At 37.0% G+C, this 43,510-nt stretch carries 36 protein-coding genes (1 of these 36 running past the window's edge); 10 read left to right on the top strand and 26 right to left on the bottom strand.

From position 1 onward, the window contains the following. Positions 1–134: 134 nt before the first annotated feature. From HX124_RS14115 to HX124_RS14100, 4 genes are read right to left on the bottom strand one after another with little or no spacing between them, the layout of a single operon-like run. Positions 135–1,163, bottom strand: a complete 1,029-nt coding sequence (locus HX124_RS14115) for an alpha/beta hydrolase (protein ID WP_286378502.1) — start codon at positions 1,161–1,163, stop codon at positions 135–137. Further along, entirely contained in the window at positions 1,163–2,290 is a 1,128-nt protein-coding gene (locus HX124_RS14110) for a YdcF family protein (protein WP_286383589.1), read from the bottom strand. Before HX124_RS14110 ends, HX124_RS14115 begins: the two co-directional genes overlap by 1 nt. A 3-nt stretch (positions 2,291–2,293) precedes the next feature. After that, on the bottom strand, positions 2,294–3,331 hold the full coding sequence (gene murB, locus HX124_RS14105; protein WP_286383588.1) for a UDP-N-acetylmuramate dehydrogenase: 1,038 nt from the start codon (positions 3,329–3,331) through the stop codon (positions 2,294–2,296). A 14-nt stretch (positions 3,332–3,345) separates the two neighbouring features. After that, positions 3,346–3,849: a low molecular weight protein-tyrosine-phosphatase gene (locus HX124_RS14100; RefSeq protein ID WP_286383587.1), complete on the bottom strand. Its 504-nt coding sequence runs from the start codon at positions 3,847–3,849 to the stop codon at positions 3,346–3,348. Between the two features lie 120 nt (positions 3,850–3,969). On the opposite strand from HX124_RS14100, the gene HX124_RS14095 reads away from it, so the two are divergent. Continuing rightward, positions 3,970–5,127, top strand: coding sequence for an iron-containing alcohol dehydrogenase (locus HX124_RS14095; RefSeq protein ID WP_286383586.1), 1,158 nt, complete (start codon positions 3,970–3,972; stop codon positions 5,125–5,127). 55 nt (positions 5,128–5,182) lie between these two features. After that, a complete protein-coding gene (locus HX124_RS14090) occupies positions 5,183–5,575 on the top strand; it encodes an acyl-CoA thioesterase (RefSeq protein WP_286383585.1) in 393 nt (130 codons plus the stop codon). A gap of 1 nt (position 5,576) precedes the next feature. Here the strand turns inward: HX124_RS14090 and dnaX are convergent, their stop codons facing one another. Beyond that, positions 5,577–7,721, bottom strand: coding sequence for a DNA polymerase III subunit gamma/tau (gene dnaX, locus HX124_RS14085; RefSeq protein WP_286383584.1), 2,145 nt, complete (start codon positions 7,719–7,721; stop codon positions 5,577–5,579). A 190-nt stretch (positions 7,722–7,911) separates the two neighbouring features. On the opposite strand from dnaX, the gene HX124_RS14080 reads away from it, so the two are divergent. Then, positions 7,912–10,029 carry a hypothetical protein gene (locus tag HX124_RS14080; protein ID WP_286383583.1) on the top strand — a complete coding sequence of 706 codons (2,118 nt, stop codon included), beginning with the start codon at positions 7,912–7,914 and terminating at the stop codon, positions 10,027–10,029. A 10-nt stretch (positions 10,030–10,039) separates the two neighbouring features. On the opposite strand, the gene HX124_RS14075 is transcribed toward HX124_RS14080, so the two are convergent. From HX124_RS14075 to HX124_RS14065, 3 genes are all read right to left on the bottom strand, one after another. Next, entirely contained in the window at positions 10,040–11,293 is a 1,254-nt protein-coding gene (locus HX124_RS14075) for a serine hydrolase domain-containing protein (protein WP_286383582.1), read from the bottom strand. A gap of 76 nt (positions 11,294–11,369) precedes the next feature. Beyond that, positions 11,370–12,224 (bottom strand): MaoC family dehydratase, encoded by an 855-nt coding sequence (locus HX124_RS14070; RefSeq protein ID WP_286383581.1) that lies wholly within the window; start codon positions 12,222–12,224, stop codon positions 11,370–11,372. Between the two features lie 164 nt (positions 12,225–12,388). Next, positions 12,389–13,780 (bottom strand): 3-oxoacyl-ACP reductase, encoded by a 1,392-nt coding sequence (locus HX124_RS14065; RefSeq protein ID WP_107009972.1) that lies wholly within the window; start codon positions 13,778–13,780, stop codon positions 12,389–12,391. 242 nt (positions 13,781–14,022) lie between these two features. Here HX124_RS14065 and HX124_RS14060 point away from each other — a divergent pair, with 242 nt between their 5' ends. Both HX124_RS14060 and HX124_RS14055 read left to right on the top strand, forming a co-directional pair. After that, positions 14,023–15,552, top strand: coding sequence for an acetyl-CoA C-acetyltransferase (locus HX124_RS14060; protein ID WP_286383580.1), 1,530 nt, complete (start codon positions 14,023–14,025; stop codon positions 15,550–15,552). Between the two features lie 133 nt (positions 15,553–15,685). Further along, positions 15,686–15,904, top strand: coding sequence for a hypothetical protein (locus HX124_RS14055; protein ID WP_286383579.1), 219 nt, complete (start codon positions 15,686–15,688; stop codon positions 15,902–15,904). Between the two features lie 292 nt (positions 15,905–16,196). Here the strand turns inward: HX124_RS14055 and HX124_RS14050 are convergent, their stop codons facing one another. Further along, positions 16,197–17,414, bottom strand: coding sequence for an alkane 1-monooxygenase (locus tag HX124_RS14050; RefSeq protein ID WP_286383578.1), 1,218 nt, complete (start codon positions 17,412–17,414; stop codon positions 16,197–16,199). Between the two features lie 182 nt (positions 17,415–17,596). Between HX124_RS14050 and HX124_RS14045 the strand changes: the two genes are divergently transcribed. Further along, complete coding sequence (locus HX124_RS14045; protein WP_286378515.1) at positions 17,597–18,520, top strand: AraC family transcriptional regulator; 924 nt, start codon at positions 17,597–17,599, stop codon at positions 18,518–18,520. Positions 18,521–18,655: 135 nt separating this feature from the next. Here HX124_RS14045 and prpC read toward each other — a convergent pair whose 3' ends face one another. After that, positions 18,656–19,792, bottom strand: a complete 1,137-nt coding sequence (gene prpC / locus HX124_RS14040) for a bifunctional 2-methylcitrate synthase/citrate synthase (protein ID WP_286383577.1) — start codon at positions 19,790–19,792, stop codon at positions 18,656–18,658. A 2-nt stretch (positions 19,793–19,794) separates the two neighbouring features. Further along, complete coding sequence (gene prpB / locus HX124_RS14035) at positions 19,795–20,679, bottom strand: methylisocitrate lyase (RefSeq protein ID WP_286383576.1); 885 nt, start codon at positions 20,677–20,679, stop codon at positions 19,795–19,797. Positions 20,680–20,918: 239 nt separating this feature from the next. On the opposite strand from prpB, the gene HX124_RS14030 reads away from it, so the two are divergent. From HX124_RS14030 to HX124_RS14020, 3 genes are all read left to right on the top strand, one after another. Then, entirely contained in the window at positions 20,919–21,575 is a 657-nt protein-coding gene (locus HX124_RS14030; RefSeq protein WP_286377162.1) for a TetR/AcrR family transcriptional regulator, read from the top strand. Between the two features lie 127 nt (positions 21,576–21,702). Beyond that, positions 21,703–22,623 carry an ornithine carbamoyltransferase gene (gene argF, locus HX124_RS14025; protein ID WP_286377161.1) on the top strand — a complete coding sequence of 307 codons (921 nt, stop codon included), beginning with the start codon at positions 21,703–21,705 and terminating at the stop codon, positions 22,621–22,623. 150 nt (positions 22,624–22,773) lie between these two features. Beyond that, positions 22,774–23,244 (top strand): hypothetical protein, encoded by a 471-nt coding sequence (locus HX124_RS14020; RefSeq protein WP_286383575.1) that lies wholly within the window; start codon positions 22,774–22,776, stop codon positions 23,242–23,244. A 112-nt stretch (positions 23,245–23,356) separates the two neighbouring features. Here the strand turns inward: HX124_RS14020 and HX124_RS14015 are convergent, their stop codons facing one another. From HX124_RS14015 to rpiA, 3 genes are all read right to left on the bottom strand, one after another. Then, positions 23,357–24,619 (bottom strand): tetratricopeptide repeat protein, encoded by a 1,263-nt coding sequence (locus HX124_RS14015; protein WP_286383574.1) that lies wholly within the window; start codon positions 24,617–24,619, stop codon positions 23,357–23,359. Between the two features lie 209 nt (positions 24,620–24,828). Then, on the bottom strand, positions 24,829–25,509 hold the full coding sequence (locus HX124_RS14010) for a M48 family metallopeptidase (RefSeq protein ID WP_286383573.1): 681 nt from the start codon (positions 25,507–25,509) through the stop codon (positions 24,829–24,831). 179 nt (positions 25,510–25,688) lie between these two features. Then, positions 25,689–26,360, bottom strand: coding sequence for a ribose-5-phosphate isomerase RpiA (gene rpiA, locus HX124_RS14005; RefSeq protein WP_107008774.1), 672 nt, complete (start codon positions 26,358–26,360; stop codon positions 25,689–25,691). Between the two features lie 115 nt (positions 26,361–26,475). Here rpiA and ilvA point away from each other — a divergent pair, with 115 nt between their 5' ends. Beyond that, complete coding sequence (ilvA, locus tag HX124_RS14000) at positions 26,476–28,014, top strand: threonine ammonia-lyase, biosynthetic (RefSeq protein ID WP_107008716.1); 1,539 nt, start codon at positions 26,476–26,478, stop codon at positions 28,012–28,014. A gap of 484 nt (positions 28,015–28,498) precedes the next feature. Here ilvA and HX124_RS13995 read toward each other — a convergent pair whose 3' ends face one another. The 12 genes from HX124_RS13995 to HX124_RS13940 form a co-directional block, all read right to left on the bottom strand. Then, positions 28,499–28,612, bottom strand: a complete 114-nt coding sequence (locus tag HX124_RS13995) for a hypothetical protein (protein WP_286383572.1) — start codon at positions 28,610–28,612, stop codon at positions 28,499–28,501. A 111-nt stretch (positions 28,613–28,723) separates the two neighbouring features. After that, on the bottom strand, positions 28,724–29,455 hold the full coding sequence (locus tag HX124_RS13990) for a hypothetical protein (protein ID WP_286383571.1): 732 nt from the start codon (positions 29,453–29,455) through the stop codon (positions 28,724–28,726). A gap of 67 nt (positions 29,456–29,522) precedes the next feature. Next, a complete protein-coding gene (locus HX124_RS13985; protein WP_286383570.1) occupies positions 29,523–31,301 on the bottom strand; it encodes an amidohydrolase in 1,779 nt (592 codons plus the stop codon). 192 nt (positions 31,302–31,493) lie between these two features. Continuing rightward, on the bottom strand, positions 31,494–34,652 hold the full coding sequence (locus HX124_RS13980; protein ID WP_286383569.1) for an efflux RND transporter permease subunit: 3,159 nt from the start codon (positions 34,650–34,652) through the stop codon (positions 31,494–31,496). Next, the gene (locus HX124_RS13975) at positions 34,642–35,928 is read right to left on the bottom strand and encodes an efflux RND transporter periplasmic adaptor subunit (protein WP_286383568.1); all 1,287 of its coding nucleotides are present in this window, start codon (positions 35,926–35,928) and stop codon (positions 34,642–34,644) included. The genes HX124_RS13980 and HX124_RS13975 overlap by 11 nt, the downstream gene beginning before the upstream one ends. Position 35,929: 1 nt before the next feature. Beyond that, complete coding sequence (locus HX124_RS13970) at positions 35,930–37,288, bottom strand: TolC family protein (protein WP_286383567.1); 1,359 nt, start codon at positions 37,286–37,288, stop codon at positions 35,930–35,932. Positions 37,289–37,338: 50 nt separating this feature from the next. Beyond that, positions 37,339–37,746, bottom strand: coding sequence for a cation efflux protein, CzcI-like (locus HX124_RS13965; RefSeq protein ID WP_286377151.1), 408 nt, complete (start codon positions 37,744–37,746; stop codon positions 37,339–37,341). A gap of 178 nt (positions 37,747–37,924) precedes the next feature. Continuing rightward, entirely contained in the window at positions 37,925–38,932 is a 1,008-nt protein-coding gene (locus tag HX124_RS13960) for a DUF6396 domain-containing protein (protein WP_286383566.1), read from the bottom strand. Between the two features lie 298 nt (positions 38,933–39,230). Beyond that, positions 39,231–40,046 (bottom strand): phosphonoacetaldehyde hydrolase, encoded by an 816-nt coding sequence (gene phnX, locus HX124_RS13955; RefSeq protein WP_286383565.1) that lies wholly within the window; start codon positions 40,044–40,046, stop codon positions 39,231–39,233. Positions 40,047–40,104: 58 nt separating this feature from the next. Beyond that, positions 40,105–41,217 (bottom strand): 2-aminoethylphosphonate--pyruvate transaminase, encoded by a 1,113-nt coding sequence (phnW, locus tag HX124_RS13950; RefSeq protein ID WP_286383564.1) that lies wholly within the window; start codon positions 41,215–41,217, stop codon positions 40,105–40,107. 56 nt (positions 41,218–41,273) lie between these two features. Continuing rightward, positions 41,274–42,428, bottom strand: coding sequence for a TIGR03364 family FAD-dependent oxidoreductase (locus tag HX124_RS13945; RefSeq protein ID WP_286383563.1), 1,155 nt, complete (start codon positions 42,426–42,428; stop codon positions 41,274–41,276). Between the two features lie 149 nt (positions 42,429–42,577). Then, positions 42,578–43,510 carry the 3' portion of a putative 2-aminoethylphosphonate ABC transporter permease subunit gene (locus tag HX124_RS13940; protein WP_286383561.1) on the bottom strand. Its footprint extends 780 nt past the window's final position, so the window shows 933 of its 1,713 coding nt (coding positions 781–1,713); the start codon falls outside the window, past its right edge; its stop codon occupies positions 42,578–42,580.

Below are 43,510 nucleotides of genomic sequence, written 5' to 3'. Positions count from 1 at the left end.
CATTTCACATACGACGCAACCCCTTTTTTTAAAGTTTTTTAATTTTATTTATCAAGTGATCTTTTTTTAGTCATTTTGAATAAATTTACTGCATTTTTAGACTTATAAATGCGAATTTATTTTTAAAATGAGGTTTAATAATATGAACCAACAGAATTCGCATGTAAAAAAGCAGGAATTAATCCAGTTAAAGCTGCACGAATATCAGCACGTTCATTAATAAGTTGATGCGAACCTTCTTCTAACATGAGCAAAGTCTGTAATCGAAATTTATGACGAATAAATTCGATATTATAGCGCCAGTCTACTGTTTGATCTTGCGCGCCTTGGGCAAGCCAAACTGGAATACGACACGCAGGGCGATTTTCCATTTCTTGCATCCATTTAGACATAGCTAAAATCCAATCCATTCCCATCATACGTGGTTGTAAAGGATCTTTTAAACGTACAAATCTTAAAAATTCAGGATTGTGATTATTACGTCTAAAATGTCTAGGAACTTCGCGCTTAATTCTACGAATAATACCTAGCCCGACTGAGTTATGCCACCATGCTGATTTTGCTGGGCGAATAAGTGGTGATAATAATAAAACACGTTCAACAATTGGGTTTTCGCGGCGCTGTGCATACTCAAGTAAATGATGCATTAAAATTGCTGCACCTGTACTTTGTCCAATACCTACCCACGGTTTAGGAAGTTGGTCTGCATTTTTAACATATTGATATACAGCATGTAATACTTGCTGATAATGGTCAAAATTTTCAATATTGGCAGGTGAACCACTACTTAGACCGTGTCCAGGTAAATCATAAGTAAGAACGCTAAAACCTTGTTCTAAAATTTCGCGAATAATAGGTTGGTAAATACCACTATGTTCAAGATAACCATGTAATAAAAAAACTGTACCTTTGATTTTATCAACATTTGGCTGAAATACTTGAATATGCAATTTAAATAAAGGCATACAAATAAAACCTTGCCAATGTTGACCAATCAATTGATCTAAACCATACAAGCGTCGATAAGCTTGTATTTCTCTTGAAGGCTCATAAGGCTTATTCAGATTTAAAGCTTCTAATAATCGGGGTGTTTTTTCGCGATCTGGAATAGGTAAATCGAGTTGTTTTAAAATTGTCGGATTTAAAAATGGAATATCTGACATTAGGGAACCTCACGACAGCCACTTGATCCAAATAGAACATCACGAATAGCAGCTAATGTTTCATAATTTGCACGTCGGCTATGATTATAATTTTGTTTACTGGGTTGCCATTCTGTTAAAGGTGTTGGCATAGGTGCTTCGATTGGAATAGTTTCAATACCATTTAAGGCAAAGAGCCTTCTTGTTCTTGGCATATGATAACGATCTGTAATCAGTAATACTGTAGGTGCTCCTCCTTTTTTCTGTAAAAGTAGTGAGCTAAAACGTGTATTTTCACATGTATTCATACTACGATTTTCAAGTAAATTTGCATCTACACCACGTTCTTTTAACCATGCTTGCATATAAGGAGACTCAACACCACTTAATACAATAGGTAATTTTGTTTTCTTTTCAACTTCTATGGTTTTTTCTAATCTTACGCGAGTATAAGCATTTACAACAATGTCTTTTTGGTTTTTATCTAGTGTTAATCCGCCACCTAAAACAACGATAGCATAAGGTTGATTGGTAACTTTACTTTTCACAGTGTCCTGATTTTGCAAACTTTCAATATCTGCTTGAACTGCGGAACTCGCCAATTCACTGTGAACCATTTCCTCTTGAACATGATGTGTTTTTAAAAATTTTATGTATTGATCCATTAAAGCTTTATTACTTTCATTATTTAAATCAAGTAAAGCTTTTACTGTTGTACTTGATGAATCATCTATTGTTGCTGATGCAGAGTGCTCTACAATTAATGGAATCGTAGGTTTATCTTTTTCATCTTTATTTTCTTTTTGTTTTTTAATAATTTCCTCTTGCAATGCTTTATATCTTAATTGTAAAAGCATCAAATTTTGAGCATTTTTATCTCGGATTTCTGTTTCCATTAACTTTAAATACGCTTGTCTTGCAATCCATAAATCTGAACCTGGTTCTAAATTTTCGGACTCTGAAAGTGCAGCATTTTGCTGACTTTGGGCAGCAATTTGGTTGACTTCTACGGGGACAAAAGTATTGAGTAATTTCACCATTAAATTAGAATAAAATGGTGTATACCAAAACACCATTAGACAAGCAAAAAGTACAAAAAGGATTGCAATCCTCCGTACTGTTTTGATCATCCAATGCTGTTTCTTCATTTTTTACTCGCTTATATGTGACTGAATGAGACCTAATTCATTAAACAATACAGGTTCTGGCTCCAGTAACACATTAAATTTATTGTAAACATCCTGCTGTACTGCACGATACGTCGCTTGTACATCAGTTAATGTTGCATTTGCATAGTTGACCAAGACCAAAGCCTGTTTTTCAAACATACCGACTTGGTGCAGTTTTCTGCCTTTCCAACCAGTTTGATCAATCAGCCAACCCGCAGCAATCTTAACCTTCTCATTTGTTTGAGGATAATGTGGGATATTTGGAAATTCCACACATATTTGTTGTAAATCTGCTTGTGTAATGATTGGATTTTTAAAAAAACTACCCACATTTGGAAATTCTTTAGGGTCGGGTAATTTACTTTGACGAATATGAATCACCTGTTTTTGTAAATTTTCTGCAGAAATATCATCCTGCATTGCCGCTTTCAAATCGCCATAATTGATTTTTAAATCGGCTTGTTTTAATAATTTAAAAATAACACTCACAATAATATAGCGATTTGGATTATCTTTAAAAATACTGTGACGATAAGAAAAATCACAATCCTCAGCAGCAATCAATTTAAACTGTTGCTGCTGACGATCATAAACTTCAACATATTCAATAAATTCGCCAACTTCCACACCATAAGCACCAATATTTTGTACAGGTGCAGCGCCTACAAGCCCCGGAATTAAAGCAAGATTTTGTAAACCGTATAGCTTTTGCGTGGTCGTCCATAAAACGAAATCATGCCAAACCTGCCCCGCACCAACTTTTAAGGTTTGTGTATGATCATCTTCAGATAAAAACTCAATGCCTTGAATCTCCATATGCATGACAAGTGCATGAATATTTTGAGGCAGCAACATATTGCTCCCACCCGAAAGAATGAGAACATTTAAATGTTGTGTTTGTGCATAAGCAAGCGCTTCAATCAATGCTTGTTTTGATTGAACTTTCACATAATTTGAAGCCAATGCATCTAAACGTAATGTATTAAATTCTTTTAGAGAAACGTTTTTTTGAATATTCATACAAAACCTTAGTGTTACGCTTGACGTTTAAAATGTTCAATCCATGCTTGGCTACTTGATTCACACTGATCAAGCACACGCTCAAAACCTTCTGCATCCCCATAATAAGGATCTGGTAGTGCTTGTTGCAGATAGTTCGGATCATGTTCACTCATGAGTGCAACTGAAGCACGAATTTTATGTCCTTGCGTATTTTGCTCAGCTTGATGCTTTAAATTTAAGATATTTTTTAAGTTTTCCAAATCCATTGCTAAAATCAAATCAAATTCATAAAAATCATTTAGTTGCAACTGACGTGCGCGTAATGCAGATAAATCATAGCCGCGTGCTTTAGCATGTTTTTGGCTACGTTCATCAGGTGCTTTATTGGGGTGATAATTGCTTGTTCCTGCTGAATCAACCTGAATATTGAGTTGATGCTCATCACAATAATGTCGCAACACAACCTCAGCAGTTGGAGAACGGCAAATATTTCCTAAACACACACATAACACCTTGTATGGCGTTTTGGATGACATAACAACCTCAATTGATCATTTATTTTTTCAGGGCTTATGTTAAGTTATTTAACGAATGAATCCCATAGTACGACAAAACAATAATGTTTATTTTATGATGATAGATTAAGGATAATACATATGCGTCATTTTCAATTTCAAACTGTTGCCAATATCATTTCAGGTTTAGGCTCAATTCAAGAGTTACGTAACATTTTAACAATAAAAAATTATAAAAAACTCTTACTCGTCACGGATGCAGGCATGATTCAACATGATTTGCATCGTCCAATTTTAGACATCCTTGAACAATTAAACTTAGATTATGTGATTTATTCAGATGTACAAGCCGACCCTGCTGAACACATTATTTTAGATGCGGTCAATTATGCAAAACGTGAACAGGTTGATGTCATCATCGGGTTTGGTGGTGGCAGCTCAATGGATGTTGCGAAAGTCATTGCGATTTTAGCAGACCCACAACAACAACAAAATATTCAAGACTTATATGGTGTAAATAATGCACAGGCACCTCGCTTACCCTTAATTTTAGTGCCAACAACGGCGGGTACAGGTTCAGAAGTCACTCCAATTTCGATTGTGACAACTGGAGAAACCACCAAAACAGGTATTGTGGCACCTATTTTATATGCAGATGTTGCAATTTTAGATGCCAATTTTACAGTCGGTTTACCTGCACATATTACTGCGGCAACGGGTATTGATGCTATGGTACACGCGATTGAAGCCTATACCTCTAAAATTAAAAAGAATTTTTATGCAGATATGCTCGCTAAACAAGCCTTGAAGCTGTTAAATAAAAATTTACCTTTAGTGTTAAAAGATGGTTCAAACTTAGAAGCGCGACAAAATATGTTATTGGGTTCTATGCTTGCAGGTCAGGCATTTGCCAATGCGCCTGTAGGTGCTGTACATGCTTTGGCTTATCCACTCGGCGGACATTTTCATTTATCCCATGGACATACAAATGCCTTAGTTTTATTAGAAGTTTTAAAGTTTAATGCTCCACATGCCAAGCAACTCTATGCTGAGCTAATGCAATATCTAGATCCTTATAGTAAAGGCAGTACAGAAGGTTTATGTGATTTATTTATTGACCATATGCAACGTCATTTAGACAGCAGTGGTTTAACCTTAAAACTCAATCAGCTCAATATCCCTGAAAATATGTTAGATCGCTTGGCTGAAGATGCCATGTTACAAACACGCTTATTGCAAAATAATCCAAGAGAAATGACTAAATCGCACGCTTTAAAAATTTACCAAGAAATTTATTAAGTGATTATTTATAAATGATTTACCCATTCATTATTAATTAAATTAGATGAAAAATATGAAACCAGAAGTTAGAACTCGCACTCAATATTGTTTTTTATTCCCGATTCAAACCCGATGGGCAGACAACGATATTTATGGGCATGTCAACAATGTCACCTACTATAGTTATTTTGATATTCACCGATCCCCCATTATTGGTTTAGTGGTCAATTCAGCTTGCGACTTTTTACAAGAATTAACCTATCCAGAAGTCATTGAAGTCGGGGTGGCAATCTCTAAAATTGGCAATTCTTCATTGACTTATGATTTAGCCATTTTTAAACAAGGGCAAAATAAAGCATCTGCACAAGGTCACTTTATACATGTATTCGTTGAGCGTGAAACGAAAAAAAGCACCCCGATTCCACATGAAATGCGAGATGCTTTACAGGATTATTTAATGAAATAACCTAAACTTTCAATTGAATATTTTGCAACTCACCCTCAAAATCTTGCAATAAGCTTTTGATTGCAGGCTCAGCATGTAACATTTGTTCAGCGCGTTGATATGCTTGAATTTTGCGTTCATTTTGCATATGAAATGGTGTGGTACTTTCAACTTCACCATATTGCACATTAAACACAGTACTCAACCATTGTTGTTTAAGTGATGACTCTAGCGCATGTTGAGTTTGATTTAATAAATTTTCATATTGCTTGGAAATTTGAAATGTAGAATGACCGTTAATCATTCCAATCATCAAACCATGTTGTGCCAACTCCTGCACAGCAGGTGACAAATCACTGTTTCTAAACCAGTATTCCCATTTATTGACATCCCATTCACCTTCAAGTTGCTGCGGCGCAAGCTGTAAAATGTCTTGTGGCGTTTGCTGTGAATGATTTTTATCTTGTTCAATCTCGACGGCAACTTGATTCTGAGGCTGAGTTTTAGTGATGGATTCAGTCCCAACATCAACCACTTCATGCAACTGTACTACAGGTTTTGCTTCGTCCATTTCTGTAGCAAGGAAGAATACGTCTTCAGTTACAGCAGTATTTGTTATTGCAACATTTTCAGAAAAATCTGCACCAAATGAAGTTAAAGCGAGTTCATCTGTATCCTGTAAATTTTGAATTTCATTGACTGCTTCAATATTTTCAGTCTGTTGTAATGACAATGTTTCAGGTTCAATGCCAATACTTAAGTCCTGAGCCTGCTCCATGTTTGCAGATTTTGCACTAGTTGCTTCTTGCGTATTTGGCGTTGCACTTGTCGATGTGGGTACAACATACTCAAGCTGTTCAGCGACAGGTGCAATACTTTCAGGTGAATGCTCAATGTGTGAAAGTGTACTTGCTGTCTGAACTTGATGATCATCAACATGTTCAACAAAATGATTTTGTTCAGAGTCATACTGTTCTTGAATATCAGGTTTTGTTTCAGATTCAGGGTTTTGCTCAATCGGTTGAGCCGTGACTAAAGACGACTGAACAGTTCTTGGCTCTGAAACCACAATTTCATTGGCTTGCAATGGACGGAATGCCAGTAAACGCAAGACCGTCATTTCAAAACCTTGTTCTTGCGTCACTGCCAATTGCAGATCTGCACGTCCCTTACAGGCAATCTGATAATACAACTGGATGTCCTGTGCAGAAACCAATTGCGATAATGTCATGATCTTTTTATTGATTTCTGCGCTATATTTCAGGCTTAAATCGGGTAGATATTGCAACATTGCCAATTCATGTAATGTTGAAATAAATTGATCTAAAACCAAAGAGACATCCAAAGCTTGCTGTCTAAATTGTAGTAAAAGCTGACTGACACGCTCACGTTGATTTTGATGAATCGCCAAAATCAAATCATAAATAATGGTTCGATCAATCAGCCCCAGCATTTCCTTGACATCTTGATGATGAATCGCACCTTGACCATAGGCAATCGCCTGATCGGTCAAAGATAAGGCATCACGTAAGGAACCCTGTGCCGATTCAGCAATTTGCCAAATTGCATCCTGTTCAGACTGAATGCTTTCTTTGGCTAAAATATCCGTTAAATGATGGGTAATTTCATCGACTGCCAAAGGGCGCAAGGTGAATTGTAAACAACGTGAAATCACTGTTATCGGGAGCTTTTGTGGATCGGTTGTGGCAAATAAAAATTTGACATGTGCAGGCGGTTCTTCCAATGTTTTCAGTAAAGCATTAAAAGAATGCGTAGACAACATATGTACTTCATCGATCAGATAAACCTTGAAACGCCCTTGTGTCGGTGCATAGGGAACGTTATCCAACAGTTCACGCGTATCTTCAACTTTGGTACGTGATGCCGCATCAATTTCAATCAGGTCAATAAAACGACCTTCATTGACTGCTTTACAGGTCGCACAAACTTCACACGGCGTAGACGTTACACCCGTTTCGCAGTTCAGGCATTTTGCCAGAATACGGGCAATGGTGGTTTTCCCCACGCCTCGCGTTCCCGTAAACAAGTAGGCATGATGTAAACGCCCCCGATCCAATGCACTGGTTAATGCACGTGAAACGTGATTTTGTCCAACCAATTCATTAAAATTTCGTGGGCGATATTTACGTGCAAGTACCTGATACATGGAAGCTCCTCATTACAGCGTTAAGGATACTGTTTTTTTCTGGATTAGTGAATGAAGAATGTCTTTGAAGATGGTAATCGCTGAAATATCTAACAACAACCTCTGCATTCATTCACGACTTTAAGCTATTTTCAATATCATTGCATTTGATATACTCAAATCATAATCAATAACCCATTTAATAATTTTTATGGCAGAGCCTATTCTTTTTATTGCTAAAATTTGGATCAACAAAGCACAATATCAAAAATTCTTCCGTCATAAAGTGCTGAATAAACTTGCCTTAGAAATGATTGAAAGTCGTGAACTTAAACTCAAAAATGCTTATTATTGGCGCTATAGCAAAACCAAACAATATTTGAGCGTCAAAGCATACTATCACTTTGGTTCATCAGATTGGGATCGATTCACCTTTTATCAAGCCTTACAACAGATCATATCCTATTTAAATACAACAGGTGAGGAAAGTGTGAATCGTGGCTTTTTAATGATCCAATATCAAGCCACTGACCTAAGTGAACATCTATTTAAAATAAACAATCAGAATTGGGAAAAAGTTCAGCAATTACCATCAGCTTATGCAGATGATCTCAAAAAACTCAATAAAGACACGAATAAATTTCTTCAGAATGTAGATATCGATAATGTTTTCTCACTACAGAATCTGGATGCCAATTTTCATAGTAAAATTCAACGTATTTTAGAAAAACAACGTCTGAGCCAACTCCATCAAATTGCAACAATTGCTACGCCACAACAACCACAGTTTCTATTTGAATCTTTTTATCATAATGGTCAGTTTGTCTTTAGCGTGAAAAACGGTGGCATCATTTACCCTGAAATTGATATCAAAACATTTCAGCAACGACCTTATGGTGCTTCAGATCAGTACCATGTCATCGTGCATCATCGGCTATATCGTACAGATCCAAACCATTTTAAAAAAATTCATAAGCATGAACAGACATTTTATAAAGATCGACATGATGTGTTTGATGAACACTTCAATATTTTTCATCAAGCAGATCCTACCTCATTTTCAATTGTGAATGAATCCTGTTGTGAAGATGCAAATCATATTTATCTGGGTCATTATCAACTTAACAAACACAAATTAATCACACCACCTATCTTTATAGGCATAGATAATGAGCCTTTATTTACCTTTGAAAATCGAGTCATTTATAAAACCACACCATTAAATATTGATTTTTCAAGTTACCGATTTATTCAGGAAATTCCTAAACCAACCTATGCCAATAAACGTTTTATTCTGCAAGATCGACAAGGCTATCTGATCGTATGTCATCACTCTCAACAGATTAAGCAATTTCGTGAAAATGAACTTAGTTTGGCACAAATTTTAGAGAAATATGACTATTGCCATCCGATCGACACCCCAGATACACAGCAAAACCCAAATTGGTATGATGGAGAAATTTTTGATGAAAATTTCAATCTTGAGCTTTTTACAAACCTCATTCAACACAATCAATCTTATCTACATTCAGCATTAAAAAAATATCAGACTTACTTGGTTTTTTGCCTTCAGCAACTTGATCAACAAGAAAATTTAGCGCTTCATCAACATCATTTAATTGAAAATATATATCAATTACTCAAAGATGACCTTTGGTCAGATGCCAATATTTATTTGAAATTATGTGAATATTATTTACGTATCCAACAACCTGATACTGCATTTAACAACTTAAAACACTGTACCCTGTTTTCATGTGATCATTTACTTGATTTTTTACACAGTCCATTACTTACACCTTACCAAGATCGTGAGGATTTTCAGGAAATTTATCAATTTACCAAGCAATATATTCAAAATTCACCTAAACGCCTATTGACTCTGTCTGTCTTGGAACAACCTTTGACAAAAGCCAACAGGAACAGTCTCTGGGCTTTTGCTGAAAGTTTTGTACTTTATCCCAAAACCATATTTGACCAAATACCAGCAGACCAAGCCCATTTAAAAATCACCTATTTTGAAAAATATCAACAACTGATCTATCATTATTTCCATGACAATCATTACTTTCTATATCCAAACAGTTATTTTTTAATAGAATATTTTATGGCACCTATTGATCTTATGATTAAAGACCTCCAACACACCTTACAAATGGTGTCTGTTTTAGGTTATTTAAATCATGGTATCGAGGACTTAACAAAAAAACTCAATGCCATCCAGAACAGTGTTAATTTTTTGTTCGAGCTCAATCAGACACCCGATCTTGCAGCCTTAAATCAGTTACCCATTTTTCAAATTTTAGGATTTAAACTGCATGCACCATAATCTGATCAACTTAAAACCACCCTTTACTGCCTTTCAGTTCAGCATCGGCACAACGTAAAGCTTCTTGAGTCAGCCCCCACAAACGATAATCCCCTGTGATGGAACCAATTTGAAAGTTATGTGTATAAGCAAAACTGAGCCCTCGCTGTGGATCACACCAAGCACCTGAGCCATTATATCCCATATGTCCGAAGCCTTTTTTCGCACGTTTCCCCATGGTAATAACACGGTGATATCCCAAACGCCACTTCATTGGGATCGGCATAACACGATCACGTTTGATAGATTGAATCGTGCTTAATTCTTTAAAAACTTCAGGTTTAATCAAGGTTTGATCATTCCAAACACCTTGATTGGCTAACATCGCATATATTTTAGCCAAACTATTTGCAGTAAATACACCATTCGCAGCAGGAATAACAGCCTGTAAACCTTCATCACTAAAAAAGCTAAAATCTCGCATACCTTTGGGCACCATCGCATCTAGAAAATCTTGCGGATTTTGCCCACTTAATTCAACCAACTTATCGGAAAAGGATGTCTTATGTTTTTTCTTATTCTGTGATGATGATTGAGTTTCTACTTTTTTGGGTTTTTTAATTAAGCGAGCAACTTGCTGCAACTCTAAAGCAGGTACACCAAAATAAGCACCGTCAAGCTCTAAAGGATCAACTAAACACCTTTGCATTAACCATTTTAAGGGCTGTCCTGTGGCTTTTTCCAACACGCCACCCACGAGCCAACCAAACGTTAAAGCTTGATAAGCAATATCACTTCCTATCTGAAAACGCGGCGTTGCTTGCTCCATCACTTTTAACATATGTTGCCAGTCTGCCATCTCTTTTGCTTGCCCAATCATGTTGCGAATATCAAACAAACCACTTTGATGACTTAAAATATGACGTAGCGTCATATGCGCTTTACCATTTTGACCAAATTCAGACCAATATTGCGTGATAGGTGTATCATAATCTAACAAATCCTCACTCACCAAAATATGTGCTAATGTGGCTAAAACACCCTTTCCTGTTGAATAACAAACAGATAATGTATCTTCTTTCCAATTTTCAGTTTCTGATTTTTTACCTGTAAAGATATCTACAACTTTTTGACCTTGAAAATAAACCGTTAATGCTGCACCACCATATTGAGTACGTCCATCTTGTAACCGACTGAATTGTTTTGCTAAATCTGCAAATCTCTCATCAACATATCCATGAAAGTTATTCTTATCTGCAAATAAAATTTCCTTAATCGTACTCATTTCCCTACCCTTATTTTTATACCGTTCTAAAAAAAAGCCTAAATCATCTCGACTTAGGCTTCTATCTTATTTGATTTTATTGTGCTTTGACTACACCTGTCACATGTGGTTTATGCGATTTTTCATTTCGAATCAGAAAATCAGTCACTGCCCCTTTTGTCGCTGTCAAAAACTCAACCTTTGAAGGTAAGAACATTGGCAGTTTAAAATACACATCAGCTTCATAAGCTTCTGGCAAAGTTAAACTTGCCAATGCACGTGCTTTGCTCCACATACCATGTGCAATCGCTTGTTTAAAACCAAAAGCTTTCGCCGTCAATGCATGAATATGAATCAGGTTAAAGTCACCTGACGTTTTTGCATAGCGACGCCCTGTGTTTTCTGAAACATTCCATACTGTTTGTAATTGATAGTCAGGTGTTTGACTTTCTTTCGCTTTTTCTGCTGCGATTGTATTGGTCTTTTGGCGTGCTAAATAAGTGGTTAATCCTTCCATAACCACTTCATTACCCACTTTTGCAGTGGTAATAAAATCAAATTGTAGACCTTTATCATGTGGCTGTACTTCACCAAACTGACATGACAACGTGATCTTTTCATTCACACCAATTTTACGTGTCTGTTTAATTTGGTTACGGATATGTACCAAACCTAAAATTGCAAATGGAAATGCTTCTGTTGTCATCATATGCATTTGCAAACTTTGTGACAATACAGCCAAATAAATCGCTGGAATATAACCATTATTTTTAAAGCCACAGACTTCGTTATACGCTCTTAAATGTTGTTGGTCGACTTGTAAAGAATCCACCACATATTCAACTTGTGGTAGCACTTTTTCACCTTTCGGCTTTTTAATGATTAAACCTTGTACAACTTTTGCATAAGCAACATAAGGTTTTGGCAGTTGACTAAAATGGCGAGTATTCATACTAGACCTTTGAAATGTTTTATTTCGATATTTAAAACCCCGTCTCCCTTAGAAAGAAGGCTGGAATAAGGGGCAAAACTATCTCATTTTTAATTTATACATAACTCTACCTCTGCCTAGTCCTCTCCTTTAAAGATCAGGAGAGGAAATTTAGAGGCTCGTTATTAAGCACCTAACAAACTTTGACCGCATACACGAACAATATTACCATTTAAACCTGTAGAAGCTGTTGCAGCAAAGAGTGCAATTGTTTCAGCAACATCGACAGGTTGACCACCTTGGCTCATCGAGTTCATACGACGACCTGCTTCACGAATTGCAAATGGAATTGCAGCCGTCATTTGCGTTTCAATAAAACCAGGCGCAACAGCATTAATGGTAATTCCATCTTTTAAAATTGGTGCAGTAAATTTGACCAAACCAATCACACCTGCTTTAGACGCTGCATAGTTAGTTTGACCTAAATTACCTGCAATACCTGAAATCGAAGAAACACATACTATACGACCATTGGCATTTAGACCTTTATTTGCCAATAAATAGTCATTGATACGCTCAGCCGCAGACAAGTTAATGTTAATTACAAGATCCCACATTTCAGGTTTCATATTTGCTAAAGTTTTGTCACGTGTAACCCCAGCATTATGCACGATCACATCTAAACCACCTTGTGCAGCCGCAGCCGCTTTAATTTTTTCACCTGCATCAGCTGCTGTAATATCAATGGCTAATGTTGATCCACCAATTTCACTTGCAACACGATCTAAATCTGCTTGTTGTTGTGGTACATCTAAACAAATCACATGCGCACCATCACGTGCAAGTACATGAGCAATTGCTTCACCGATACCACGGCTTGCACCTGTTACCAACGCTGTTTTACCTGCAAGTGGTTTTGCCCAATCTACATCAATCACTTTTGCATTTGAAACATGGATCACTTGACCAGAAACATAAGCAGAACGTGGTGAAATCAAGAAACGTAATGAAGATTCTAAATTTTGTGCCGCATCAGCATCAACAAGAATTAAATCCGCAGCGATTCCTTTTTTAAATTCTTTACCTACTGCTTTTACAAAACCTTCCAAAGCACGTTGAGCGATTGCTTGTTTCACTGTAGGTGCAGATTCTGGTGTTAAACCGATCACGATCACACGACCTGAGTTTTGAATTTGACGTGCGATTGGATTAAAGAACTTGTGTAGTTCATGTAATTCTTCTGAGTTTTGAATACCTGAAGCATCAAAAACAACCGCTTTAAATTTAGACTCTTTATCGCCTTCGTTAAACGCACCAACAGTCAAACCCACTTTTGCAGCTTCTTGCTGTAGCTCAACATTATTACCCACATAACTATTTGCATGAATATTACTTAATACTTGCGCAATTTCACTTGAAAATATGCTATTTGGCGCAGCACCTAACAATACTGCACCTTTGATAACAGGTGTTGCTGATTCAAAACGATCCAAAGAAATAGGTGATGGTAAACCTAAATTTTTGATGACAAATTTACCAATTGGGGATTTAGAAAATGCTTGGTATTGATCAGTCATGGTAATAATCTCTCAGTAAATAAATTTTTTAATAAGCCTGTAGGTATCTATTAACTTCAAGTTTAATGTCAGATACTTATATTTTAATAGACTTATTATGTTTCAGTTAAATAATACTTGAGTTAAAGACTTCATGTCTTGACCTGAATGCTTTGGCAAATGTCATTTTAGTCAATTCCGCACTTCTTCAATTATGGTAATGTTAAGATCAAGAAGATTAGCCACATGCTTGGAAAAGCCTTATGAGCAAAACAACTCAAGAAAATCCAACAGTTCAAAATTCTACTGCGGAAGAAGTGTCAAATACATCAAAGCCGAGTACTCGTTCAAGTAAAGGTACTGGTACTGCTGCTCGTTCAAACAATAGCAACAGTAAACCACGTCGTACAGCAAGTACTGCTGCTCGTAAAAACACTGCTTCTACAATACAAAAAGCTGATCCAGCAACATCTCCATCGACGTCTCAAACATCTGTTTCACAGGGAAAAATCATGAGTCAAAATACTATTCGCCGTGTTGCAATTCTTGGTGGCAACCGTATTCCATTTGCACGTTCAAATGGTGCTTATTTTAAAGCAACCAACATTGACATGTTAACTGCTGCACTCAATGGTTTAGTTGAGCGTTATAAATTACAAGATCAACGTTTAGGTGAAGTTGTTGCTGGTGCAGTCCTTAAACACAGCCGTGACTTTAACATGACTCGTGAATGTGTATTAAATACACAACTTGCACCAGAAACACCTGCTTATGATTTACAACAAGCGTGTGGCACAGGTTTACAAGCTGCTTTTGCTGTTGCCAATAAAATTGCTTTAGGTCAAATTGAAGTGGGAATCGCAGGTGGTGTAGATACAACTTCTGATGCACCAATTGCATTTGGTGATGGTTTACGTAAAGCTTTACTTGAGTTGAATATTGCAAAAACGGGTAAAGATCGTCTAAAAGCATTAACAAAAATCAACATAAAAGATTTATTAGATGCACCTAAAAATGGTGAACCACGCACAGGTTTATCTATGGGCGATCATCAAGCGATTACTGCGCTTGAATGGGGTATTTCTCGTGAAGCACAAGATCAGCTTGCTGCATCTTCACATCAAAAAATGGCAAAAGCTTACGAAGATGGTTTCTTTGATGACTTAATGACACCATTTATGGGTCTTGAGCGTGACAACAACTTACGTGCTGATTCTTCTGTAGAAAAACTTGCAAAATTAAAGCCTGCTTTTGGTAAAGGTGAAAATGCAACGATGACTGCAGGTAACTCTACGCCATTAACAGATGGTGCTTCTGTGGTGTTACTCGCATCTGAAGAATGGGCAAAAGCCAATGGTCATGAAGTGCTTGCTTACTTATCATTCTCAGAAACTGCAGCAGTTGACTTTGTAGGTAAAAAAGAAGGCTTACTCATGGCGCCTGCTTATGCAGTTCCTCGTATGCTTGAACGTGCAAATATGAAACTTCAAGATTTTGATTATTATGAAATCCATGAAGCATTTGCATCACAAGTGTTATCTACATTAAAAGCTTGGGAAGATCCAAAATTCTGTAAAGAACGTTTAGGTCTAGATGCACCTTTAGGTTCAATTGATATGGCTAAACTCAATATCAATGGTTCTTCACTTGCTGCGGGTCACCCATTTGCTGCAACAGGTGGTCGTATTTTAGCAACTGCTGCAAAAATCTTAAACCAAAAAGGTTCAGGTAAGATTTTAGTGTCAATCTGTGCTGCGGGCGGTCAAGGTGTGACAGCAATTGTAGAGAAATGATCTTCTACTTTTGAAATAAACCCTAATATATGAATCCCCATAAGATCACTCTTGTGGGGATTTTTGTTCTTCTAATAATGAAATTATCACTTTTTAAGAATGGCTGATTTTAGGTGTGATATTCAGGTTACTTATGAATGAAAGATTAAAAGTATTAGTATTGAAAAACAAAATTAAACATTTTATGAACCAACTTGAAGGCGTGGAAAATATTTCCATAAAAGAATATTTTGATGGTTATTCTGAAATCTATGAGAAAATCAAAGAATATTATAAAATTAATTCTGTAGGGAAAGTGATCTTAAATTGTATTGAGTTAGAGGAGGAAATGGGGAAATTATTAGATATATGATTACTACTATATTGCTTTTGAGCGAGAATTTTTTGTTGAATTTCAATTTTCAAATATGCGGGATTTTATAAAATCATGGAAAATTCTAAATAAAGGATATGATTTGACTGTTTTTAATCAAAAAATTATTTTTGTTGTTAATGATGATGAGAGAAACTTATCCGTTCATATTCAAAAATTATCTTAAAAATTTCATTCATATAGAGATATTAAAAAAACCATTTTAATAGAAAAAACTTCAATAAAAAAGAGACCTACAATATAGGTCTCTTTAATATTCAAAAATACAGCACTATTTATTCAATAATTTATCAATCACGCCAAACTTTTTAAATAACTTCGCACGACGTTTCGGATAAATATTGGCTTTATTTAAATCACCGTTATAGTGATCAAATACACGCTGATCCATAATTTTAAACCATAAAGATGGGATCAATGCAGGCAATAACATACTTGCATAACCACTTGGCAACTCAGGCGCTTCGTCAAAATGACGCAAAGCTTGGAATGGACGTGTTGGATATGCGTGATGATCTGAATGACGTTGTAATTGATATAAAAATAGATTGGTCACAATATTGTTATTGTTCCAACTATGTTCAGGCATGGTACGTTCATATTTACCATTTTCATCTTTCTGACGCAGTAAACCATAGTGTTCAATATAATTAATAATTTCAAATAAGCTAATACCATACGCCGATTGCGTCAATAAATAAGGAAGCGTTGATGTTCCAAATAATTTCAGCATTGAAGCATGAAAACCTGCACTCATCCCCCAACCTTGTAAAAGCTCATTCTCCTTAGACCAAAAAGCTAAGCCTTTACGTTTTAAGCGGTTTTTTTCAATTTCAATCGCAGATTTAAATGAACCAACAACTGTACGAGGTAAAAACTCATAAAAAGTTTCGCCCATTTTGGATGATGCTGGGTCTTCAGGTGTTGCAGCGCGTTTGTGATGACCATACGGGTGTTCAACACGGAAATGATTGTAACCCGTAGGTACAAGTGCTAAGTGTGACAAAATATGGTCAATACGATTCGATTTATGGCTCAACTCATGTGCGGTATTCACTGCAATACCATTAATTGCACCCATTGAAATACCCAATAAAATTTTATCAACAAAAGAAGTTGTTTTACGACTCGTTAAATAACATGCATAAATATTGGCAACATATTGCAGAGGAATAAAAGTTTTAACTAATCGTGAATAATAAGGATCTTGTTCAAGTAATTTAATATCTTCAACTGAAGGGTTATGATTATCTTTACCGACAATCGTATCAATTGTTGGAATGATGATATGTAAAACGATTGGACCACCTAAAGCAAAAAGCTTTTTCAATGGCTTAGGTGCAAATTGATAGCCTGCCAAAATCCCAATACCAATCACAGGTAATGCAGGACTAATTGCCCATAAATAGCGCTTACTGTCGAGCTGTCGTACAGATTTACTGGATACTTCCTGTAATTGCTGTTCACTAAATGATACGGGTGCATTCATAACAAATTCTTCCTTATATTTCTTATCGCTATATTTACGGAATTAAGCTAGACAAAACAGTTGTAAGCGTCCAAAAAAGCTATGAAAAAGTCTTTGGCTTGTTTAAGCTAGAGATTGTCCTCTACGCACATGTTTTAATATCGACCTCATATTTATTCTTGTCATTTAAATTATTATTTTTTATGGACGCACTTAGTAAAATTTTTGATGATATTCATCTTAATCATTCAGAATATCTCTATTTACAAGCTCAAGGGAATTGGGCATTTAAAAGCATTGCACAAGATGCTGTGATCGCACACATTGTTTTATATGGTGAGGCACAACTACAATTTTCAAAAAATTTAAATATCACGCTGCATACAGGAGATATGATTTTAATCCCTGCAGGTTTAGAACATTCTGTTGCTAATCAACTTGATCATACTTTTATTGAGTCTTTAAATATTGCACCATTATTTGATGGCTTAAGACTAGATGCAATTGAGTTTGGTCAAGGTGATTCTGAAAAAACTTTAATTTTGTCAGTGCGTTGTCATCTTAATGCCATCATGGCACGCCCTCTAGTCAATGCACTACCACCGTATATTCATATACAAAATGCATTGAGCGATACTGCCCCAGAATGGTTACGTATTGGCTTATATTTTGTTGCCTCAGATACACAACGGACTTTAGCAGGCAAGAATAAGATTATGGATCATCTCGTGAGCATTATGATGATTGAATGTGTACGTGACTATATTGAGCAACTACAAGATCAAAATAATTGGTTAAATGCCTTAATTCACCCTGAACTATCAAATGCTTTAGCTGTTATTCACAGTCAACCTCATATTGCATGGACGGTTGAAAGCTTAGCTGAACAATGTTGTATGTCACGTTCAAAATTTGCTAATTTATTTAATCAGGTGGTGGGTGAAACACCACTGGCTTATTTACAACAGCATCGCTTGCGCCTTGCAAGTCAACTATTAAAACAAGGTCAACTTAGCGTACAGCAAATTGCCCATCAAGTCGGCTATTCGTCAGAAACGGCATTCAGCCAAGCCTTTAAAAAACAATTTGAAATCAGTCCGAGTCAATATCGCAATCAAGTCAATTAAAATCACGACAAGCCCAAAGAATACTTAGGCTATTTCAACAATCATAAAAACGAGTATTTCCTCTTTCGTTGATATAAAAATAGAGCCCCAAAATGGGACTCTATCTATGTTGTTAAATGCTAGATTTTATAGCAATTATGCAGCAGAACGCTCAGCGATTGGCACAACTTTACGCAGTTCAGGACCCGTATAATCCGCACTTGGACGAATAATACGGTTGTCTGCACGCTGTTCCATGACATGCGCAGCCCAACCTGTTACGCGGCTCATCACAAAGATTGGTGTAAATAGTTTCGTTGCAATATCCATGAAGTGATAAGCAGATGCATGGAAGAAATCTGCGTTACAGAATAATTTCTTCTCACGCCACATCACTTCTTCACAGCGTACTGAAACTGGATAAAGTACGGTATCACCTACGTCTTTTGCTAATTTTTCAGACCAGATTTTGATGATGCCATTACGTGGGTCATTGTCTTTATAGATCGCATGACCAAAGCCCATGATCTTTTCTTTACGCTCAAGTTTACCCAACATTTCACGTTCAGCTTCTTCAGGTGAAGTCCAGTTTTCGATCATTTCCATTGCAGCTTCGTTCGCGCCGCCATGGAGTGGACCACGTAATGAACCAATCGCGCCTGTGATACATGAATGCATATCTGACAATGTTGATGCACATACACGCGCTGTGAATGTCGATGCGTTGAACTCATGCTCAGCATAAAGAATCAGCGATACATTCATGACCTGTTCATGCAATTCGTTTGGCTTTTCACCACGAAGTAAATGCAGGAATTGAGCGCCGATTGAATCATCATCTGTATTTTCTTCGATACGCACGCCATCATGGCTGTAGCGATACCAGTAGCAAATGATTGCAGGTAATGTTGCAAGTATACGGTCTGCAACGTCTTGTTGCTCATCAAATGATTTTTCAGTTTCAAGGTTACCCAACATTGAAACGCCTGTGCGCATCACATCCATTGGGTGTGAGTCAGCAGGAATACGTTCTAAAACTTCTTTCAATGCCTGTGGTAATTGGCGAAGTGATTTCAATTTTGCTTTATAAGCAGCTAACTGTTCAGTTGTAGGCAATTCACCAAAGAAGATTAAATAAGCGACTTCTTCAAATTGGCAATTTTCAGCAAGATCTTGCACATCATAACCACGGTAAGTTAAGCCTGCGCCACTCTTACCTACTGTAGATAATGCTGTTTTACCTGCAACTTGCCCACGCAGTCCTGCGCCTGTGAGTACTTTACCTTCAGCCATTTTTATTTTCCTTCAGTGAATAGTTTGTCTAATGTATTTTCAAAAGTGTGATAATCAAGGAATTCGTAGAGTTCTTTGCGCTGTTGCATTTTGTCCAGTACATTGACTTGTGTACCTTCTTTACGAATCGCTTGGAAAACTTCAAGTGCCGCTTTTTGCATGGCACGTGTTGCAGACAATGGATAAAGTACCATTGAAATACCCTGTTCACCCAATTCTTCAGTAGTGTAATAAGGCGTATCACCAAATTCTGTGATATTTGCCAATACAGGTACACCGACTGCATCGCAGACTGTTTTATACATGGTGATGTCAGTCATTGCTTCGGCAAAAATCGCATCTGCGCCTGCTTCCACACATGCACATGCACGGTCAATTACGGCTTGCAAACCTTCTTTTTGTAGTGCATCGGTACGTGCCATCACCACAAAGTTTGAATCTGTTTTTGCATCAACTGCCGCTTTGATACGGTCGACCATTTCTTGTTGAGTCACGATTTCTTTGTTTGGACGGTGTCCACAACGTTTTTGTGCCACTTGGTCTTCGATATGAACAGCGGCTGCACCTGCTGCGATCATTTGTTTTACAGTACGTGCGATGTTAAATGCACCGCCCCAACCTGTATCGATATCGACTAGTAAAGGTGTATCAACACGTTCGGTAATACGACGAACATCTTCTAATACGTTGTCTAAGCTGGTCATACCTAAGTCAGGTAAACCATAAGAATAGTTTGCAACACCCGCACCCGAAAGATAAATCGCCTTGTAGCCGACTTGTTTCGCCATCATTGCTGCATAAGCGTTGACTGTACCGATAATTTGTAATGGTTTTTCCACTTCCAGTGCTTGTCTAAATCTTAAGCCTGCAGACGTTTCTTGTGTCATATTCCTTTCCACAGTGGTCTATATATTTATCGAGATTTGAGTATAGCTATAAAAAGTTTCTACGCTATGGCTTTTTAGGTAAAAAGCTCTAAAACTTTAGTCAAACAAATAATGAATTTCCATTCACTATTTTAATAATAGTATTTTCTTTCAAAATAATACAGTCATTTCTCAACAGAAATTTCTTGACATCTTTGCTATAATCATTACAAAGACACAGGAATTGAAATTATTACTTTATGCAAAAACATTTCGCAGAAATTGAAGCTTTAGGTTGTGGTGAGCAACCACAAACTCGCCGTGGGCAAGAACGGCGTTTGGCGCTTTTGTTGAGTGCAAATGATTTGTTTTTAGAACGTGGCTATGAAGCTGTTTCACTCGATGATATCGTAAATCATGCTGGTGGCTCAAAAGCCTCTATTTATAAGTATTTTGGCAATAAAGAAGGGTTATTCACAGCCATTTGTGATTATCGTCGTGAGTTGTTTTTTAAAGATATTTGTTCTTGCTATAACTCAGAAAAAGATCATTTACATAGCTATTTAGTGCAAACTTTAATCAATTTTTATCTCCATCTTAAAAAACCTGAAAATGTAGCTTTTATCCGCCTCATTATTGAACAGGCACAAAAAAATCCTGATTTGGCTTTATATATTCATGAAAAAGGTGCTCATTTTATTCAAATTACCATCGCTAAAGCTTTAGAATGCGCACATTTGCAAGGCTTGGTCGATTGTCAAAACCCTTTAGGCTCTGCCATGATGTATTTTGGAATACTCAGAGATTATGAATGGCGCATTATTATGGGACTGGAAATTGATCAACCTGAACAAGAAGTCATCAAATATATTGAATATTGTGTCGATCATTTTCTAAAAGGTCATCAAAAAGTCTAGTTTTTTTGCATTTCAATACTGTTATAGTATATTAGAAGATTCTTTTTTTCGTTTTTTAATCAACCAACAATGAATTGTTGGTCAATCCCCTTATTGGTTTTGACTATACAATTATTGTGGAGTAACCATGGCTCTACGACATTTTCTAACACTACGTGACCTATCAACTGCTGAACTGAACCGCATTATTGAGCGTGCGCAAGAATTGAAGCGAAAACAACATAACAATGAAACTTTCCAGCCTTTTGTTGGTAAAGTCATGGGCATGATTTTTGAAAAGTCGAGTACGCGAACACGTGTTTCTTTTGAAGCAGGTATGAGCCAATTTGGTGGTAGTGCTATTTTTCTTTCTTCACGTGATACACAATTAGGTCGCGGTGAGCCGATTGAAGATTCAGCTCGTGTTATTTCAAGTATGCTTGATATCATTATGATCCGTACATTTGGTCATGATATTGTGGAGCGCTTTGCAGAATACTCAACAGTGCCTGTGATTAATGCATTGACTGATGACCATCATCCTTGTCAATTATTAGCAGATGTACAAACTTTTGTAGAACATCGTGGTTCTATTCAAGGCAAAACTGTTGCTTGGATCGGTGATGGCAATAATATGTGTAATTCTTATATGGAAGCTGCACATATGTGGGGTTTTAAATTAAAAATTGCATCACCAAAAGGTTATGAACCTAAATCTGAATTTTTATCTGAATTTGGGCATTGTGTTGAACTTGTTGATTCTGCTGAAGATGCTGCTGTAAATGCTGACCTGATTGTCACTGATGTTTGGGCAAGTATGGGACAAGAAGAAGAACAGAAAATCCGTGAAAAAGCATTTGCAGACTATCAAGTCAATGAAAAATTAATGGATTTGGCTCATCCTGATTGCTTATTCATGCATTGCCTCCCTGCACATCGCGGTGAAGAAATTTCTGAGAATATGCTTGATCACAAAAATGCTGTAGTGTGGGACGAAGCAGAAAATCGTTTACATGCGCAGAAAGCTTTAGTTGAATTTTTAATTAATGAAAATTTAAAGAAAGCATAAGTATTTGAAATGTTTAAAAAGGCTTTGTGAATCAAAGCCTTTTTTATTATCATCCCTCAGAAAATAACAATACTTGAAAGTTAACTTTTCACACTAGTATTCATATCTATATTGCATATAATAAAACCATACTTTTTATAAGACTTAATCATGAAATTAATAAAACTTTTACTCAGCTCTAGCCTTTTACTCAGTTTAATGTGTGCAATAACTCAAGCCACTGAACTGGATGATTATCTCATTCAACAAAAAATAATAAGTGCAGATTATAAAATTAAAAACAATAAAAAATTGACTGAAGTTTTGACCTATCTCAGTGATGAGGACTCACGGACATTACCTTTACAAATTAATCAGAATACGTTGATTGAAAAGTTACGTTTATACCCAAACTACATTGAAATTGAAGGCATTATTACCTCACCTGATTTTAAACAATTTGCTCAGAGTCTAAATACACAAGACATCAAAAAGTTATTTACTGATAATTTAATTAAAAACTGTGATCAACTTTTTGAACATCAATTTCAACGTGTAAACCCGCATGAAGTACGCGTGAAATTATCGACTGATGAAAAGCAATATTCTGTTGAATTAAAAAATTCACAATGTCAGTTTTAAGCTTAAACAGTGCGATTAGCTGACTAAATTTTATCGTTATATCAAAAAAATTCACATGAAAAATCTGCATTTAAAATGCAGATTTATAGGTAAATATTTACTCATATCTGACTTAAACTGAGTATGATGATTCCACACCCTGATAAATAAATTTCCACAAATTTAATCTTATTTTTTCAGCATATTCATAAGGTAAAAAAACTTCAAAAAACTTTTCATCTTTTTTTCGATTGACTGAGTAATGACACACTTCTTTCTCATTTTCATCAAATAATGACCACTGAATTTTTTCTATATTTTTATCATATAATTCAATTTGATAATATAAATTTGCTTCGTTTACACCAACATGAAAATCTTCTCGATGTTCATGATTCGCTTTTTTCAAAGCTAAAGGGAAATTACTGGCATGCTCAAAATAACCTTGGCTATCATGATTTAAACAGCTTTTTTCTATCACAGACCAAACACAATGCCTTAAAAAAATTTGATCTGAAATTCTCGCATTCGTCATTAACCCTGAATGCTGAAAATTTAAAATCGTATTGAATATATTTTTCAATACTCCATGACAACCGCCCCACATTCCAGCCAACATCAACTCAGTATGTGAAGAAAAATCATGCATTATATGGAACCATTTTGATGATTTTAACCATTCATCGACTGCTACTTTTTCACGATATGATAAAAATGAATCGGCATCTCTGATTAAAAAGTATTTTACATTTGGATCATCAACCACAAAAAATCGCCAAAATAGCCCTGAAATTTTACGCTGTTCTTCAGAAACATATATGATTTGAGTACCCAACTGACTCAAACGTGTAATAACATGCTGTGGAACGGTCTCATCCACATAGAAACGAATCGTCCACTCAGGAAAAATCTCCTTTGCGAGTAATGTATTTAAAAATGCTGTTTCACAATAACGAGGCTGATCACCAAATAAAGAATAACTAATAATATTTTCTGTTTTATTTTCAGGTCTAAAACATGGTCTTTCACTAAAATTATGTGGCGTATAAAATTCATGATGAATACTTTCTATTCTTTTCGCGATTGCTAATTTTCCATATTTAAGTTGTTCATCTTTTTTATCTAAGAAATAACATACTTCAGCCATACCATCATAAAAATTAAGACTCATTTGATCCTGACTTAAAATCAACATTTCATTATAATGTGTATATGCTTGTTGATATAAGCCTAGTCTTAATTCACAAAATGCGATGTTAGAAAGCGCATTTATCATTTGTGGGTCGATAAGTAAAGCTTGTTGATTAATTTCAAGGGCTTTTTGATAGTTTCTAACAGCAAATGCTGATTCACTTTGTTGATTTAAATCGGCAAGAGTACTCTGAATCTGTTCCAACTTTCACTCCATTTCTGTTGAATAATTCAAACATTCATATTTTTAAAATAGATTTAGAATAACGAAAATTTATAAACAATATCATGACTTAACAATTTTAATTGTTCAATGTAATGAACCTGTTCATCATTATACATCAAGCTTTAAAGCGATTTTATGGTCATCTCATTGATAAAGTTAATAGCACTACTATGATGCGATTCTCTTTTTTATTTTTCCAACCACCACCACGGCATCACACCACTTTTTAAAACTTTACGATGATTTTTAAAATTTATATCATGTTTTTCAACTTCCGCCCAAAATGCAGAACTATGATCAAAATGCCGTGTATGCGCTAACTCATGCACACAGACATAACGGGTAATCGCATCATCACACAACACCAAAGCACTATTGAGCATAATATCATGTCGAGTTGTACAACTACCCCAACGGGTTTTGGGCTGACGAATCGAGCAATCAGCAAACTTTAAACCAATTTCATCACTGACTTGTTTCAAATAAATTGGTAAATAATGCTTTGCATAAGTGATCACAAAGGCTTTTAAATAACGTGCAGAATCACGATCACTGATGAAAAGTTGATGACTTTGTTCATCAAAAACATAAGAATTTTTCTGAACTTGATAAATAATCTGTAAAGGCTGTTCTAAATTAAACAGCATTAATTCAGTCGGTAATGCTTTATCTACTTGTCCAACTTTTTCCTGTTGCTTTTGCCAAGTTTCAATCATCCATTGCTCAGATTCTTTTAAAAAATCTGCAATTTGACGTTTGGTACAAAAACGAGGCACAGTTAAACGAATCTGTGTCGGTTCGACACGTAAGCGCAGTCGCGTCGCTCGTGCATGATGCGTGATTTGAATTTCGGGGAGGTTTGGGGTCATGTGTTATTTTCTTGAACGTTTATAAAAATTCAAAACATTGAACTTTGATTCATTCTCAAAAATGTATTGGGAGTCCCTTCTCCCTCAGGGAGAAGGTTAGGATGAGGGGACTTTGATAGACCTCTCCCTCTTGCGAAACCATGTTTCTCATCCTAAAAGGAGAGGGAATTTATAACAAATTAAACCGCTGTACGCTCTTCAATACCATTGTCAGTTGCAACAACCGCAATATCCGCTTTGTTAATGGCGAAAATACCATTACACACCACACCTGGAATATCATTAATGGTTTTTTCAAGCTCTAAGGCATTTAAAATATTCAGGTTATGCACATCTAAAATCACATTGCCATTGTCAGTCACAACACCTTCACGATAGACAGGGTCGCCACCTAAAGACACAATTTTACGAGCCACAGCAGAACGTGCCATTGGAATCACTTCAATTGGCAGCGGAAATTCACGTCCTAACTGCTCAACCCATTTAGAGTCATCGACAATACACACAAATTTCTTAGCAATAGACGCCACGATTTTTTCACGCGTAAGCGCAGCACCACCGCCTTTGATCATGTGCATATGACGATCAATCTCATCTGCACCATCGACATAGGCATCCAAACCACCGACATGGTTCATGTCTACAACTTCAATGCCAAGTTTTTTCAAACGTTGAGCCGTTGCTTCTGAACTCGCCACCGCAGCTTCAAGTTGCAGCTCAGGTAAAAGTTCAATTAAGAAATTAACTGTACTGCCTGTACCGACTCCTAAAATGCCCCCTTTTGGCAAGTGTTTTAAAGCTGCTTTGGCTGCTGCTTGTTTTTTCTCATCTTGGGATGCATAAAGGCTCATGACTTCTCTCAATAAATTTTCAAATTTCTGCACATTTTGCATAATTTAAAAACGCAAATGTGCAGGGGTTTGTTACAATCAAAGCTCATTTTAAACTGTTATATGGAAAATTAACATGCTGTCTCGTTTGGTTCGACAAATATTACAGGCAACGGTCTATGACGTTGCAATCGAAACCCCACTCGAAGCAGCGCCACGAATTAGTGAAAAACTAAATAACAACATTCGCTTTAAACGCGAAGACTTGCAACCTGTCTTTTCCTTCAAACTGCGCGGTGCCTACAACCGTATCAGTCAATTACCGAAATCTCAGTTGGAACGTGGCGTTATTACTGCTTCTGCGGGTAACCATGCTCAGGGCGTGGCATTATCTGGACAAAAGTTGGGTATTCGCGCCATTATTGTGATGCCAAAAACCACACCTGACATTAAAGTCCAAGCCGTAAAACGCTTAGGTGGTGAAGTGGTTTTACATGGTGACTCATTTGATGTTGCCAATAAATATGCCATCCAACGTGCAACTGAAGAAGGCATGACGTTTATTCCACCGTATGATGATGAGCTGGTCATGGCAGGTCAAGGCACCATTGCCAATGAAATTTTACGTCAATGGCGTGATGTTGATTATGTCTTTGTTGCTGTCGGCGGTGGCGGTCTCATCGCAGGTGTTGCAGCTTATTTGGGTGATGTTGCCCCACATGTCAAAGTGATCCCTGTGGAATATGATGAGTCAGCATGTTTAAAAGCAGCGTTTGAAGCCAATGAGCGTGTGATTCTTCCTCAGGTTGGTCTATTTGCTGATGGTACGGCGGTAGCTCAAATTGGTGAAAAACCTTTTGAAGTCATTCAATTACAAAAATCAGATAACTCAGGTCCAATCGTTGAACGTGAAGTTGTATTGGTCAATACTGATGAAATCTGTGCAGCAATCAAAGACACTTATGATGAATGTCGTAGTATCGTTGAACCTTCTGGTGCAATGGCTTTGGCAGGGATTAAAAAATACGTCGAACAACATGAACTTGTTGGCAAGAATATGGTGTCGATCGTTTGCGGTGCAAACATGAATTTTGACCGTCTACGTTACATCGCTGAACGTACTGAACTGGGTGAGCGTAAAGAAGCGATTTTTGCAGTGACCATTCCTGAAGAAAAAGGCGCTTTCCTGAATTTCTGCCGTGCCTTACAAGGTCGTAATATCACCGAGTTTAACTACCGTGCAAGTGATGCGAGCGCAGCACAAGTTTTTGTTGGTATCAGCTTAAAATCAGGTGAAAAAGAACGTCACGACATCTATGAAGCTTTAAAACTTCACTATGATGTTGATGATTTATCTGATGATGAAGTGGCAAAACTGCATATCCGTTACTTGATCGGTGGTCATGCCGACATTGCAAATGAACGTTTATTCCGTGTTGAGTTTCCTGAACGTCCGGGTGCGTTGCTGACTTTCTTAGAGCGTCTAGGTCCAACCCATAACATTACCCTGTTCCACTATCGTAACCACGGTGCAGCAGAAGGACGTGTTTTAGTTGGCTTAGAAGCAGAAGATGCGCAGCAAAACCCAGATGGTTTAGTCGAAACATTGGAAACAATTACTTATCCTTATGTGGAAATTACCAATAACTTAGGTTATCAGCGTTTCTTGAAATAATATTGGTCTAAATATGAAAGCCAGTTTATAGATCATAGACTGGCTTTTTTATTGATTGCTTTTATGTATTGTCATTAAATTTATGGCAATGTTTTAAAAAGTATGCTGAGCAGTTTCACAGCAATTTGTAGTAAATCTTATCCAAAATTAAAGCTTAAAGTGATGGTGCTATCGCAGGGCGACATGGATGTCGCCGTTGGACAAGGGCGGATATCTTGCAAAGCTTAGCTTCTCATGTCCAACAAAGGATTTTTGTTACTTTTTATCCTTAAAAAGTAAGGCATCACCTACGAAAAGAAGGACAAACTTTGTAATATAAATGGGGCTGTGCTTGAATATTTTTAATTCATTTTAGTATCATTATAAGCAGCATACTATTTAGAACACCTCCAAATTTATAAAATAAAAAAATGAGCATATTGAAATACACTCATTTTAATTTAGCTTGATGGTCGGGAGAGAAACTCAAACTTCAAATATTATTTTACTGTAAGATAAATTCCCAAATGATATACCCCAAAGCAAAACCAAGAAATGAATAAAGCGTAATAATGAAAAAAACAAAACTGGCTTTATTTTTCTTTTTAAAAAAATTCATACTACAATCCAAATTTAAATTTAGCATAAACATACTAACTATTTGTTTTCAAAAAAGCCAATATTAAAAACAAAAACATTATATTTCAATACCATAAAACAAAACATCCATTTAAACTTGATTTTCATTGGCTAAAAATTTAGTCATCGCACCGATATTTTCGAGTTGTATTTGTATACGTTGACAATGTCGCTGTGAACCTGTTTCGATCTCTAAAGGAAGTTGCTGAATACAATGTAAAGCTTCGGCACCTGTTAGCTTCAAATGCTGTTTGATAAAACTCACGACTTTTAATTTATGCTGACCTATTCCAGTTAATATTAATTTTCCATAAATCAAAGGTGTATATTCTTCAACGACAGTATTTTTATTTAACTGTGAAATTTGAGTATTTTGCAATGAGCAATATAACTCATTCCATAGTTCTATTTTTAAATCTTTATGTTGTTGAATATATTCTGCAAACTTTAGTTTATCTTGTTCCAAAGTTTGAAAATATTTTAAATCTTGCTGAAACTGATCTAAATTTTCAGCAATTTTTTCAAAATCCCAACGCCCTGCGCCATGTTGAGCATAATACACAGGGAAACCTTGTGCAGACGCTGTCAAATAAATCACAAAGGGATCAGCAAAATAATTCACTGCGATAACATAAGCATCTGGATGCCAATCCCCTGCTTGATGTCCAGTTAAATCATTTTCTGAGTTTCCACAAAATCGATAGCCCGCTTGAAAATCTAAAAATGAAGCGATATCTGGATAATGACAAGGTAGACACATCATTTCCATTTCAAATGGCATAGCTAAAAAATCAATTAAATCTTTTGGTAAAATAACCGACATCATGCCATCCATTTTAGTCAATATCGCTGCAAATCTTATAACCTACTCTAACTCATTCAATATAAATTTAGCGCTGATAAATCAGCTTACCTTCTTTATACGTTGCCAAAATCTGAATATCTTTAATTTTTTGACTGTCTATTTTCAATGGGTCATCACTTAAAATCACAAAATCACCATATTTTCCTTGTTCTAATGTACCTTTTTGCTTTTCCTCAAAATATTGATATGCCGCCCAATCTGTCACACTTTTTAAGGCAATATAGGGACTCACTCGCTGCTCTGCACCTAACACTTTACCGCTCCGTGTCGTGCGATTGACCGTCGCATCTAACACCATCATACTTTTTGGCGGAATCACAGGTGCATCATGATGTTGAGTAAAGATCATGCCACGTTTCAGTGCTGAACCTGTAGGCGAAATACGTGATGCACGTTGCTCACCTAAGGTTTGTGCGACATGCCAATCGCCCCAATAATAAGTATGCAATGAAAAAAATGAAGGAATAAGCTTTAATTTTTTAGCTTGGTCTAACTGGTCTTCACGCATCGTTTGCGCATGAATAATCACATCACGGCGTTGTGCTGTTGGAAAATGTTTCTGTGAGTTTGTAATCACACTGAGATATTGATCAATCGCTGCATCACCATTGGCATGTGCTAAAACTTGCCAATCATGTTGAAATGCTAAATCAATCATTTTCTGTACATCTTGTTGTTGTGCAAATGCAGGATAGCCCCGATAATTTTTATCTTGCCCTTCAGGTGGAATTACATAAGGCTGCGTCAACCATGCTGTTTTACCCTGTGGTGAACCATCTAAACTGATTTTCACCCCACCTATGCGAAAATGATTTTGGTAATTTTTACTGCTACCGTGTTGTAACATATAACTTTGTTCAGAACTGATATCTGGATATGACACCACATCAATTGGTAATTGATTTCGATTAGCTAGACTACGCCATAACTCAGTGGTTCCATGATCTGCACGTCCTTCTTGTACAGTAGTATAGCCATTTTCCACATAGGTATTGACTGCTTTTAATGCCATTTTTTCCATCATTTGTGGAGGCACAGTTTTAAATGCTTGCATCATCGCTTGAATGACAATACTTTCCTCTAATACGCCATTCGGTTCATTTGTACCATTTACACGACGAATGACACCCCCATCTGGGTTTTTCGTCGCAGAAGTAATATTGAGCAATGCTAAAGCTTTATGATTCACAGAAGCAAGATGACCTGATTGATGTAAAATCAAAACAGGTTGTGTGGTTGAAACTTGATCTAAATCGCTTGCTGTAGGATGCTTATTTTCTTGTAATTGTGCATCATCATAACCATTACCAATGATCCAGCCTGAAGTCGCTTGAATAAAATCAGGGTTTTGTGCTGCCCAGTTTTTCATTGCCTGAACTAAAGTTGCAATATTAACCACATTACCATCAGGAGGTGAATATAAGTTTGCGACCGTTTGTTGCATACCTACAGAGTTTAAATGACTATGTGCATCAATAATGCCAGGAATCACGGTTTTATTTTTTAAATCTAAGCGTTGCGCTTGGGCTGCTATTTTTTCAGCATCGACTAATTTTCCAGTAAAACGAATGATTCCATCTTCAATCAACATGGCTTCTACATACTGCGGCTGATCCCCCTGCATGGTTAAAATAGAGCCACCATAGACAAGTAATGAACTTGTATCATGATTTTGTGGTTGGTCTGATAAAGTATGTGGCAAATCTCGCTGTGTTTGAAAAGATGTAGAACTACATGCACTGAGCAATGCAACATGTGAAAATAATAAAGCACTTAAACCTAGAGAAAATTTATTTTGCATCATTTGTCTCATCCTCATTTCATTATCATTTTTTATCGCTTGATTGATTATAAACATATTTTTTATTTTTCATGTCGAAAATAAACTTGATTTATCAAATGATTTTTTGTATTTATTTCATGATCAATAGATTTAAATGTATAAAGAAAAAGAGCATAAACCCTCGTTTATGCTCTTTTCAAATATTTCAAAACCTTATCTCATTACTTTTCTTTCATTGATCCAACGATAAAGCACAGGTAAAAGCACTAAAGTTAATGCGGTGGATGACAATATTCCACCAATCACGACAGTTGCCAATGGACGTTGTACTTCGGCACCTGTACCCGTTGCCAATGCCATCGGCACAAAACCTAAAGCTGCGACACAAGCCGTCATCAATACAGGGCGTAAACGCATCACTGCACCTTGCCATGTGGCATGATGAATATCAAACTGTTGACGTAATTCTTTAATAAACGTCAACATTACCAAACCATTTAACACAGCTACACCCGATAAAGCAATAAAACCAATCCCTGCCGACATTGATAATGGAATATCTCTGAGCCAAAGTGCAACAAGCCCACCGCATAATGCAAATGGCACACCTGAAAACACTAAAAGACTTTCTTTTATACTGTGGAATACGGCCATTAATAAAATAAAAATCGTGATCAAAGCCAAAGGTACAACCCATTGCATACGTGCTTTTGCTGACATCAGATTTTCAAATTGACCACCATAATCTAACCAGTAACCACTGGGTAAGGTATCTTTGGCTAAAGTGCTCTGTAGTTCTTTGACAAAAGAGCCTAAATCACGCCCTTCTACATTCGCAGTCACCACCACACGACGTTTGGCATTTTCACGACTGACTTGGTTGATGCCTAAAATATTTTCAACTTTTGCGACATCTTGCAGTTGAATCAAACCACCATTCGGTAGTTGAATTGGAAGTTGTGCCAATTGCTCAGGTGTGCGTTGTGCTTCATCTAAACGCACTACAAAATCAAAGCGTTTGTCTCCTTCTAAAATCATGCCCACACTTTGTCCACCCATACTCATCGCCACTAAGTCTTGAATAGATTTTACAGATAAACCATATTGTGCAGCTTTGGTATGATCGATATCAATATTTAATAAAGGTAGCCCACTGGTTTGTTCAACATTGACGGCTGTTGCCCCTGAAATAGCCCGAACTTTTTGTGCAATACGATTGGCTTCTTGGTTCAAAACTTCCATATCATCACCAAAAATTTTGATTCCGACATCGCTACGTACACCTGAAATCAGTTCATTAAAACGTAGCTCAATCGGCTGTGAAAACTCACTGTTATTTCCAGGTAAAGTGTCCAAAAATGCAATCATACGTTGACGTAATTCATCAATGCTTTCTTTTGGATTTGACCATTGATCACGTGGCTTTAACAATAGGACAGCATCGGAAATATTGGGTGGCATGACATCCGTTGCAACTTCTGCTGTTCCTGTTCGGGCAAAAATTGCTTTTATTTCAGGGAATTTTTTTAACAATAATTTTTCTGTATTTTCTTGCATCCGTAAGGACTGCTCTAGCCCTGTACTTGGTGAGCGCATTTGTTGTACTGCAAAATCTCCCTCACTCAGTTGAGGTGCAAACTCGCTTCCAATTTTTGTGGCTAAAACTCCCGTTAAAACTAAAATACATAATGCAACTGTTAAAACAAAACCTCGAAATTCGTACGCCCAATCCAACATTTTTTCATAGCGTGTTTTTAAACCATGCATCCAGCGACTTTCAGTTTCTTTTACAGCACCATTGACAAATAATGCCACAGCCGCAGGAACAAAAGTGACGGATAAGATCATTGCACCAAGTAAGGCTAAAACCACTGTCATTGCCATCGGATGGAAGAGTTTTGCCTCAACCCCAGACAGAGCAAAGATCGGTAAATACACAACAAGAATAATCAATTGACCAAAAATTAAAGGACGTCGTGCCTGTTTCGCTGCTAAAAAAACCTCAGTAAAACGTTCGGAACGTGTCAATAAACGCCCTCGATGTTTTTGTGCTTCGGCAAGGCGTCGAATACAGTTTTCGACGATGACCACCGCACCATCCACAATAATCCCGAAATCCAATGCCCCTAAACTCATTAAGTTGGCACTAATTTTTTGTTCTGCCATGCCTGACAAGGTAAACAACATGGATAACGGAATAACACATGCGGTGATTAAAGCTGCACGAATATTTCCTAAAAATAAGAACAAAATGATGATGACTAAAATTGCACCTTCAACCAAATTTTTTTGTACAGTTTTAATGGCACGATCAACCAAATGCGTACGATCATAAACGGTTTCGATGATCACACCTTTGGGTAAACTGCTTTGAATACTTTGTACTTTCGCATCAATCGCTTGGGCAACAGTTCGACTATTTTCTCCCATCATCATCATGGCGATTCCAAGTACAGCTTCTTCGCCATTATAGGTTGCTGCACCTGTGCGTAAGTCGTGCCCAACAGAAACTGTCGCAATATCTGCAACACGAATTGGGTAACCATTTTTATTGGCGATACTGATATTCTCAATATCACTTAGGCTATTAAGTGTTCCCGGTACACGAACAGTGAGTTGTTGCCCATTTTTTTCAATATAACCTGCACCACGGTTTTCATTATTTTCAGTTAAAGCTGTTTGCAAATCACTTAATGGAATTTGTAATTGCTGCAAACGTGTTAAATCAGGGGTTACAACAAAGGTTTTATTAAAGCCACCAATACTATTAACCTCAGCAACGCCAGCAACTCGCTGTAACTGTGGACGTACTACCCAGTCTTGGATTTCGCGTAAATCCATTGCACTATAGGGCGTTCCATCTGGTTTTTTTGCATTTGGCTCAGCTTTAATCACCCATTGATAAATTTCACCTAAGCCTGTAGAAATCGGGGACATCGTGGGCTGAATACCGACAGGAATTTCACTTGCAGCTTCTTGTAGACGTTGATTAATCAACTGCCGTGCCCAGTAAATATCGGTTCCATCTTCAAAAATAATGGTGACTTGCGATAGACCATAACGTGAAATCGAACGTGTTTGTTCGAGTTTTGGCAAACCTGACATCGCATTTTCAATTGGATAGGTAATGCGTTGCTCAGTTTCTAAAGCCGTAAAACCATTGGCTTGGGTATTAATTTGCACTTGCGTATTGGTAATATCAGGAACAGCATCGATGGGTAATTTTTGATAGCTATAAATTCCTACACCCATCCACGCCACCACAAAGAGCATGACCCAAATCGCATTTTGAATAGAAAACTGAATAATACGGTCAAACCAGCCTTCGGGCTTGGGTAAATGATGTTCGTTTTGAGGCGGGTTAGTGTTCATGGGTCGCCTCTCCTTTTTCTAATTCTGATTTTAGTAAGAAACTCCCTTGCGCTGCGTATTGCTGTCCGACATTAACGCCAGAAATCACACTGACCCATTCAGGATCATCAATTTCAGTATTTAATTGTACAGGCTGGGCGCTAAACTCTATTTTTTGATCATGATTTTTCGCAACAAATACAACACTTTGTCCATCAACTTGCTGTATTGCACTTTTTTGGATACGAATGCCTTGTGTCGTGCCTTGTTCTAATAAAATATTGACCATTAAATTTGGCTTCAACTCTGCCGACTGTGACAAAACTTTAGCTCTGACTTGTAAACGTCCTGTTTGTGCATCTGCTTCAGTATTTAAACTTTGCACTTCTGCTTGAAAATGATTGCCTGACTGTAATGATTTAAAGTTAATTTTTCGGTTTGGACTAAAATGTTGTACATCGGCATGCGGCACAATAAATTCAAGCCATAATTGATTCAACTGATCAATCACAAAAAGCTGATCTGCAAGTTGCACATTTTCACCCACGACCAAATCTTTTTTACTAATCACACCTGAAATAGGTGCTTTAAGCTGATATTGCCCACGACTAGAACTTGCCGCACCAAAAGCACTTAAGCGAGATTGAGCTGCTTGTACTTGAATTTGTGCTTGTTGATAGGCGTTATATGCACGTTGATAATCTTGTTTAGCAGAAATACCTTGCTGCCAAAGTTGACGTTCACGCTCATAATCTTGTTTTGCTAGTTGTAAATTGGCTTGCTCTAATTTTAAGTTAGCTTGTTGGTCAACCAAATCGGGAACAAGTAAAGTTGCCAACACTTGCCCTTTCTGAACAGATTGTCCCAACTGCACATAAACTGCCTCGACATGACCACTAAAATTAGGTGAAACATGGGCTTGCTGGTCAGTATTCACCGTCAATTTTGCAGGATAAGTTGCCAACTTCATTACACTGCCTTGTTCAACTTTAGCTAATTGAATCCCTTGTTCAACCAACTGTTGTGCAGTTAAAGCAATACTTTCTGTATGCCCTTCTTCTGCATGTTCATCTTCTTCATGCACATGCCCTTCCTCACCTTCTTCATGTGCATGTTCTTTTTCCTCCGCATGTGATTCTTCTGCACCATGCCCATGTTCATCTGTTTTGGCTTGATCTTTCGTCCACCACATCAATGCCGCAGCTAAAATTGCAGTACTGATGACAGCAATGAGGATCAAAATAGACTGAGAAACTTTTCCTGATTGTGTATTTAAACCTAATTTTTGTTTGATCACTTTAGTTTCCCCCTACCGTTGGCAATGACTGAATATTGTCCCAAAGACTTTGATTGATTCCAGCTAAGCTATCATTTGACATGACAGCACTGGGTTCTAGACCAAGACTTAAACTTTCAGCCGTGATTGCGTTTTGCCATGCGCGTTTTAACAATTCAACTTTACGTTGACGAATCTCTTGCAGTTGCAAAGTCGCTTGCTGTACATCTGTTAAAGCAAATTTTCCTGCACTAAATCCAAGTAGAGTTTTTTGCTGTACTTCAGTGGCAAGCACAAGTTGAGTGTGTTCAATCTCTTTAAACTGCACTTCTAAACCTTGTAATTCGGTCAATAAAGTCCCAATGCGTAAAGCATTTTGCTGTGTATAAAAAGACTGTTGTTGAGTGAGTGCCTCTTGTTTTTGTTGTTGAACCTGCACGCGATATTGTTGACGATCAAAAATATTAAGTGGCAGGCTTAGTCCTAACATCATTTGGTTTTCACTTGAATTTTCGGGTGATTTACTGCGATTCACACCAAAACTGACTGTGGGATTTGGACGACTGGCTGCTTTACTTTGTTCTATTTGCGCATTGGAAATTTTTAGCTGTAATTGACGAGATTTTTCAATATAATTTTCTGTCAAATAACGTTGAACATTGTCATGACTTGCACTCGGCCACAACAATGATGGACGCATTGTTACACTTAATGTTTTATCTGACTCACCCCACACACTGGACAGTTGTTGCTGTGCCAATTGAACTTGTAAATCCGCTTGTTTAAATAAACGTATATTTTCACTATGGCTGAGTTTTGCACGCTTTAAATCAACTTCTGCAACACTGCCTGCTTGAAACCTTTTTTGAATCGCATTGACATTTGCCTCACTGACACTCAATTGAGCTTGTGTAATCTGCTTTTCTAACTCAGCAACCGCCAATTGTGACCATAGATATTTTACTGCGAGTTCAAGTTGTGCCTGATAAATCTGCTGCTGTAATGCACTTTGATCTTGTGCCAATACTGCCAGTTGACGATTGGCTTTTCTGACACCAAACACATCTAGTTCTTGTGAAATGCCAATGGATAACTCTTGTTCTTGATTAGAATCAAAACCTGTTTGTTCTATACTCAGCTCAGGGTTTTTCCATAACTGACTTTGCTTCATATTGGCAGTATCAATATTGCTTTGTATCGTCCAAATATGCTGTGATGCTTGATAAGCCTGTGTCTTTTCAAGTGCTTGTTGCAATGAAATTGGTGCAGCATTGACCCACGAGCCGAATGTAAATAAAGCGACACTACAAGCAATATATTTAAGCCTAAAGCATTGCTGTGCAACAACATGTGATTGTTGTTGAAAATATTTTTTTGACATGAACATGCCCCACTTTTAAAAAATAAAGAAAAGTGGTGGGCTGTTTGCGACTACCCCACCTGTAGTGGGGCTAAAATTGGAGGCGGGTTATTTAATGTCAGATCAGGCGATTGATAAAAATTATACCAAGGCAATGCATTGACTAATGCAATAATTTGACGATTTGAAAATATAAAATGGTCTTGTTCTTCGACCAAAATCATGGCATTAAATGAGGGTAAATGATCTTGATGATCATCCTCTAAAAATGAAAAATCACTGGAAAGATGACTAGGTGCATGTGAGATTTTAAATTCACTTTGACAAGACTGAGTCATTTGATGATGACCAAAATGTTGCGTTGAACTCTGGCTGAATGTGGTTTCTTCATGCACGCAAAATGCCGCCGCAACATTCCAAAGACTTTGGAACGTCAGCAAAGCAAAGAGCAATGTAATCCAACCACTTCGTTTCAACATTTTTAGATCAATGCACCCATAAACCGCTATAGCATAGCGAAATTCGCCTTGTTATAAAATTACAAATGTGAAATTAGTTCACTTTTCAATACAGAATAATACTTAATAAAACAATAACACTTAAAAAGACTAAGACTGATTAAAATATTTTTCATCATAAAATCCATTAAAGATTTGCTTATTGTGACTTTTTCACCGACTGCAAAACGACCACAGGTTTTCCTGTTTTGGGGTCTAAACCTTTTTCTTGGGCGAGTTTCATGATCAATATTTCACTTGGTTTTTCATGCACTTGATCTTCATACCAACGTTGAATCGCGAGTTTACCATCCCATTTTGGTAATTTTTTCGGCGGTAAAGGAACGATTTCATCTAAATCAGAAAGGACGATTTCTTCACCCTGATAAGGGGCATTATTTAAAATTTCATTTATTTTTATATAGCGTTGGCTACGTGCTAGATCATTTTCCACACCTAAATATTTTTCTTTATAATCAAATTGATCCTGCTCAGTTTCAGGTTTAGTTAAATTAAAAGCGTCTGCTAAGGTGATCGCCATTGCCGCATCCCCTTGTTTAAGTGCCAATTGTTTATAAGCTAAAGATTGTGCCAACAACGCAGGATTTTCTTTGTCAGCATACAAAATTTGACTATGGGTTTCACCTTCCAAACCATTTGTTGCAGTCCAGTTGCCATTTTTAGAAGCACATAGACGTACTTGATCAAACAATTTCATCCGTTTCGTTATAGTTTCATCCTCTTGAAAGCCCAGTAAATTTCCAGAAAAATACTGCTGAGCATCGGCATCACCTAAAAGTGCTGCATCAGGTAGCAGTTGATATTTAGGATCTGGTGCTGTGTTGGATAAATAATGTAAATATTTTGCACGTGCAGGCAAATCTTGCGCTAAACGATCAATTAAGGTTTTTAATGCCTCTGCTTGGGACATTTGATCTATTGAGATTTTTTCAAGTTTAATTAAAGACTGTAAACGCTCATTCGCACGATAATCGCCATATTCTGCCGCGATACGATGATATTTGGCAATCTCATTCCAAACTTTAGGGTCTTCACTGTCTTGATTTTTGAGTTCTTGATAATAGGCATATTGATAAATTTGATCAATCTGTGCTTGTATCTTGGGCTTGATTTCGGCACGGCATTGAAATGATGAATGTTTTTCCATAAAGACATGGCTCATTTCCTTCGATATTTTCATTTGTTTTTGTCTTTCAGGATCACATTCTGTTGATGGTATCGAATCTCCTAATGATATATGTGCACATTTTAAAGCGTTCAATACACACCCTTTAATCATGATCAAGCAAACAAAGATGATCAAAATACCCACTATGATTTTATCTAGCATCACAAAATTATTTTTATCAGTAAAATAAAACTATACTGTGATTATAAAAATGACTAAAGCTTCATTTACAAAAATACCAGCCATCAAGACTGGTATTTTTTATACAAAAACTGCATTAAGGCTTTTCACCATTTGCTAGGCGCTGCTCAATTGCATCTAATACCGCAGGTAGATCAGCAATACTATCAATGACATAGTGTGCACCTGAAGCATTCATTTTTGCATAGGCTTTTTCTTTTAAGTTTGCTTGTTCAGATGCAGAAAGCGCTGACCATTCATCAAAACTTAAACCGACTTCATTACCACTGACTGCCAAACCGACTGTCCAACAGCCAGCATTTAAGCCTTCTTCAATCCCCACCACGGTATCATCAACTTTTACCACAGTTTTAATGTCAGACACATCAAGTTCAATGAGATTTTTCCAAAGCATTTCAGGATATGGACGACCATGCTTCACATCACTTGCGGTAATAATACAGTCAGGTACATAACCTTGATCAGCAGCATCTTGGACTAACTGACCAATCATCATCGACGCATAACCTGTGTTACTGCCAATTTTTGCACCACGCGCACGAATATCTGCAAAAGCTTCTAATGCACCTGAAATCAATTGTGAACATTGTGGAATGGTTTTTAATTGGTATGGAATAAAATCTTGATATAAACGGTCGATATCTGCCACTGTCACTTCTGCGCCATGTGCCTGTTGCCATGCGTCTGCAACACGTGGGATTTTTAACACAGCAGCAATATGATCACGTTTTTCTAAACCCATCGGCGCACGTGCTTCTTCAATTGAAATTTCAACTTTATTCTCTGCAAATAATGCCATAAATGCCAAAATTGGTGCGCGTGATCCGAAATCTACTGTTGTACCTGCCCAATCAAAAACGACGGCTTGTAATACTGAATTTGAAGTGTTCATAAGTTTGTCCTAAAAGTTTATGCCTTAAATTGATCAATAAATAAGTAAAAAAATAAAATTAAGCCTGACGATATTGCTCAACTGCGTTTAAAAGTCTTTCAATATCATCTAGATAAACCTCACCAATATTGCCAATACGGAAACAATTTAAATCGGTGACTTTACCTGGATAGATCACAAAACCTGCTTGTTTCAGATTTTCATACAAGGCTTGAAAGCTAAAATCTGCTTCATTTGGATATAAAAATGTGGTGATAATCGGTGATTGAGGTTGGTTTGAATCTAAGACCAATTCAAAGCCCAATGCCTGCATTCCTGCGGCTAAGCGCTGTTGATTATTTGTGTAACGTTGATAACGTGCAGCCACACCACCTTCTTGTTCAAGTTCTAAAAGTGCTTGATAAAATGCACGTACCACATGTGTAGGTGACGTAAATCGCCATTTTCCATCATGCTGTTGCATGGTGTTCCATTGATTATATAAGTCTAAACTGACTGAACGTGCTAAGCCTTTACATGATTGTAATTGTTCATTTTTTGCAATAATAAAACCAAATCCTGGTACACCTTGAATACACTTGTTGGCACTGGAAATTAAAAAGTCGATCTCTAAATCTGCAATATCCATCGGCACACCACCGAATGAACTCATCGCATCTACGATCCACACTTTATTTTTCGCTTTGACAATTTTACCAATCTCTTGAATCGGGTTAAGTAAACCTGTCGTCGTTTCACAATGCACACATGAAACATGCGTGATGCTGTCATCTTCTAGTACTTTTTCAATGTCTGCTAAATTTGGAATTTGTGTTTCAGCATATGCCAATTCAACCACATCAATGTTTAAACAACGCGCCATTTGTACCATACGTGCGCCATAAGCACCGTTATTGATAATTAAAATTTTGCCATTGTGTGGAATAGCTGAACCTAAAACCGCTTCAACTGAAAAACTGCCACTGCCTTGCATCAATACTGCGCTATATTTTTCAGTATGTTGTGTTGCCAATGCGACCAAACGGTGACGAATGTCTTGCACCAATCCATTATATTCTTTGTCCCATGTACACCAATCTCGCTGCATGACACGGCGGACACTTGCAGATGTCGACAATGGTCCTGGTGTTAATAATAAATATTTATTTTCCAACTCAATATGTGCGTTCATTTTGCTTAACCTTTGTTCAATTGAATACAGTATAATACAATCTGGTTTAAACCAGATTACAAAACATAATTTTCTAACATTTTTTTCATAAATCCTGCACCTGTGGTCATGCCCTTACCTGCAATCGCACTCACCAAGAAAATATTCGGTTCAGCCTCTGTCACACATGCCAATTCCGTAGGATGCGTTAGATAATAACCATTCCAACGTGACTCAATTTCAGGCAGTTCTAAGCCAATATTTTCTTGACAATATTGCAAAATAAATTGGTTAATTTCTTCCCGTTGATTAAATTGTGGCGTTTCATCAATCGGGTAATATTCATGACTATCGCCCAAAATAAGTTGTCCAAATTGATTTTGCTTAATGAGGATATGAATACCGTATTTTTCGACTAAGCCTGTTTGTGATTGATTTTTTAACTCTTGATGGCTTGGGCAAATTTCAAAAGCAGGATAACGAGAGATTGATAAACCTGAATAAATTGAAGCTTTTAAAGCAACTTTTAAGGGTTTTGTCATCGCCATTTGCAAAGTACAGCGCAACAACCCTTTTTGTTGTAATAGATCTGGATAAAGTAATTGAGTCACTTCACCATGACAGATTAAAACTTTATTTGCTGTGAATGTTTGCCCTGTTGCCAAACGAATATGTGCTGTGCCTTGTAAAGATTGGGTCTGTAGCACACAAGCATTACAATAAATCTCTACACCCAGTTTTTCTGCATATTGCAATAAGCGTAATCCAACCAAATGCGGCTCTACTGAATAATCTTCATGAAAAAGCAAAGCACCACGAATTGCTGTTTCAGGATTAAAATAGCGATATTGTTCAAAGAGTTGCTGTTTTGATAATAAAGTCACTGGAATCTGATAATGTGGTGCAGCTTGTGCAAACTCATTTAAGACTTGCCATTCAAGCGCTGTATTTGCCACATATAAACCATCGCGTTGTTGAAATGAAATATCCGTTTGTGCCTGAATCCGTTGATAAAACTCACGTGTTGCTAAAGCATATTCACGCCATTTTGCATCTGGGCGGCTCAGTGTTGATGTGCCAACCATGCCGAAGTTACGACGAGTTGCGCCAACAGGTTGTGCATCTTTTTCAAAGACTTTTACTTTTAGTCCTTGCTCTGCTGCTTGGATTGCCGCCGATAAACCCAAAATACCTGCGCCAACAATGATCAAATCTGTTTTTGCTGTTTGCATATACGTATTCCTCTACTGATCTACTTTTTTCAGGGTGAAGTCTGCTAAACCCTCGAAAGAAAGTGATTAATTTTTTGTGAAAAATGCTTAAAAAATCGCTTTAAAAGATATTTAAAATAAGTAACTTAAATCTAATATTCATATAAGCTCTAATGTGAATGTTCACGCCAACGCTGACTTGACTGCATCATTTTGCGTGTAAAAAACCAATGTAAAAGTTTAACCACACAAGAGGTTACAAGAATCAAAATACTCATTGCCACCGCAGCTACGGTATCCCCTGCATCATCCATGTTGAGCACCGCCACTGAAGCCAAATTGGTATCAGGCGAGTACAGAAAAATTGCTGCGGAAACAGTGGTCATGGCATTGACAAATAAATACACCGATACATCACATAAAGCAGGAAAAGTCAGTGGTAAATACACTTTATGAAACATTTTCCAATGTGAAGTCCCCAAGCTTTGTGCAGCATGATCAAGCTGTGTCGGAATTTGTTTAATGGCATTACTCAAAGTCAAATGTGGCACAGTGTAATAATGAATAATGGTTGAAATCACCAATAACATCATGCTGCCATATAGCCATGACAATGGATTTTCAGGTGTATTAAAAAATAAGATATAGGCAATTCCGAGTACCAAACCAGGTACAGCCAAAGGCAATAGCACCAATATTTGTACATAATTTTTCAACATCGGATGACTTTTAAAACGCTCCGTAAACAGAGCAATGATGAAGATTAAAATCGTCCCGACTACAGTGCTTAACAATGCCAATTTAATCGAATTAAAATAACTCGCCCAACCACCGCCATCAACATAATCAAAACGGTAATGACTGAGTGTTAAAGACAAATCATATGGCCAATAGCGAATAAAAGATGCCAAAACTGCGGTCACAATAATCAGTACAATGCCGCCAGAAATCAAACTACAGAACACCATTAAAGCTTTTTCAAGTGTAGGATGACTGTGCATACGATAAGGTTGGATTTGGAAATTTTGATAACGTTCTTGACGGCGACTTTGGTAACGATCAAAAATAAATGCCAACACCGCAGGACATAACAATAAAATTGA

This window comes from Acinetobacter sp. 226-1 (assembly GCF_030329325.1).
GTDB classification, from domain to species: Bacteria; Pseudomonadota; Gammaproteobacteria; order Pseudomonadales; family Moraxellaceae; genus Acinetobacter; species Acinetobacter sichuanensis.
The sequence above is the reverse complement of the archived record's forward strand: the minus strand, read 5'-3'. Positions and strand labels throughout refer to the sequence as shown.

Excerpts from the sequence above, each read along its gene's own strand:
- HX124_RS14070 (WP_286383581.1), bottom strand. The coding sequence starts at position 12,224 with ATGAATACTCGCCATTTTAGTCAACTGCCAAAACCTTATGTTGCTTAT.
- HX124_RS14090 (WP_286383585.1), top strand. The coding sequence starts at position 5,183 with ATGAAACCAGAAGTTAGAACTCGCACTCAATATTGTTTTTTATTCCCG.
- HX124_RS14020 (WP_286383575.1), top strand. The coding sequence starts at position 22,774 with ATGAAATTAATAAAACTTTTACTCAGCTCTAGCCTTTTACTCAGTTTA.
- HX124_RS14060 (WP_286383580.1), top strand. The coding sequence starts at position 14,023 with ATGAGCAAAACAACTCAAGAAAATCCAACAGTTCAAAATTCTACTGCG.
- HX124_RS14050 (WP_286383578.1), bottom strand. The coding sequence starts at position 17,414 with ATGAATGCACCCGTATCATTTAGTGAACAGCAATTACAGGAAGTATCC.
- HX124_RS13965 (WP_286377151.1), bottom strand. The coding sequence starts at position 37,746 with ATGTTGAAACGAAGTGGTTGGATTACATTGCTCTTTGCTTTGCTGACG.
- HX124_RS14115 (WP_286378502.1), bottom strand. The coding sequence starts at position 1,163 with ATGTCAGATATTCCATTTTTAAATCCGACAATTTTAAAACAACTCGAT.
- murB (WP_286383588.1), bottom strand. The coding sequence starts at position 3,331 with ATGAATATTCAAAAAAACGTTTCTCTAAAAGAATTTAATACATTACGT.
- HX124_RS13985 (WP_286383570.1), bottom strand. The coding sequence starts at position 31,301 with ATGATGCAAAATAAATTTTCTCTAGGTTTAAGTGCTTTATTATTTTCA.
- HX124_RS13980 (WP_286383569.1), bottom strand. The coding sequence starts at position 34,652 with ATGAACACTAACCCGCCTCAAAACGAACATCATTTACCCAAGCCCGAA.
- HX124_RS14010 (WP_286383573.1), bottom strand. The coding sequence starts at position 25,509 with ATGACCCCAAACCTCCCCGAAATTCAAATCACGCATCATGCACGAGCG.
- HX124_RS14095 (WP_286383586.1), top strand. The coding sequence starts at position 3,970 with ATGCGTCATTTTCAATTTCAAACTGTTGCCAATATCATTTCAGGTTTA.
- HX124_RS13945 (WP_286383563.1), bottom strand. The coding sequence starts at position 42,428 with ATGCAAACAGCAAAAACAGATTTGATCATTGTTGGCGCAGGTATTTTG.
- phnX (WP_286383565.1), bottom strand. The coding sequence starts at position 40,046 with ATGAACACTTCAAATTCAGTATTACAAGCCGTCGTTTTTGATTGGGCA.
- HX124_RS14065 (WP_107009972.1), bottom strand. The coding sequence starts at position 13,780 with ATGACTGATCAATACCAAGCATTTTCTAAATCCCCAATTGGTAAATTT.
- HX124_RS14110 (WP_286383589.1), bottom strand. The coding sequence starts at position 2,290 with ATGAAGAAACAGCATTGGATGATCAAAACAGTACGGAGGATTGCAATC.
- HX124_RS14045 (WP_286378515.1), top strand. The coding sequence starts at position 17,597 with ATGGACGCACTTAGTAAAATTTTTGATGATATTCATCTTAATCATTCA.
- argF (WP_286377161.1), top strand. The coding sequence starts at position 21,703 with ATGGCTCTACGACATTTTCTAACACTACGTGACCTATCAACTGCTGAA.
- HX124_RS13960 (WP_286383566.1), bottom strand. The coding sequence starts at position 38,932 with ATGGAAAAACATTCATCATTTCAATGCCGTGCCGAAATCAAGCCCAAG.
- HX124_RS13970 (WP_286383567.1), bottom strand. The coding sequence starts at position 37,288 with ATGTCAAAAAAATATTTTCAACAACAATCACATGTTGTTGCACAGCAA.
- HX124_RS13990 (WP_286383571.1), bottom strand. The coding sequence starts at position 29,455 with ATGTCGGTTATTTTACCAAAAGATTTAATTGATTTTTTAGCTATGCCA.
- prpC (WP_286383577.1), bottom strand. The coding sequence starts at position 19,792 with ATGGCTGAAGGTAAAGTACTCACAGGCGCAGGACTGCGTGGGCAAGTT.
- HX124_RS13995 (WP_286383572.1), bottom strand. The coding sequence starts at position 28,612 with ATGAATTTTTTTAAAAAGAAAAATAAAGCCAGTTTTGTTTTTTTCATT.
- ilvA (WP_107008716.1), top strand. The coding sequence starts at position 26,476 with ATGCTGTCTCGTTTGGTTCGACAAATATTACAGGCAACGGTCTATGAC.
- HX124_RS14100 (WP_286383587.1), bottom strand. The coding sequence starts at position 3,849 with ATGTCATCCAAAACGCCATACAAGGTGTTATGTGTGTGTTTAGGAAAT.
- HX124_RS14030 (WP_286377162.1), top strand. The coding sequence starts at position 20,919 with ATGCAAAAACATTTCGCAGAAATTGAAGCTTTAGGTTGTGGTGAGCAA.
- dnaX (WP_286383584.1), bottom strand. The coding sequence starts at position 7,721 with ATGTATCAGGTACTTGCACGTAAATATCGCCCACGAAATTTTAATGAA.
- prpB (WP_286383576.1), bottom strand. The coding sequence starts at position 20,679 with ATGACACAAGAAACGTCTGCAGGCTTAAGATTTAGACAAGCACTGGAA.
- phnW (WP_286383564.1), bottom strand. The coding sequence starts at position 41,217 with ATGAACGCACATATTGAGTTGGAAAATAAATATTTATTATTAACACCA.
- rpiA (WP_107008774.1), bottom strand. The coding sequence starts at position 26,360 with ATGAGCCTTTATGCATCCCAAGATGAGAAAAAACAAGCAGCAGCCAAA.
- HX124_RS14075 (WP_286383582.1), bottom strand. The coding sequence starts at position 11,293 with ATGAGTACGATTAAGGAAATTTTATTTGCAGATAAGAATAACTTTCAT.
- HX124_RS14080 (WP_286383583.1), top strand. The coding sequence starts at position 7,912 with ATGGCAGAGCCTATTCTTTTTATTGCTAAAATTTGGATCAACAAAGCA.
- HX124_RS14055 (WP_286383579.1), top strand. The coding sequence starts at position 15,686 with ATGAATGAAAGATTAAAAGTATTAGTATTGAAAAACAAAATTAAACAT.